General features: G+C 53.4%; 46 protein-coding genes (2 of these 46 running past the window's edge). 16 read left to right on the plus strand and 30 right to left on the minus strand.

All coding sequences use genetic code 11. The annotated features are described in order from the left end of the window. The 12 genes from ACQE3E_RS07875 to ACQE3E_RS07930 all read right to left on the minus strand — a co-directional run. On the minus strand, positions 1-172 hold the 5' end (the start) of the coding sequence (locus ACQE3E_RS07875) for a lipase family protein (RefSeq protein WP_427501463.1). The gene continues 1190 nt to the left of window position 1, outside the view; only the first 172 of its 1362 coding nucleotides appear in the window; it begins with the start codon at positions 170-172; the stop codon falls past the left edge of the window. Beyond that, positions 156-1379 carry a hypothetical protein gene (locus ACQE3E_RS07880; RefSeq protein ID WP_427501464.1) on the minus strand — a complete coding sequence of 408 codons (1224 nt, stop codon included), beginning with the start codon at positions 1377-1379 and terminating at the stop codon, positions 156-158. Before ACQE3E_RS07880 ends, ACQE3E_RS07875 begins: the two co-directional genes overlap by 17 nt. 775 nt (positions 1380-2154) lie before the next feature. Further along, entirely contained in the window at positions 2155-2787 is a 633-nt protein-coding gene (locus ACQE3E_RS07885; RefSeq protein ID WP_313728483.1) for a glycoside hydrolase family 19 protein, read from the minus strand. Positions 2788-2822: 35 nt separating this feature from the next. Continuing rightward, on the minus strand, positions 2823-4448 hold the full coding sequence (locus ACQE3E_RS07890; protein WP_313728482.1) for a DUF2235 domain-containing protein: 1626 nt from the start codon (positions 4446-4448) through the stop codon (positions 2823-2825). 522 nt (positions 4449-4970) lie between these two features. Continuing rightward, positions 4971-5783 carry a lipase family protein gene (locus ACQE3E_RS07895; protein WP_313728481.1) on the minus strand — a complete coding sequence of 271 codons (813 nt, stop codon included), beginning with the start codon at positions 5781-5783 and terminating at the stop codon, positions 4971-4973. A gap of 174 nt (positions 5784-5957) precedes the next feature. Then, positions 5958-8036, minus strand: a complete 2079-nt coding sequence (locus ACQE3E_RS07900) for a S8 family serine peptidase (RefSeq protein WP_313728480.1) — start codon at positions 8034-8036, stop codon at positions 5958-5960. Between the two features lie 198 nt (positions 8037-8234). Beyond that, positions 8235-9041, minus strand: coding sequence for a hypothetical protein (locus ACQE3E_RS07905; protein ID WP_313728479.1), 807 nt, complete (start codon positions 9039-9041; stop codon positions 8235-8237). Between the two features lie 348 nt (positions 9042-9389). Beyond that, on the minus strand, positions 9390-10196 hold the full coding sequence (locus tag ACQE3E_RS07910; RefSeq protein WP_313728478.1) for a hypothetical protein: 807 nt from the start codon (positions 10194-10196) through the stop codon (positions 9390-9392). 122 nt (positions 10197-10318) lie between these two features. Further along, positions 10319-11749 carry an alkaline phosphatase D family protein gene (locus ACQE3E_RS07915; RefSeq protein ID WP_313728477.1) on the minus strand — a complete coding sequence of 477 codons (1431 nt, stop codon included), beginning with the start codon at positions 11747-11749 and terminating at the stop codon, positions 10319-10321. A 2-nt stretch (positions 11750-11751) separates the two neighbouring features. Then, a complete protein-coding gene (locus tag ACQE3E_RS07920) occupies positions 11752-12639 on the minus strand; it encodes a hypothetical protein (RefSeq protein WP_313728476.1) in 888 nt (295 codons plus the stop codon). A gap of 37 nt (positions 12640-12676) precedes the next feature. Continuing rightward, positions 12677-13642 carry a hypothetical protein gene (locus tag ACQE3E_RS07925; protein WP_427501465.1) on the minus strand — a complete coding sequence of 322 codons (966 nt, stop codon included), beginning with the start codon at positions 13640-13642 and terminating at the stop codon, positions 12677-12679. A gap of 233 nt (positions 13643-13875) precedes the next feature. Continuing rightward, positions 13876-14334, minus strand: coding sequence for a hypothetical protein (locus tag ACQE3E_RS07930; protein ID WP_313728474.1), 459 nt, complete (start codon positions 14332-14334; stop codon positions 13876-13878). Positions 14335-14474: 140 nt separating this feature from the next. On the opposite strand from ACQE3E_RS07930, the gene ACQE3E_RS07935 reads away from it, so the two are divergent. Beyond that, on the plus strand, positions 14475-15155 hold the full coding sequence (locus ACQE3E_RS07935) for a response regulator (RefSeq protein ID WP_083385844.1): 681 nt from the start codon (positions 14475-14477) through the stop codon (positions 15153-15155). On the opposite strand, the gene ACQE3E_RS07940 is transcribed toward ACQE3E_RS07935, so the two are convergent. From ACQE3E_RS07940 to mtnA, 6 genes are all read right to left on the minus strand, one after another. After that, positions 15100-16992: an ATP-binding response regulator gene (locus ACQE3E_RS07940; protein WP_313728473.1), complete on the minus strand. Its 1893-nt coding sequence runs from the start codon at positions 16990-16992 to the stop codon at positions 15100-15102. The genes ACQE3E_RS07935 and ACQE3E_RS07940 overlap by 56 nt on opposite strands. Positions 16993-17684: 692 nt before the next feature. Beyond that, on the minus strand, positions 17685-17906 hold the full coding sequence (locus ACQE3E_RS07945; RefSeq protein WP_064029905.1) for a DUF1289 domain-containing protein: 222 nt from the start codon (positions 17904-17906) through the stop codon (positions 17685-17687). Positions 17907-18160: 254 nt separating this feature from the next. Further along, positions 18161-18475: a DUF190 domain-containing protein gene (locus ACQE3E_RS07950; RefSeq protein ID WP_281022783.1), complete on the minus strand. Its 315-nt coding sequence runs from the start codon at positions 18473-18475 to the stop codon at positions 18161-18163. Continuing rightward, the gene (crcB, locus tag ACQE3E_RS07955; protein ID WP_313728472.1) at positions 18463-19164 is read right to left on the minus strand and encodes a fluoride efflux transporter CrcB; all 702 of its coding nucleotides are present in this window, start codon (positions 19162-19164) and stop codon (positions 18463-18465) included. Before crcB ends, ACQE3E_RS07950 begins: the two co-directional genes overlap by 13 nt. Before the next feature lie 10 nt (positions 19165-19174). Continuing rightward, entirely contained in the window at positions 19175-19915 is a 741-nt protein-coding gene (cysZ, locus tag ACQE3E_RS07960) for a sulfate transporter CysZ (RefSeq protein WP_168033065.1), read from the minus strand. Next, positions 19912-20940: an S-methyl-5-thioribose-1-phosphate isomerase gene (gene mtnA, locus ACQE3E_RS07965; RefSeq protein ID WP_064029898.1), complete on the minus strand. Its 1029-nt coding sequence runs from the start codon at positions 20938-20940 to the stop codon at positions 19912-19914. Before mtnA ends, cysZ begins: the two co-directional genes overlap by 4 nt. 130 nt (positions 20941-21070) lie before the next feature. Between mtnA and ACQE3E_RS07970 the strand changes: the two genes are divergently transcribed. Further along, positions 21071-21205, plus strand: a complete 135-nt coding sequence (locus tag ACQE3E_RS07970; protein WP_269454762.1) for a hypothetical protein — start codon at positions 21071-21073, stop codon at positions 21203-21205. 79 nt (positions 21206-21284) lie between these two features. Here ACQE3E_RS07970 and ACQE3E_RS07975 read toward each other — a convergent pair whose 3' ends face one another. Beyond that, a complete protein-coding gene (locus ACQE3E_RS07975) occupies positions 21285-25136 on the minus strand; it encodes a PAS domain S-box protein (RefSeq protein WP_427501468.1) in 3852 nt (1283 codons plus the stop codon). Positions 25137-25349: 213 nt separating this feature from the next. On the opposite strand from ACQE3E_RS07975, the gene ACQE3E_RS07980 reads away from it, so the two are divergent. The 5 genes from ACQE3E_RS07980 to ACQE3E_RS08000 all read left to right on the plus strand — a co-directional run bounded on the left by ACQE3E_RS07980 (position 25350) and on the right by ACQE3E_RS08000 (position 32014). Then, complete coding sequence (locus ACQE3E_RS07980) at positions 25350-26669, plus strand: TRZ/ATZ family hydrolase (RefSeq protein ID WP_281022787.1); 1320 nt, start codon at positions 25350-25352, stop codon at positions 26667-26669. Positions 26670-27235: 566 nt separating this feature from the next. Continuing rightward, a complete protein-coding gene (locus tag ACQE3E_RS07985) occupies positions 27236-27973 on the plus strand; it encodes a class I SAM-dependent methyltransferase (RefSeq protein ID WP_427501470.1) in 738 nt (245 codons plus the stop codon). A gap of 84 nt (positions 27974-28057) precedes the next feature. Continuing rightward, positions 28058-28864: a glycosyltransferase gene (locus ACQE3E_RS07990; RefSeq protein WP_427501472.1), complete on the plus strand. Its 807-nt coding sequence runs from the start codon at positions 28058-28060 to the stop codon at positions 28862-28864. A 115-nt stretch (positions 28865-28979) separates the two neighbouring features. Further along, complete coding sequence (locus tag ACQE3E_RS07995) at positions 28980-30437, plus strand: glycosyltransferase (RefSeq protein ID WP_427501473.1); 1458 nt, start codon at positions 28980-28982, stop codon at positions 30435-30437. A 2-nt stretch (positions 30438-30439) separates the two neighbouring features. Then, positions 30440-32014, plus strand: a complete 1575-nt coding sequence (locus ACQE3E_RS08000) for an ArnT family glycosyltransferase (protein ID WP_427501474.1) — start codon at positions 30440-30442, stop codon at positions 32012-32014. A gap of 95 nt (positions 32015-32109) precedes the next feature. Here ACQE3E_RS08000 and recG read toward each other — a convergent pair whose 3' ends face one another. From recG to ACQE3E_RS08020, 4 genes are all read right to left on the minus strand, one after another. Beyond that, entirely contained in the window at positions 32110-34227 is a 2118-nt protein-coding gene (gene recG / locus ACQE3E_RS08005; protein ID WP_427501475.1) for an ATP-dependent DNA helicase RecG, read from the minus strand. A gap of 80 nt (positions 34228-34307) precedes the next feature. Beyond that, positions 34308-35429 (minus strand): HupE/UreJ family protein, encoded by a 1122-nt coding sequence (locus ACQE3E_RS08010; protein WP_427501476.1) that lies wholly within the window; start codon positions 35427-35429, stop codon positions 34308-34310. Beyond that, the gene (locus ACQE3E_RS08015; RefSeq protein ID WP_427501477.1) at positions 35416-36639 is read right to left on the minus strand and encodes a hypothetical protein; all 1224 of its coding nucleotides are present in this window, start codon (positions 36637-36639) and stop codon (positions 35416-35418) included. The genes ACQE3E_RS08010 and ACQE3E_RS08015 overlap by 14 nt, the downstream gene beginning before the upstream one ends. 81 nt (positions 36640-36720) lie before the next feature. Next, a complete protein-coding gene (locus ACQE3E_RS08020) occupies positions 36721-38388 on the minus strand; it encodes a DUF4331 family protein (protein WP_313728464.1) in 1668 nt (555 codons plus the stop codon). Between the two features lie 848 nt (positions 38389-39236). On the opposite strand from ACQE3E_RS08020, the gene ACQE3E_RS08025 reads away from it, so the two are divergent. From ACQE3E_RS08025 to ACQE3E_RS08055, 7 genes are all read left to right on the plus strand, one after another. Beyond that, a complete protein-coding gene (locus tag ACQE3E_RS08025; protein ID WP_313728463.1) occupies positions 39237-41774 on the plus strand; it encodes a hypothetical protein in 2538 nt (845 codons plus the stop codon). Between the two features lie 14 nt (positions 41775-41788). After that, a complete protein-coding gene (locus ACQE3E_RS08030; protein WP_427501478.1) occupies positions 41789-43666 on the plus strand; it encodes a GMC family oxidoreductase in 1878 nt (625 codons plus the stop codon). Between the two features lie 767 nt (positions 43667-44433). After that, positions 44434-46980, plus strand: coding sequence for a hypothetical protein (locus ACQE3E_RS08035; RefSeq protein ID WP_427501479.1), 2547 nt, complete (start codon positions 44434-44436; stop codon positions 46978-46980). A 56-nt stretch (positions 46981-47036) separates the two neighbouring features. Further along, positions 47037-47519, plus strand: a complete 483-nt coding sequence (locus ACQE3E_RS08040; protein ID WP_313728406.1) for a helix-turn-helix domain-containing protein — start codon at positions 47037-47039, stop codon at positions 47517-47519. Next, complete coding sequence (locus ACQE3E_RS08045; RefSeq protein ID WP_313728407.1) at positions 47438-48034, plus strand: IS630 family transposase; 597 nt, start codon at positions 47438-47440, stop codon at positions 48032-48034. Before ACQE3E_RS08040 ends, ACQE3E_RS08045 begins: the two co-directional genes overlap by 82 nt. Before the next feature lie 157 nt (positions 48035-48191). Then, positions 48192-50981 (plus strand): hypothetical protein, encoded by a 2790-nt coding sequence (locus tag ACQE3E_RS08050; protein ID WP_427501480.1) that lies wholly within the window; start codon positions 48192-48194, stop codon positions 50979-50981. A gap of 65 nt (positions 50982-51046) precedes the next feature. Next, positions 51047-51607, plus strand: a complete 561-nt coding sequence (locus tag ACQE3E_RS08055) for a hypothetical protein (RefSeq protein ID WP_427501481.1) — start codon at positions 51047-51049, stop codon at positions 51605-51607. 527 nt (positions 51608-52134) lie between these two features. Here the strand turns inward: ACQE3E_RS08055 and ACQE3E_RS08060 are convergent. The 3 genes from ACQE3E_RS08060 to ACQE3E_RS08070 all read right to left on the minus strand — a co-directional run bounded on the left by ACQE3E_RS08060 (position 52135) and on the right by ACQE3E_RS08070 (position 54786). Then, positions 52135-52488 (minus strand): hypothetical protein, encoded by a 354-nt coding sequence (locus tag ACQE3E_RS08060; RefSeq protein WP_427501482.1) that lies wholly within the window; start codon positions 52486-52488, stop codon positions 52135-52137. A 377-nt stretch (positions 52489-52865) separates the two neighbouring features. Beyond that, positions 52866-53627, minus strand: coding sequence for a haloacid dehalogenase type II (locus ACQE3E_RS08065; RefSeq protein ID WP_427501483.1), 762 nt, complete (start codon positions 53625-53627; stop codon positions 52866-52868). 70 nt (positions 53628-53697) lie between these two features. Beyond that, complete coding sequence (locus ACQE3E_RS08070) at positions 53698-54786, minus strand: lactonase family protein (RefSeq protein ID WP_427501484.1); 1089 nt, start codon at positions 54784-54786, stop codon at positions 53698-53700. Positions 54787-54944: 158 nt separating this feature from the next. Here ACQE3E_RS08070 and ACQE3E_RS08075 point away from each other — a divergent pair, with 158 nt between their 5' ends. Next, a complete protein-coding gene (locus ACQE3E_RS08075; protein ID WP_269454772.1) occupies positions 54945-55067 on the plus strand; it encodes a hypothetical protein in 123 nt (40 codons plus the stop codon). Between the two features lie 34 nt (positions 55068-55101). Beyond that, entirely contained in the window at positions 55102-55260 is a 159-nt protein-coding gene (locus ACQE3E_RS08080) for an LPXTG cell wall anchor domain-containing protein (RefSeq protein WP_139306192.1), read from the plus strand. 332 nt (positions 55261-55592) lie between these two features. Here the strand turns inward: ACQE3E_RS08080 and ACQE3E_RS08085 are convergent, their stop codons facing one another. From ACQE3E_RS08085 to ACQE3E_RS08100, 4 genes are all read right to left on the minus strand, one after another. Further along, on the minus strand, positions 55593-55805 hold the full coding sequence (locus ACQE3E_RS08085) for a hypothetical protein (RefSeq protein WP_082885714.1): 213 nt from the start codon (positions 55803-55805) through the stop codon (positions 55593-55595). A gap of 199 nt (positions 55806-56004) precedes the next feature. Beyond that, positions 56005-56613 (minus strand): sulfite oxidase heme-binding subunit YedZ, encoded by a 609-nt coding sequence (locus ACQE3E_RS08090; RefSeq protein WP_313728455.1) that lies wholly within the window; start codon positions 56611-56613, stop codon positions 56005-56007. A gap of 4 nt (positions 56614-56617) precedes the next feature. Beyond that, complete coding sequence (msrP, locus tag ACQE3E_RS08095; protein WP_313728454.1) at positions 56618-57535, minus strand: protein-methionine-sulfoxide reductase catalytic subunit MsrP; 918 nt, start codon at positions 57533-57535, stop codon at positions 56618-56620. Positions 57536-57546: 11 nt separating this feature from the next. Continuing rightward, positions 57547-57671 carry the 3' portion of a cytochrome P460 family protein gene (locus tag ACQE3E_RS08100; protein ID WP_313728453.1) on the minus strand. It continues 487 nt past the right edge of the window, so the window shows 125 of its 612 coding nt (coding positions 488-612); the start codon falls outside the window, past its right edge; the stop codon is at positions 57547-57549.

Raw genomic sequence — 57671 nt, forward strand, 5'->3', positions numbered from 1 at the left:
TGGCGTCGAAGCCGCCCCAGGCCGGCCTTACCGGCGGCAGGCCGCTGTCTCGGAGTTGTTGATAGGCTTCTAGCGAATAATTTGTCGGCATCGTCGTGCATCCGGTAATGATGAATGGAATCAGGGCCAAACCCAGCTTGTGGGCAGTGCAGGCGTTATGGCGTCGTGGCATGGGCTTCTCCGGCTTGGGCTTTTACGCACCATTGGGCGCGCTCGGTGACGTGGCGGGCGACGACGCCGGCGGCGGTTTCCACCAGTTTGGCGACCGCTTCGTTGTTCAACGCGCCCCAGGACCCGCCGCGAATGGCCTTGCCGACCGCGCCGGCCACACTGGCTTCGGCTTTACGGGCATGGGCCTCGATTTCTTGGAAGCCGGCTTCGTCGATGCTGATGTCGGCGGATGTACCGGCGCGGCGGTCGTAAACCCAGTGCACCGGTTTGCTGAAATCAATGACGTAATCGGTCAAGCTGGCGGCGGCGTTGGTATTCGGCAGAACCGGTAACGGCGCGTAATGGTCGCGGACGGCTTCCAGGGCGATGCGCAAGGTGTCGGCGGCGACTTGGCTGTGGTCGATGCTGACGTGTGTGCCGGTTTCGACGATGCCCGGAAAGCCGTATTGGGTGCCGTCGCGACCGACGAAGCCGGGACTTTTTTTGGCCAGTTTGCCTGTCGATTTGGCAAGTTGCTTGTTGACCAGGTTCAAAACCTTATCCAAGCGAGGATCGTCGGCTTTCAGCTTTAACAGCGACGCGGTTTGCTGCTGCAACTCGGTTTGCTCGGCGGGGTCTTGGATGATTTGCGAAACCAGTTGCGCGCCGCCTTTTTTAAAATAGGCCTTTAGATATTCTTCTTCGAGCTTCAGGGCTTGCCGGGTGTCGGCTTCCAGAAATTCCTTTTCTGTATTGACCCGCTGTTTAAAGTGTTTGCGATGTTCGACCAGATCGTCCTTGATTTTTTCGGCCAGACCGGCCGGGCCTTCCAGGTGCGGCGAGGTCGTCAGCTTGTCCAGCAGATCGGCTATCAGCGATTGCTTGCCCAGCAGATTGCGGTCGTTCAAGCCTTCCAGCGTGTCGAGTTTGGCTTTGAGTTCGTCGGTTTTCTCTTCAACTTCGCCGAGTACCTTGGCCAAGCCGGGTTCGAGGCGCGACGTCAACGGCGCCATGCAGCCGACGAAGCGGGCGGCGTCGATATTGAATTCCGGCTTGGGCAGCGTCAGGTTCAAGACCTCTAGTTTGTCCTTGATTTTCTCGAACGCCGGCAATTGGCCTAACGTGGTCAGTGGCGCCTTCGGCGCATCGGCACAGCCGGCGATCAGGCCGGTGGACAGGGCCAGCAGCCAGGGTAGCAGTCGTGAAGTGTTGTTGTTTGAGTGGTCCATGGTTTGTCCTCATTGGCGTGAGTCATTTTTATGTTCGGCAACCGTTCAGGCCGTTGCCGTGTCCGTTCCGGCGCGCTTGCACCCTGTGTCATCAACCGCGCCACGTCCCGATTCCGCGCGGATCGAGTATAGAAGCAATATCAAAAACTGTTAGGTGGCTCACATTTAAATTGGTGCGCCGGTCAGAGTCGCGGCTAATCGGGAAGCGCCACCACCAAGCTGGAGTCGCAAACCTAGGTTTGCACTCCGGAGCGAGCCTTACAGGCGCTTTCCCTGGTCTGGCTGTTGCCTAGGGTGCATGTTGCCGAGACTCTTTTGTCGCAATTCCGGCGCCGGACACCTTTGATTGCACCTGCTATAAGCGCCGAAAGTAGGTGCTTCTCCGGCAAACTGGAGTTGCAAACCTAGGTTTGCACTCCGGCGCGTGCGTTACAGGCGCTCCCAGACCTGTTTCGATTAAACCCGCGTTGGTGGACGCCGTCGCTTAAATCCATGGTGGGAGGCGCTTTAGCGGAGGCTGCAAGCATATGCTCCGCCGGAAGCCCTCGATCGAGATGGAAGCCGCCTATAGTCGCTGATGTAACAAGTGTTGGCCGAGACTGGGCGAAAGCCGAGATTTAACCTCACCAACCGTTCGCTGAGCGAAGCCGAAGCGGATTTCGGTTTCGCTCAGTCCACCGGCTCATCGCTGCGATTTCGACCAGGGTTTGCCGTCGAAGGCATCGAACAGCCCGGCTCGCCGATTGGGCGAGCCACGCGCCATACGACTTTCCGCCTATTGCACCAACGGCTTGATGGTCCGATACAAAGCCAAGCGATCCTGCAAGCCGGCGGTGCCGCCGTTGATTTTCTTGGTGATCGCGGTGAAGTCCTCGACGTCGTTGTCGTCGGTTTGGTCGTCGGCCAAGGCATTCAAACCGTGACCGAACCAAAAGTAGGCGGCGCTCAAAGCCGCCCATTTCGGTTCGATCAACAATTCCGGTTGCGCGAGCAAATCCACGCCCAAGGCCTTGCCGACATCGGCGTAATTGCTGCGGCCGGTGATTTGAATCAAGCCCCGGCCGCGAAACCGGTAGCCGTCGCCGGAGCTTTCCGGGCCGTTGCCGATCCGGTTGGCGTAAATGTAATTGGCTAGCTTTTCTTCGTTGGCGACATAGGGCGCGGCGACGGCTTCGGTCGGAAAGCGCTTGGGCCACACTGCTACCAGCCGCGCGGCGGTTTTGTAGAACAGGCCTTCCGTCAAGCGGTTGAATTGACCGGATTCGTGGCCGGTCTGGGCCAGAAAGCAGGCGATGCGGCCGGGATTGTTGATTTGAAATTGCTCCATCGCCGGGTTCAACGCCGCCGCCCAGATATCGGGCGACTTACATTGCGGCAGCGCGGATTTGATTAGGTTGGCATCTATCATGGGTCACCTCCGTACGAGTATTCTTGGCTGGGACTTCACGGTTGAGCGCTGTTTTTTTGCGCCGTGAGGACGAGTTTTATCAAGGTCGCCATGTCCTGGCAGGTTTGATCCAGTTTATTGAGCAAGGAATTGCGCCGGTAATACAGCGCCGCCAACGTGCCGAGCATCAGCAGAGAAATCCAGCCGTGGACTTCCACCACGTAGCGGATAAAGTTTTCGAAGAATACCGGTGTCAGATAACGCAGCAAATCCGAAATCGAGCCGCTGAAGCCGCCGCTGGTCAGGTTGGTTACCGAATCGGGCGGATAGACCCACATAAACCACGACGCTAGGATGATCGCCATCGTCAGTTCCGAGAACCAGACGTACAAGTGTTTCCTGGCGTTAATGACGGCGTCGGCCTCGGCGCTAAGTTGCTGCCAAGCGGCGGATTTTGCCGAGGTATCCACGGTCAGTACCACCTTGGAGGCCGCCGCCGCAGGCGGATTGTTTGCGTCGAACTTGTGGTCTACCACATTGAATTTAGGCGGCAGGCCATCGGGTGCATAGGCCTCGCTGACTTCCAGGATTTTTCGGAACGCACTGCGGTGAATGGCGATGTCGGCGTCGTTTTTAAGCAGCCACTTGCCGGTTTTGGAATCTTTGGATAACTCGGCCAAATTGCGCGGTCCGTAGCGGTAATACATCGCCAAGCCGTCGCGCGAATCGTAGAGTTTGTCGTAAATGTTGGCGCCGTCCCGATAGCTTGCCAACACGTCGTCGTAGATAACCAAGCCGTGGGCCATGGCTTTTTCCAGCATCCAGACCAAGGCCACGTCGGACATGCCGGTGCGCGGGTAGCCGCCGCCGACGTTGGAATGCACTCCGGCAAACCAGACTTGCTCGACGTAATGGTCGTAGTCGCGCTCGTCCCAAACCAAGGGATGAAAGGTTTCCCGATCGTCGTCGATGGCGATCGCGTGATAGGCATTTTGGATGGCGTTATTCAGTTTGTAATCGTAAAAGCTATGCTTCCACCACGGGCTATGATCGGTTAACCAGTCCATGCTTCGACCGAAGCCTTGCAGCAGAACGCTGAAGTCCTTGGGAAAGCCCAACGCCGACACGGTATCCCAAACGCCGACGAAATGGATCTTCAGGTTGCCGTCGGGTGCGTGGTTTGGATCTTGGAACGCGAATTGTTTTTTGAACTGCTGATGTTGGTCCGGATTTCCGGTGCCGTAGCAGGTCATGGCTTGCTTGACCAAGCCCGATAGCACCGCGGAATCGATCGAGCCGTCGGTCTTTAAGAAGTGTTTGGGATCGATCAAGCCGCAAGCGTTTAAAAATCCGGCAAAGGCGCGCACGGTCGCCGCGCCGCGGCTGAAACCGAATAAAAAGATGTTGTCGCCGGGTACGTAGCATCTGGCCAGGAAGTGGTACAGATGGAGCACGTTTTTTTGAAAACCGAAACCGAATGCGCCGGACATCGCGGTCCAGTATTTGTTTTTGCTGGTGTCGCTCTTGTCGGTGCCGACCCCTTGGTCGTAAAACGTGAATTGATGAGCCTTGCCGCTGGTGACGTCCACGGCCTTATAGGTTTTGTACACGTTGCTGTCGCTACCATACCCGCCTTTGTTGCCGGTGCCGTCCGAGCACAGCACGATATTTTTATTGCTCATGGAATACCTCTCTTGAAATTGGCGAAGAGTTTGTTCTTATTATTTAAACACCGAGATAAATGGCTCTCGGCCCTAACGCTTGTTACCTCGGCAGTTTAGTTCAGCGCGGAAAAAACGCCTTGTCGGGCCGATGATCGAATGCCGATTTTTCATTCGGCCGCAACGTAAGCCGACAGCTATTTTTTAAGTTCAAGGTTTATTTAGGGTTATCACTTCTACTTTGTCAGATTTACGCAACGCCGTCATGCCCGCCGGGAAGCGGGCATCCAGTGCCATGGATGGCAAGCTTCGATCCGTCCGTGGAGTCTGGATTTCGGCAATCCCTGCCGAAATGACGAGCACTACCGATTATCTGGCAAGGTAGAATTAATCCGGCCCTTGAATACCGTTCGCCCTGAGTCCTTCGGCTGCGCTCAGGAGAGCCCTGTCGAAGGGCATGCCAGCCTGGGCTTAGCCGAGATCAGCCCGAACGGATTACCAGTGATAAATAGCGCCGGGTTAATAACGCCGACCGGCCCCGCCTTATAAATTCTTCTCGATGTTTTGAATATAGTGATCGATAAAATGATGCTCGATAAAGGATGGAATTAAATCCAGTTTCTGGTTTAGCGAACCTTTAATCCGCTCCATGAATTTAAACCAGTAACCGACATCCTCGTGTAATTTGCCTTCCGAATCGAAGAAGCGAATGCTGCCGCCTTCCTGGTATTGGTTGAGCCGGTCCGGCACGCGCGGCACGATGTCGTTATCGTTAACGAAGCGGAAATAGCGCGGCTTCAAGGCTTGGTCAAGCTCGCCGACAAAGCGGCGATCGCCGACCCGAGGTTGGCCGAAGGTGTACAAGCCGTTGATCGATTTGTAGATGCGTTGATCGATTTCCAGACTCAAGCGCGCGGCGGCCAGCACCGCCAACGCGCCGCCCAGGCTATGCCCGGTCAGCCACAGCGATTGACCGTATTGATGGACGCTTTCCAGGGTATCGACCAAGGTATTCCAAATGGCGTCCAGGGCATCGTCGAAGCCGGTGTGAATGTGGCCGTGCGGCGTCACGCGAAACGCCATCTTGGCGTCGGTACACCAGTCGTCCGGCACTTTCTCGGTGCCGCGAAACGCGATCACGATCGCACTGCCGCTGTGGGCGATAAAAGCTTGAGTATCCTGGCGCGAACCGGGAATCTTGCTGCCGTCGATGAAGCGGCCGTTAAAGCCTTGTACCGACAGTTTGTTCAAGACTTCGGCTTCGCCGGCATAGGCCAGCTTCGACGCCAGGGCCAGCGCATAGGCGTTCGGCAGCGAAAATTGGGTGTTGTTGGGTTCGATGCTGAGTTGTTTCATCTGATGTCCTCCGTTTGATTACAAAAAAGCCAGTGGCCTTGTCGGCGTGAGCTATTGGGTACCGACGCCGGCCGGGAGGCGGGTGGCTGAACTGAGCATCCTGCCCTTTATTCGCGCTACCCCAAGCCGTTGCCGCTAGGATAAAGCGTCGTCGCGCGAGCCAAAGTGACCAAATCAACTTGATTTTGCGGCGCGGTTCACTCGCTTGGGCTTGCTGGTCGCGCTAGACGGCCCGCTCGCCGACAAGTTCCGACTCGGGTGCGCGAATACTAGCTCAATGCCAAACGACACCAGTGTGCCGATGTCTCGGGGCGCCTTGTCCTCGATGTGTAAGGTCCAATTTCCCGAGCAATCCTTGCCTAACAACTTGGCCAGATCCGGAGCGGTGCTTCTGTCGTAGGTCTTCTTTAGATTTTTTGCCGCGCCGCCGGCTCGATTGTGCAACACGATCGGTTTCACGCCGGTGCCGGCCGGCGGCAGCACCGCGACTAGCAGATCGCCGATGTAGCTATGCTTGATGTCCACCGATACCGCGATGGCTTCCATCGGCGAGTTGTCGGCGACCGCCAGCGTGAACTCAACCGTTCGCAGGTCCGGTATCGGCGCGTCGAAGACTCGGCTGACCTTGACGCTATTACGGGGTTGCGGCTTCGCCAGATTGACGGCGGTCAGCGCGTTCAAACGGCCGTAGCCGTATTTCGGACTATGGCCGTTGGCGTCGTAGTTGCCTTGTTGCGGATCGATCCGGTCGCAGGCGCGTTTGAACAACTCCTTGACCTCGAACCACTTTAGATTGGGATTGACCGCCAGTACCAAGGCCGCCACGCCGGCCGCGCCGGGGCAGGCGCTGGAGGTGCCGCCAAAACTGTTGGTAAAGCTGCCGTCGTTATCGCCGTCGGCGACGCTGCCGGCGTTGTAGCCTTTTTGGCCGAGCCGGTCGGTGGTCCAAATCCCCGGCGTCAACGGTTCCGGATGGTTCAGCTGGGCTAGGCCCAAATCGCTGCTCGGGAAGGCGCACCACACCGCGTTGCCGAAATCGCTGTAAACGCTGCGTTTGCCTTGGTCGTTGCAGGCCGCGACGGCCATCAGTTTGTCGTAACTGGCATAACCGTCGTTATCGACCGACTCGTTGCCATTGCCGGCGGCGAACAGAATCACGCAGCCCTTGCCGCCGCGGCCGTTGGTCACGGCGTAGTCGATCGCCAATTTGGTACTGGCCGGTAGGCGGGTGATTTGCTGGTGCGCTGGATCGCCGAGGTTCCACCACTCGCCGTCGGCCGGTCCCCAACTGCAAGAAATCACGTCCGCGCCGTGGTCGGCGGCCCATTTGAAGGCGTTGGCCTCCTCGATCGAGCCCAGGCCGGACGCCAGCCTAATCGGCATCAGCCGGGCGTTGGGCGCGACGCCGGAAGCACCGAGCGTGCCGTTCGCGCAGGCGACGCCGGCGCAGGCGGTGCCGTGGTCGTCCGGAAAGCCCTTGTCCTTGGGTCTGGGATCGCCGGTTTTGCTGGTGACATCCCTGGGCGCGACCACTTTACCGGTGCCGGAAAACTCCGGATGATCGATGTCCACGCCGTCATCAATGAGCGCGATTGTCACGCCGTCACCGAGGGTCACGGCGTGAGCGGCCTCGACATTGGCATGGGCGTCGATGCCGACGCCATTCACCTCGGTCTTCTTTAAATGCCACTGCTGCGGGAAAATACTCTTGCGAGTGCGCGGCCGGATCAGTTCCGGATGGCAATACTCCACGTCGTCGCGTTGCAACAGCTCATCGGCAATATCGAATACCTTCTGCCCGGTGCCTTCGACGGCGCCGACGAAGTAGGCGTTGGTGGCGTAGCTGACTTGTTCCTTGATCCGCAAACCGAGGCCGGTCAACAGCGCGCTACAGTCGTCCGGGTCGGCGCTATCGACGAATTTGACGAACAGATTTTCGGTGTACAGCACCGGCTCGCGGGTGCCGGGATCGATCAACACCCCACCGGCGAAGCGCACGTCCGGCACGGCGCGCAGGGCGGCTTTTCGGTCGCCGAGCGAGCGCGTCGGCGGCACTCGATACACCTCGACGCCGACGTCGGGGTAGGCCGCCACCAACACGCCATCATTCAACTGAGCCGAATTGGGGTTGGGCACGGCGCCTCTGCTTTGAGTGATCGATCGGCCGCTCCGGGTCCGCACCGCGATTAAATCGTCGCCGGCTTCCAGATCGAATCCGGGCTCGTTTTTACTGCCGAAGTGGATGGTGGGCATGGTGGACTCCTCGAAAAGAAATTTGCGTTAACGCATTGCTACGGCTGACACCGAGAGAATTTTTGATTGCTTATCGAAACGCAGCCTTTGGAAAGGTAAAGCGGGCGGCGATAGGCGTTCCGCCGGTTCATCGATCAAATCGCGCGGTGGAAACGCTAGCCGCTAAAGTATTCCGTTTTGCCAGAGCTGGTTTTTTTGTTACTTCGACACAAACTCCACCGTGTTCAGATCAACTTCTATCCTAATCTGATTATTGACCTGCTCCAGCACCTGACTGAGCCGGCTCTTGAGTCGGCCGCCGTGGCTGATATGGGCCATTAACTGGTCGTCCTCTCTCGGCAACTCCGCCAGAAAATCGTCAAGGTCGCGGCCCGGCTCGAATTCGCCGCCGGCCCAGCGCAAGGCGTCTACGCACCGCCGGAAAATCTTCGGATAAATCAAACTGCCTTGCTCGGGCTCCAGATCCTCCAGACGAGTCGCGGTAAACCGCTTGGTTCGGTCCAATTTCCAGAGTCCTAATTTGGCCGTCTTGGCTTTTTTATAGGTCGCGATCAATTTGGATTGAATATCGAACGATAGTCCGCCCGAATAAAGGCCCAAGTATGTAAGTCCGGTTTTGACGGCGTGATAGTTGTAGGTTTTGCCGAGTAGGGCTTCGGTGAGCTTTACATCGGCGCCGTCATCGTCGTCCAATTCCCGCAGCACAAAGGCGATAGGTCTGCCGTGGCCTTCGAAGCCGTCGCACAGTATGGCCGCCTCGGTTTCCCACTCGAAGCCGCTGGGTGCGACACTCCAGTTCCATTCCGCTGGATCGACACCCAGCCACCTCAAAAGCCCGTTGCGGCTTTCCATGCCGTGGGGTTGCGCCGCACCACCGTAATGCAGCTCCGGCGTGTCGATGGCCTGAAAACGGAGTTGATAACTCTCCTCGCCGCCGGCCACACTGGGCGGCGCGAAGTGCGGCAGTCCCTCGAACAGCGACATGTCGTTGGCAATAAAACGCATGCTGTCCCCATCCGGCGACTGCCGCTGCCGAACAATCAAGCGGCCTTTAATGAGACGATAGAAACCTAGTGACATGATGGGCCTCTCTGAAGTTGAACGGCATGGATAGTCTAGCGTCTTTATTAGGGCCGCAAGGGCGAGTGCCGATAGGCGATCCGCCAATTCGTGCAACGTATCACTTGGCGGAACCGCTGACGCATTCTGGCTTACTGTTTATCGCAACATTTAGAAGTACTCATTACATTTCTCCGCTAGAAAATTGGATAACAAAAGCGATACTCAGGAAATAGGCCAAAAAACCGTCATTATTTAAACTACTTAGACTCTAACTGAAAATGGATTGCCTGTTTAACTTCTAGGATCGCCTGGTAAAAACGAGCCGTTAACCTGCTTATAAGCAGTTGAAGTTTTCTCGCCGGGAACACCATCAATTTGTACGAAAACGCCTGGGAAGGTATTCAGCCAGCGTTGCAAATCTTCAACTCGCTTAACGACCGCCGAATCGGTGGATTTTGTAATCGAGTAATTCACCAGCAGAGGTTCGGTGTCGTTATTCGGTCTAGGCTGGTCAGAAAATTCGATTTGGTGTAATTCCGCCATGCGGCGTAACAAAACGGCCGCGCCGCATTGCCTAGAAATGGCAGTGTCTGACCAAGTCCCGTCGGAGACGTATTTTCCGCTGGAGTAGTGATTGGAATACGACCATAAATAGGGGGTAAGTACATGAGCGTGAAACAACCGGTATCCCCAGCCGTTGTAGCCTTCCAGTTGGTATAACACTCCAGCCAAACTCCAATCGGATTTTGCGCCGATGCCGCGCAGCGTCAAAGCATCTACGGCGCTTTCTTCCCAGGTGAACGGTGCATTGCCGGTTTTGGGTCTACCAGCCGGCACCTGAATAGTGCGGGCAGTCAAAGGATCACCGTTATGTAAATGCTTATTAAAGCTTTGGCTGGCTTCCATGTTGTGGATCACGGCGATAAAAAACCACGGTATGCCTAACTGATCGGCCACGCTTTGATAGCGTTTTTGATTGTTGATCAGTTGGTTATTGAGGCTTTCAATCTCAGGTAGTTTATTAGGGGTAATTACGCAAGAATTAAATAATTTCTCGTATTCAATGCCTAATGTTGAAGTGAAGTTGATCTTCGCCATATTCCTTCTCCTTAACAGATTGTAAAATTAAATATATTTGCCACTGCCGTGAATCGTAGCTACTAACAAATCTATAGATTGATTGTTAGCGACTTTGTGTTGAAACTTAAGATTCAGCTCCATCAAATTGGCAGATTTTCAATTTTGCATCTATTTTGATTTGTTGAGATAAACCAATTGTCAATTGCCGTTTCAGGGTTGGGGAAATCAACATTAAATAACTCAAACCCAGCTGTTATAAAATTTTTATAAGGCTTGTTTATTTTCAATATTCCAAAATTATTGGCGTTTGTAGAAAACGCTCTTACGCCCATGAATCCAGGTAGTTTATTTGTATATGTATAGAATTCACTAAAGTCTAGTGTTACATCTTCTGGTGTGCCAACGTTATATTCAGTGCTTAGCAAGCTTTTAATTCCACCCACTCTCGCCAGCGGGGATGATACAAATTCAATCAGTTTGGCTTGGCTATTTTTTGGCGAAACCCAATAAACTAAGCGCCCCCAGTGAATATCCCCTGTGAGGATAATAAAGCTTACTGCTCGTTCGTTAATATTTTTCACGAGAACATCAAGTAATTCATTATATTCTAGGCTATAGTCTTCTAGTGCGTTATCAAATTTAGTTGACCTTAGCATCAATGGTTGACCAATGACCAGCAAGCCAATTCGTTCAACTGTATTAATCCATGATATTAACGCTAACTTTTGCGGGGCAGATAATGTGTGAGGTTTGTTGGAATCTCTATTTGTACGGTCAGTGCGCGTATCTGAAATAAATAAGTCTATACCTGCTAATTTGTAGGAAGCCCAGCAACGCTCAAATTCAAGCGGAGACTCTCCTATCATATTCATTACACCTTGATTTCTCCAAAACGCTTCTTGTCCACATTTTGCCCAATTTGATTTATTCTCACTCCAGCTTCTCGTTAAATAAGGCATTGCTTCGGGATATCCGTTCCAATATTCATGATCATCGCATGTAAACACATTAGCTCCAGTTTTGAGAAGGTTTCCAAGTCGGCAAATTTGAAAAGCTTCCTTGTAGCGGATTTGATATAATAATTTTGGTGCAATAGAATTGAATGCTGCTGGAACATCCGCATATATCTGGTCGCCACAAAATATTTTGAGATGAGGGATGTTGTTTTTTATGAAATTTTTCATCCTTATCGGATATCCAACAAATTGGTCTGATGGAAAATAGCATGATGATAATGCAATAACCAACTCTTCTTCAGGATGATCTAAAGAAATAGGAGGGGTTCTTATTCGGATAATTTCTTTATCTCTATTCGCTTGGAATTTTGGTTTTATCTCGTAATTCTCATTTGGTTTAAGACCGGTGATTAGAGCGATGTGGCTATCCAATCCTAATGCACCAGGTATTGGGTCAAGACCAATTATATTTTCATTATTGCTATTTGGAGCGATTTCTAGGTGATTACTTGCTTTGCATGGTAAATGGGCAGGCCAACCATCAACTCTTAATCGTAACGAATATGTATTGCCTTCAGCGTTAATGGCTCCAGGATACAGCTTAAGATCTGCCATATTTATCTCCTAAATCGGGCGCCAATTCCAACTATAGTTTGAAGTAGACTTTTACCTGCTTCAGACCCAAGTGTGAGAGCGCCAAATCCGAATAGAAAACCAATGATTTGTGTATAAAATGAACATGACGCAATAAAAACAAAATTAATTGAAATAGCCTCGATAAATGCAAGAAACGCCGAAAATGAGCGAAGTTGCCTGTGATAGCGGAATTCAGCCGACTTCAGCGCATTTGCGAGTTCGCGTTCGGCTCGAATTACTCCAGGTAGGAAAGATTCAATAAACTGAACCCTCCATACATAAAATAGAGCAGGGCTTACATCTTGTCCTTCGGTACTTAAGATATTAATCCAGTTCCGTAAGGTATTTTTTAAGATTTTATCCTTATGGTCGTCTAAGGTGGTTAGAACTGCATCTAATATATTTTGTGCATCATTAGGATTGCGTATATTCAAACGAATCAGTTCATCTAATGCCGTAGCTGTCTGTTGGACTCCCAAGGGTGCCATTAATTTTGATATATCCGAAACATTGCGAATATCGGCATCTGACACCTCTGTGATTGGGCTGTCTCCAACCGAGCGTAATAAAAAGCTTTGAATTAGACGCGTTTGTTTGCCAGATTTCTTATAATGATCACGAATTCTTTTAGGGAAAGTCGTCGGTATTCCAACCACAAATCCTTTTAGAATATCTGATGCAGAGCGTTTCAGTTCTTCGTTATCATCGAATCCGTTTTCTGTGCCATACACTATATAGTTTAATGCTTCCCAATATCTTCTGGTTCTGGACCCAAATAGTTTCCATAATTCGATGATACCTTGATGAAATGGAATAAATGTTGCTGTCAATCCAATTGCATCGTATAGGTCGTTAAAAACTACTGACATAACATACCGTATTGAGTAATTTAATTAAAAGTTCAGGTTATACTGGTTTATCTTCTGGTTTAACTTCTGGTTTAACTTCTGGTTTAACTTCTGGTTTAACTTCTGGTTTAACTTCTGGTTTAACTTCTGGTTTAACTTCTGGTTTAACTTCTGGTTTAACTTCTGGTTTAACTTCTGGTTTAACTTCTGGAGTAGAGGATGAGCTTGATTCGTTAGCAGGTGTAGACTCTAGAGCTTTTAATTGCTCGGCAATAGCAATATAACGATTTTTTATACTCGAATATTGAGTGTCTTTGTTTAGATCTTCTTCTGAAATAGTACTTACGGCTTTTTCCGTCTTTAAGCGATATCTTCTGGTATCCAATTGTTCTGATAGTCTGTTTAATAAATTATTTAATTCTGAAATACGTCCGGGTCTTGAGTCCTTTGTTCCTTCTTGTACCGCTTTTTGTAAGCCAAACATAAAAGAACAAGAATTGTGATAATCCGATAAGTCCAAAATAGCCACGTTTAAAGGGTACTCGGTATACGGTTTAGGTTTTAAGTAAATGTTTTGTTTAAGAGCCTGTAGTTTGGAGGCTCTGTATTCATCAATTTTCTGAACTATCGCTGGCACAACCATGTTTTTGTAAACAGTTTCGTTACCTAGTGATCTTTCAGCGTTAGAGAACAGGGCTAATCCAGCTAAAATTGCCTGTCCAGCGCCACCGGTGACCACAGTAGCTGCTCCCGAGAACGCATTTGTTAATGTTCCTGTGACAAGATTGAATGTTGCATCATTACCCCAAATTGACCGCTTATGTTCTTCGCAAGTGGCGTTTGATATAGCAATTAGATCACCTATTACTGTTGTCCTTTGGGTGCTACATTTATTGTTCCAGGTGGTATCTTCGCTTTTGAATAACGTACTATTTGTGCAGTCATCCGTGACCAATTTATGTTCGCTTAGTTTTTGTAAAATAAACGTATTATTCTTGGATTTATCTTCATATGATGATTCCAAGTCAGAAACACCATAGTCATTGTAAAGCCAATGTGTGGTTGAACATGATGTTAATGAAATAGTTATAAATAGCAAGCACGCAATATAAGTTGTTCTGTTCATGGTGAATTATTTTTTATTAGCAATTAATTAAAATATAGACATGGATTTGTAAGTTATTCTATCTTTAAACAATTTTGTATCTTCGAGGTCCGACGTAACCAACGCCCAAAAGTCATCCGTCAAGCCATCTTTTATATATTTATGTGGCAACCAGTCGTAACCTTTTTCGCCCTAAGTATCACCCCAGGAGTTTCTAATTGATAACGCGCCCTTGTTTTCCCGATTTTCTTGGTGTCGTCGTAGCCAATGGCAACGACCGCATGGCCGCCGACAACTTTTTCGTTGGCCAAGGTGCGGGTGGCTTTGTAAAGAAACAATCGGGAGGCATCCAGATATTTGCCAAAGGCAAGGCGCTCTAAGTGTTTGATTGCGCCGACAATGGCATTGTCGGTATGGCAATCCTGGTCGCCATGATCCCAGCCGGGAGCAGGACGGAGGCCCGGATCGAACGGCCTGCGCTTTTGCTTGGCGGTGGTGGTTAATCGCCGCGATGCACGCGGCCGGGTTACAGCCTCGGCTCGCGGTTCGCAAGAATCGCGCGCAACGCTCACATCCCGTAGCCAACCGAGTTGAGTTTGTGTAGTCGCCATGTTTGTCCGTTATTTGGGTCTGCACGGATTCTGCCGTAACGCCATTGTCCAAGCCACTTGTTTTCCGTACTAGTACAAATGTACTGGGTCTATTGCGGGCTGTCCGGGGTTACAATCCTCTAATCAGGCTTGCCACGGGGATGAAGACTGTGAATATTTTGTTGATCGACGACCACTTTTGCGCGCGCGAAGGGGTGGCGTGTTTGTTGAAGCAGATTTATCCGGACGTGCAAGTGTTCGAGGCGGAGAGTTTCGCGGCTGGCCTGGCCATTGCCAACGCCCAGCCGTTGAATTTGGTGTTGTTGGATTTGCAACTGCCGGATTGCAGCGGTTTGGAGGGCTTGGCGAAGCTGAAGGCGGATTTTCCGGAGCTGTGCGTGGTGATGTTTTCCGGAGTCGGCGATCGGGATTTGGTGTTTCAGGCTTTGAAGGCGGGGGCGATGGGCTTCGTGGTCAAGACGATTTCTCGGCAGGGGTTTGTCGAAGCCTTGCGCGATTTGTTGTCGGGCCGGGTGTATTTGCCGGCGACGGTGACCGGCGAGACGCCGGCCGGCGACGCCGGTGCGCCGAGCGGACTGGCCCAGGTTACCGATCCGGCCAGTCTGGGTTTGACGCCGCGCGAATTCGATATTTTGCGCTGGATCGCGCGCGGCTACAGCAATAAGCAAATCGCGCTGCAATTGGCGATTCAGGAGCAAACCGTCCGCAACCACCTGCGGCCGATTTTTTTGAAGTTCGGCGTGACTCGGCGCACCGAGTTGCTGGTCAAGCTGTTTGTGCGAGGGATTGTGTTTGGTAAGCCGGGAGTGGGCAATAGCTAGGCTGATTCGGCGTCTCACCCATCGTGCGCAGCATGGCTTCCATCAGCGTCTTGGGACTGGCCGGCTTGCGCAACAAGCCGGTACGGGCCGGCCACAGTGCCTTGTCTTGCTCGGAGATGCCGTCTGCCGAGAGCACCAGAACCGGCACCGGGCCGCAGTCGGCGTGGACGGCGGCGATGACGTCGTGAGCAGTTTCGTGTTGTTTCAAGTAAAAGTCGGTAATTAGCAGGTCCGGAATCGCCAGATTGTCGGCCAGTGTCATGTGGGTGTCGGCCAACGACAAGGCGGTTTGCACTTCACAACCCCAACTTTGCAACTGGCAGGCCAGGCCGTCTAGGGCTTTGGCGTCGTCGTCCACGATCAAGACGTAGCGGCCGCTGAAGTCGCCGGTGACGGCCGGCTCGCCGGTGTTGGCGTCTTGTTGGTGCGCGATCGGTAGATAGACTTGAAAGTCGCTGCCCCGGCCTGGGCGCGAATCAAGGTTCATCGTGTGGTTGGGCAAGTGTTGTACCATCGTTGACGCATAGTACAAGCCGATGCCCAGGCCCGGCGTCGTGGCGTCGGTTTCGCGTCCGAGTTTACCGCGCACCGCGTCTTCGAAGATCTTGTCGCGCAGTTCGGCCGGGATTCCGGCGCCGCTGTCGCGGATGTGCAGTTTTAGCCGGCCGGCGCCGATGTTGACCGCCGCCACGCTGATCCAGCCCGAGCGGGTGTATTTGATGGCGTTGTCGATCAGATTGCCGACGATTTGCGCCAATATGCTGGGATCGGTATGTACGTTGTAAGGCGGTTTGCGGCGCAAGCGGACCTTTAGGCGCAGGCCGCGCGCGGCGGTTTGCGGGGCGAATTGGGTTTCCAGACTCGCCAGAAACACATTGATATCGACGTTGGCGAGTTGCGGGATTTGCTTGCCGTTTTCGACGTTGGCGATCTGAAAGATATGGTTGATGGTGCGGCTCAGTTCGTCGATGGCCAAACCCATGCGGTTGGCCAGCGGTTTTAAATGTGCCTGAGTCGGCTCGCCGCAGGCGGTTTCAATCACCGAGGCGTAACAATTCAAGGCTTGTAGAGGTTGGCGCAAGTTGTGGCCGATTTGCGCTAGGAAGCGCGCTTTGTCGTCGGCGTTTTGCTGGGCATTGCGTTTTTCCCGGAAGGATTTGCGGGCGTAGGCTTCAAGTTGGCAACGGGTGCAGACGCCGAACAGGTTGACGATGGTCAGATTAATCATCGACGAGATCAGGTCCGCCGCGCCGACACCTAAGGCATGGCCGGCCAACGGCATCGCGATCGACGTGGCCCAGCCGAAGCCGATCGTCGCGCGCAAGGACATGAACATTTGTCCGTAACTAAAAAAGTACATCGGCAGTAAACAGGGCCAGGTCGATGGGTAATCGGCCGCTTTGCCGTCGATGACGAACAGGATAAGCAAATTCGCGGCCGACAGGCCGGCGCTCCATTTAGCGATGGTATCAATCTGGCGGACGGCATCCTCATGAGTTTGCAAATATGCGAACAAGCCGACCAGTACCGCGATGATGGGCATTCGCGGCAGGGTATTGCCGATCGAGTCGGCGCCAGTGTGTAAATCCAGCAGGATGTAGGCCAGGAAGGCGCCGGCACCGAGTAATAACGCCCATTTCAGAGGAGCCAGCAATACTTGGTAACGTTCCCGCCAAAACGCCTGTTCGGACGCGGCGTCGAATTTGGGAATCGCGAATAAATGACCGGGACTTATAGCGTCGCAACAGGCTTTGAAGACTGCGGAAAAATCGGGTTTGGCCGGCGCTCTGAAAAAAGCGAGGTTGGCTAGATTGGCGTAAGGACTGAAGTTTTGCATGCCGCGATATCCGAGTGCTCGGCGGCATTTGCTGACGAATGAGGAAGCCGGCTAGCCGCGCTGATTGTTATTTTTCATGCGAGCGGCATTGTCCCTAGTCCGGACGGATTTGGCAATTGTGAAAATCTAACAGGGAAACTATAGCATTCCTCGACTACACTTAACGGCTACCGTTTAGAACGCGACGTCAATATCGCCGGTAAACTCGGTGCGTGCTGATGGACGAGGGGACGCACACGGGCCACGATTGCCGAAATGTGCATTGGTTAGTTCAGATCTGTTCAAGACCGCGATGCCCGCCGGGAAGCAGGCTTCCAGTGCCATGGATGGTATGTTTAAATCCGTCCGTGGCGTCCGGATTCGCTCCGCGCTCTAACGGGTCCGGCAATCCGTGCCGGAATGACAATGTTCATTGAGTAATCCGACAAAGTAGCAGTAGGCGGCAGACTTTCTCATCCCCGCAAAAAACGTGTCGTAACGGTTCAATGTTACTCTCGTAACACGAACTTCGCCCCCGCAATCGCGGCTGAAGCCGTTCCGACAATCGCCAAAGCGTTTTTCCGAGCCAACGCGCCGAATGTGGATTGAATTTTCAAAGGTGCCTGTCAGAGCGGCTCGTACCGCTCCAACACTACCAATTTTCTACAGCACGTCGGCGGCCATCAAAAATTACAGCGGCCGAACTTGCCGCGTCAGCCGGCGTTTTCCTCGGCGGCCTTGGCAAGTTTCTTCAGTACGCTTTTGCCTATCTTAGCCACGAAGTCTTCCGGATTGTCGTATTGCTGTTGTTGCACGAATTCGACAATGGATTTGACCAGTTTCTTGGTGTCGGCGATTTCCTGGTGCGAACGGCCGCAGCCTTGGCAATGGCTGCCGTCGCTGGTGCATTGGTCGATACAAGGGCTGTATTTCATGGTCTGTCCTGTTCAAAGAGTGAAGGTTGGTGAATCGAGTTCCGGGATTAGGGTGCTTTGACGGCGCTCGGGGTCGCGTCCGTGGCGGTTATCGAGCACGCGTTCATACGAACAAAGGTGGCCCCAGAACGCTCGCAAGCAAGGCGTCCCCCGAAATCCGGTGTGAAAGCGCTGTCGATCGCGGCTAAAGTCGCTCCGATGCGGTTGACGTTCATTGGCTGGGCGGAGGCAACCGTTTCATGATCGTTAGGGTGTTAACGCGCGTCGGCTTCCGGTGTATGCAAAGTGACCGGCCAACTGACGATGTGCGCCAAGCCGCCTTGAATTTCCAAGTGGGCTAGGATAGCGCCAACCCGCTCGGGGCGGTCGTAAAACTCGACCACCAGCGGCAGGTCCAGCGCCAGATCGGCCAGTGCGGCGGTGCGGATTTCCCGGTCGGCGCCGAAGCCTGCGATGCCGCGCAGCACCGTGACGCCGCGCACGCGTTCGTCGCGTAAAGTATCCAACAACCGGGCCAGCAGGTGTTCGCCCTCGCGCAGATAAATCCGCGCCAACGTTACGGTTTCCATTGCCATAGCCAATTCCCCAAGCGCGAACCCAACCAGACCGTCGCGACGCCGAGCATCGCATTGACGACAAACAAACTCAACAAGCCCTGGAACTCCAGGCGAATCTCAGGCAATCCCAACGTCAGCCTCAGCGTCGAGACCACGGTCAATAGCCCTAGCAGCACGACGTAAATCGAGGCTCGCCATTCGGCCGAGTAGGCGCCCAGTTGCAGCAACCATTCGGTGCCGGCGGCGATCAGCAAGGCCAACAAAAGCGCCAGCGCCATTTCGCCGTAGCGCAGACCGTGGCCGAGCCAGGGGTATAAGGTGTCGGCGAACAAGGTGCGGCCCCAAATCAGTCCCACCCAGCAGGCCACCAGGCATAACACCGTGCTCAGTAAAATATTCAAAAAAGCCTTCAGTAAACTGCCGGCCTCGAACAGATACAGGGTTTCGATGGCGAAGGTCGAAAACGTGGTGTAGGCACCCAGGAATCCGACCAGGATGGCCGCCCGCCATTCCACCGCCAGCGCAAAACGTTGCAGCATCAATTCGGTCAGAAACCCCATCAAAAACGAGCCGGACACGTTGATGAACAAGGTGCCGTGCGGAAAGCCGCGCCCGAGCAGCGCGTAGATCGCGTTCGCCAGTAAAAACCGGCTGACCGCGCCGATCGATCCGCCCAGGGCAATGGCCAGGATTTGCTGCATCGCCGCGCCGTCAGTTCGCTTCGTCGCCGCCGGCCGGCGGTAACACCCGGTCCACGTACACGGTCGCGGCGATCACCGCGGTCTGGCCCATCACCAGATTGACGATGGGCAGCGTCAGGCCCAGGCCGGTCAGCGCGCCGAAGCTCAACATGCTCCAGCGCCGCTGTTGCATGAAGCGCTTTTGCGCGTCGAAGGTTTGGCCGCGCATTTCCAGCGGATAGGCGATGAATTCCATCGCGATGCCCCAGGCCGCGAACGCCGCCCACAGCACCGGCGCGATCAGATTCACCACCGGAATCAGAAACAGCACCAATAGCGGCAGCACCCGCAGCAACAGATAGCCAATGCGCTTCAGTTCGCCGAAAAACACCCGGTCCCAGCCGGCGTCGGCAGCGACCGGCGCGTGGCCGTGCAACAGAGACAAGGTTTTGGCGGCCAGGCGGCTGTAATAGGGCGCGGCGATCAAATTGGCGACCAGCGTGAATGTGAAGAAGCCGATCAGCAAGAAGCTGATAAAAAACAATGGCCATAGTATCCAGCTCAACCAGGATAGCCAGTCGGGAATCGCTTGGTGGATCAGCGCGGACACCGAGTGATAGCCGAGGATGAAGGCGCCGGTATACAGCACCGTATTAATCAACAGCGGAATCAGCAAATACTGGCGCAGTTCGGCGCGGGTCAGTAATTTCAGGCCGTCCAGCAAACAGCCGACGGCCAGCAGCGGGCTGTTAGCGTCGCGGATAGCGTTCATGGCGCCAAACTCCTTACCCCGTGCAGGCCGGGATCGACGACGACACCGCGTTCGGTGACGATGGCGGTGATCAATTCGGCTGGCGTTACGTCGAATACCGGATTCCAGGCGCCGACCAGCGAATCGCCGCCCAAATAGCAATCGGCCAGCAATTCGTTGGGATTGCGTTCTTCGATTTCGATCGCGTCGCCGGTCGCCAGACTCAGGTCCAGCGTGGAGGAGGGCGCGGCCACCATCAACTTGACGCCGTGGCGTTTGGCCAGCACCGCCAGCGAATAGGTGCCGATTTTGTTGGCGACGTCGCCGTTGGCGGTGATCCGGTCGGCGCCGACCACAATCCAGTCGATTTTGCCTGACTTCATCAACCAGGCCGCCGCCGAGTCGGCGATCAGCGTGGCCGGAATGCCGTCCTGGGCCAGTTCCCAAACCGTCAACCGGGCGCCTTGCAGCCAGGGGCGGGTTTCGTCGGCGTAGACTTTGTTAATCTGACCGCGCCGGTGCAGGCTACGGATCACGCCCAGCGCGGTGCCGTAACCGCCGGTGGCCAACGCGCCGGCATTGCAATGGGTCAGTACCGAGCAAGCCCCGCCGATTAAATCGGCGCCGCGTTCGCCCATCGCATAATTGGCGGCGATGTCGTCGGCATGGATGGCTTCGGCTTTGGCGGCGAGCGCCGCGAGCGGGTCGGCGGGTGCGGCGGCCAGCACGTCGCGCATTTGCGCCAGTGCCCAGAACAGATTGACGGCGGTCGGCCGCGATGCGGCCAGCAGGTCGATGTCGCGGGCGACTTTGTCTTGCCAGGTCGGGTCCGGGTAGTGATATTTGGCCGACAGTACGACGCCGTAGGCGGCGGCGATGCCGATGGCCGGCGCGCCGCGCACCCGCATCGACACGATCGCGTCGGCCACGCCGGCGGCATCGCGGTATTCGTCGTAACGGATATGCGCCGGTAAGGCCCGTTGATCCAAGACGTTCAGACTGGAGCCGGTCCACTGTAGGGCTTGTACCGATAATTGAGAGCTCATGCGTAAGATGTATGTTGTCGGAAAAGGGGGCTTGGCTTAGATCTACTTTGTCAGATTATTCAATAAGCATTGTCATTCCGGCATGGATTGCCGGACGCGTTAGAGCGCGGAGCGAACCCGGACTCCATGAATGGATTTAAGCCTACCCTCCATGGCGCTGGATGCCCGTTTCCCGGCGGGCATGACGGTCTTGAACAAATCCGACAAAGCAGAATTTAGTCGCTGTCGTCAGGCAACGGTTCGGGAAGTCGAAGATTTTACCTGAGCGTTTCGACTATTTTAAGCCGATTCCGGCCCGCTTCGATAGGCCGGCGTTCGGCTTGACCGGGCGAGGAGGGCCCACTTTAACCGCTTTCGTCGTCCAGGCCGGGATATTGCGCTATTAAACCCCGTAAATAGTGCAAGGCCCGCGGCAGGTCGTATTTTTCGACCAATGGGTCCATGGTTTGGATTGCTTCGGCCGCGACCACGCGGGCCAGCGCCGGCTTGAGGTCGCGCCAAGCGTCGGCGGCTTTCAAATTGCCGCCCGCTAGCAATATCGCCAGTTCCCGCAGCCGCTCGCGTAAGGTGTCGAGCGAAATCGGCGCGGCCGCCGCCGGCGGATCGACGTCGCGGGCGCTGGTGCCGGCGGCGGGAATCCAGCGCCGCAACACATCGAACAACAGGTCCGGATCGAAGGGTTTGGCCAGAAAATCGTTCATGCCGGCGTCGCGGCAGGCTTGGCGGTCTTCCTCGAAGGCGTTGGCGGTCATCGCCACGATGGGTAGCTCGCGGCCGTGGTCGGTGTTCCGAATCAAGCGGGTGGCTTGCAGGCCATCCATGACCGGCATCTGCATGTCCATTAAAATAAGGTCGTAGCGGCGTAGCTCGACCATTTCCAGTGCTTGTTGGCCGTGTTCGGCCACGTCGACTCGCAAGCCGACGCTTTCCAGCAAGGCCTTGGCGACTTCTTGGTTGATATCGTTGTCCTCGACCAACAAAATCTCGGCCGAGCGACGGAAATCGGGCGCCGGCACTTGGGCGATCGGCGCGCTAGGGTTCAGCTCGCGTTGCAGCGGAACTTCGAACCAAAAGGTGCTGCCCTGGCCCGGTTGGCTGTCGACGCCGACGTTGCCGGCCATCATCCGCGCCAAGTGGCGGCTGATGGCCAAGCCCAAGCCGCTGCCGCCGTAGCGGCGGGTGGTCGAGGATTGGCCCTGCTCGAACGCGTTGAATACCCGCGCGCACTGTTCCGGCGTCATGCCGATACCGCTGTCCTCGACTTCGAAACGCACCCAGCATTGATGCTCGTCGCACGATTGCAGGCGGCTGCGCAGCACGATCCGGCCCTGTTCGGTGAATTTGACGGCATTACTCAGATAGTTGATTAAGATCTGGCAGATGCGCAGCGGATCGCCGAGCAGTATCAAGGTGTTCAGCGGCGGATCGGTTTCGTGGGTCAAGCTCAGGCGCTTGGCGGCGGCGCGCTCGCCGACGATGCTGCAGGCGTGATCGGCGATGGCGGCGATATTCAGCGAGGTTTTCTCCAAGGTCATGCGTTCGGCCTCGATTTTCGACAGATCGAGGATATCGTTGATCAAACCGAGCAAGTGCTTGCCGGCCACGCTGATTTTTTCCAGCTTATCGCGTTGGCTGGGTTGGGTTATCTCCATGCGCAGCAAGTGAGCCATGCCCAGAATCGCGTTCATCGGGGTACGGATTTCGTGGCTCATATTGGCCAGGAAAGCGCTCTTGGCGCGATTGGCGCTTTCGGCTTCCTCGCGGGCGAGTTCCAGTTCGGCGGTGCGCGAACGCACCAAGTCGGCCAGATGATCGCGGTAATTACGCAGCTCGGTTTCGGCCCGCTTGAGTTCGCCGATGTCGGTAATCACCACGACTCGACAGCTATGGTGGGCGAAGATGATGTCGTGCGAACTGACCACGACCGGTACCGCACTGCTGTCCTTGCGCAGATGTTGCCATTCGCCGGTATTGGCGAACCCGCGCAGTTTGGCGGCGAGCTCGATGATCTTGGGTCTCTGCGTGGCGTCGAACAAGTCGGTCAGCAGCAGGTGTTGCGCTTCGTCGGCTCGGTAGCCGTACAGCGCGGTGAAGGCGTCGTTGACCGCCACCAGCTTTAACGTGCCGCGCTCGTAAATCAGCATCGGTGCCGGGTTGTGCTCGAACAAGTTGCGAAATTGCGCTTCTATCGATTTGCGTTCGGTAATGTCCGACCAGATCAGCGATAACATCGGCCGATTTTCGATTTGAATCGCTTGGACGCTGACGTGAACATCGCGCGGACTACCGTCCTTGCAACAGCTGAGCGTGTCGAATTGCCGGGCGTCCCGGCCCTCGGTCGGGGCTAGCCTTTCCAGCATTGGCGCGGCGTCGGCTTGGATATCCGGCAGGCGGAGTTTGGCGAATTCGTCGCGGCTGTAACCGAGGTTTTCGCAGGCGGCGTCGTTGAATTCGACGAAAGCCAGCGTCTCGGCATCGATGAGCATGATGGCGTCCGAGGCTTGCGAAACGATGGCCCGAAAGATTTTTTCGCGCTTACGCGATTTTTCCTCGATTTGGCGGCGTTCTATCGTCGAAGCGAGCCGCTCGGCGATCGCATTCAGCAACTGTTGCTCTTCGGCCAGCATCGCCGGGGCGTCGGCCGGGGTGGGCGGCGGTATCGCATAGGCGACGCTAACTTCGCCGTCGTTCAGTGTCCCGACGCGGATCGGGGCGCTGATCCAAGCTGCGTCGGCCGAGCAGTCGCCACTGCGAAACGTGAGATCTCGCCAGCGTATCGCCGCGACCGCGAAATCGGGGTAAGGCCAACCGGCCGGTAGTTCCTGGACAGCCGCTTGCAGCACGTCCGGCAACGGCAGGTTCAAATTTTCGGTGGCGCGAAACACCGCGTGTAAGCAGGCTTGCTCTTGAATGCGCCGGTCCAGGGCCCGTTGCGCTTGGTACAACTGAGTAATGTCGCGCGCCATGCCCAATACGCCGAGTAGCTTGCCGTCGGCGGTCGTCACCGGGGTTTTGATGGTTTCGTATAGCCCGGTGTGGCTGGCGTCGGCCAGGGTCAGCCATTCCTGGTTGATCATCGGTTTGCCGGCAGCGACGGCTTTGAAGTCGTGTTCCCGAAAAAAGTCGGCGAGTTCGACATCGACGAAATCGTAGTCGGTCTTGCCGACGATGCTGGCTTCGTCGGCGCCGAATAGGGCTTCGAAACTGGCGTTGCAGAGCAGATAGGTGCCGTTGGGGTCCTTGAACCAGACTTTGTCCGGCATGGCCCTGAGTAGGGTGCGCAGTAGTTCGCGGTGTTCGGCCAAGGCGTCGAGCACCCGTTGGCGTTCGGAAAAATAACTGGCCAAGGCCATGCCGATCACCGACAGTACCGACATGAACAGCCAGTAATTGATTTCCGGTTGGCCGATCGGCCGGTTTTGGTAAATTTCCCAATGGTGTCCGTTCATGCCGACCATGGCTTGCATCGCGATGACCGCGAGAATCAGGGTCGTGGTTCTCGGTCCGACCCTGACCGCCGCCCAACTAACCAACAAGTAAATCCACGGCGTTTTGGCGTATTCGCCCAAGTTGTCCTGAAACCAGTTTAAAAATACGATTTGGCCGGCCAGCGCGCTCAAGCCCAGAATCAGGCAGGCTTCGGCGACCGGCTTGACGCGGCGCGGTAGGCGAAGACCGTCCCGCCAGACCAGAATCAGCGGCGCGACCAGTATCGTGCCTAGTGTGTCGCCCAACCACCAGTGCAACAACGCGATCCGGAAACCGGCCGTATCGACTACGCCGTTGATCAATAGGCAGCTAGCGCCGACTAGCGCCGACAGCGTACACGCCAGTCCGCCGAAGCCGATCAATAACAAATAATCGGCGAGGTTGAGGATGCGGCGGTCGAATCCGACGATTCGCCGCAGCAGATAAGCGCCCAAGCCGGCGCTGGCAATGCTACCAGCCGAGATGGCCAGCGCGATAGCCGGCGGTTGGCCTTGCCACAGATTTAAACTCAGCGCACCGAGCCCGAGCGCCCACAAATAACGGTGGCCGCCGAGAAGTATCGTCGCCAGCGCCAGACCGCTGGGCAAAAACAGCACGCTGGCGACGCTGACGGTGGAGAAATACAGCAGGGACAGTCGGCCGCTCAACGCATAAAGCCCCGCGATGCCGAAACCGATCAACCAGTCCGACAGCCTTACCGCTTTCATATCCCACTCACCAGAGCGCCGAGTGGATTGCGGCGCGGCCAGGTTTCGCCGCGCCCGGCCGGGAATATCCGAGGCGGGACGGCGCTAGAGAAACCGATTGGCTGCGAGGAAATGGGGTCTGACATGTTGTTTGACGCTTCTCGATTGGCGGGGACTGGTCTCGGCCCTACGGCGGCGCGGTATAATCATCGCCTTTTCAGCTCGGGAGTACCCATGCAGGTCGACCTTTTGATTCAGGCCCGATGGATTATACCGGTGGAACCGGCCTCGGTAGTTTACGATAACTATAGTCTAGCGATAGACGGCGGCAGAATTGTCGATTTGTTGCCTAGCGACCTTGCCCTGCGAAAGTATCGTCCCAGGGTGCTGGAGATACGCGACCGGCATGCGCTAATTCCGGGCTTGATCAATTGCCACACGCATGCGGCGATGACTTTGCTGCGCGGCTTTGCCGACGATCTGCCGTTAATGGATTGGTTACAGAACCACATTTGGCCCGCCGAACAGCAATGGGCTAGCGAGGCCTTTGTGCGCGACGGTACCGATTTAGCCATCGCCGAAATGTTGCGCGGCGGTACTACCTGTTTCAACGATATGTATTTCTTTCCGGAAATCACCGCGCAACAAGCGCTGCAACACGGAATTCGCGCCAATATCGGCTTGATCGTGTTCGATTTTCCGACTCTGTGGGCGGAAAACGCCGACGCCTATCTGGCCAAGGGCTTGGCCCTGCACGAACAATTGCGCCACGAAAGCCTGCTCAGCCTGTCGTTCGCGCCGCACGCGCCGTATACGGTGTCCGACGCGCCGCTGAGCCGGGCGCTGACCTATGCCGACGAGATGAATTTGACGCTGCATATGCATGTGCACGAGACGGCCCACGAGGTCGAACAACAATTGGCCAACACCGGCCAGACCCCGTTGCAACGTTTGCGCGATCTGGGTTTGCTGACTTCCTCGTTCATTGCCGTGCACATGACCCAGATGTCCGCCGAGCAAATCGCCGAATTCGCCGAGACCGGCGCGCATATTGTCCATTGCCCGGAATCCAACTTGAAACTGGCCAGCGGATTCTGTCCGGTGGCGGACTGCTTGGCGGCCGGTATCAACGTGGCGCTGGGGACAGACGGCGCCGCGAGCAATAACGATCTGGATATGCTGGGCGAAATGCGCACCGCGGCCTTATTGGCCAAGGGTGTCGCCGGCGACGCCAGTGCGGTGTCGGCCTGGACGGCGCTGGAGATGGCGACGATCAACGGCGCGAAAGCGCTGGGCTTGGACACCGAGATCGGTTCGCTGGTGCTCGGCAAGGCAGCCGATGTCGTGGCCATCGATTTAAGCGCCCCGGAAACTCAGCCGTGCTTTCATCCGGTCGCGCAAATCGTCTACGCGGCCGGCCGGCATCAAGTCAGCGACGCGTGGGTAGCCGGCAAGCCCTTATTAAGTCAACGCCGTCTGACGACGCTAGATCTCGACGAACTGACGCAACGCGTCGAGCAGTGGCGCCAAAGGATGAACGCCGGGCCGAGCTAGAAGGAATATTGCCAGCGGTCGTCGCCGAAGGAAACACGGTGTTGATGGTCCTGACCGGTTGGCTACCTGCCGAGCCTCGATAGCGTGCCGGACAGGTTTTTGTTGAGGGCGCGCGTTGGCCGAAACGAAGTCATGGCTTCGGCTTCGCTTCTCTCAAGTTTCCCGCCCCAGCGCTCACCGCTTGGCTGCCGAGAACCAGAACGGCGCTTACCGGTCGCCGGGCGTAGGGATGTTCCGCCAAATCAAGAAGGCACGCTTACAGTTTCAAATTATCCAAGGCCGTAACAGAGACGGCATCTCCTAAAATTGTCTATAGAAAACTTCTGCAATAGGCTATATTTCAACCGGAACTGACAAGTCTAAGCGGGAAAGCTAGCTTATCCGAGGTGTTGAAATCAGCTGGCGGGCCGCTTTAGATGGAATGGGTATATTTATTTAAAATTAAGCCTGATAATTTTTATATTAAAAATATTCAATTGCATATTCGAATTCATATTCGAATTTCGGCAGGGCTCTGTCGATGTTTGAACTTAGCTTCCAGGCACTATAGAGTAACTGAGCGTTTTATGAGTCAATCGGATTTCGAAGAGTATTCCCAAAAATCGATACATTTTTTTAGTCGCCGCGTTCCGCCGTTATTGGTAAAAGCGCTGAGTTTAATTCAATCAAATCCCACCGTGGTGGATGTGGGTTGCGGCGATGGGCATTTGGTTTGGTCGTTGTCCGAGAATAGTCATATCGCTGTCAATAGCCGAGTAATCGGCGTCGATATGTCGCCTATTCGCGTTCGACGATTCAGCGAATTAACCGGCTATCCTGGCATTGTGGCCGAAGGACACCATATTCCGGGATTGGCCGACGAAAGTGTCGATCTGACGATCAGTACCATGGTTTTGGAGCACGTACCGGACGAACTCGAATATCTGGCCGAATTGGCGAGAATCGCCCGTCGGGGCGGTTGGTTGTATCTCAGTACCGTCATTAGAAAATCGGGCGCATGGTATTTTCGCAAGGCGCCGGACGGGCGGCGCGTACTCGATTCCACGCATCTTCGAGAATATCCTTCGGTGGATTCGGTGGTTAAATTATTAGAAGCCAGTGGTTTTACCGTAAATGATCAATGCCTTACCCGTTTGATTTTTCCGATTGCTCATCCTGTCGTCAGGCTTTTGCATGCCTGGAGACCGATTAAAGAGGTTCAGAGAATTTTCCTAAACCCGGCGTATGCGTGGATAGAGAAACTTGCGTTGCCAATTCCGCGTTATCGTTCGATTGAGCTTTTAGCGACGCGTCGCGATATCTGAGGCTCTCAAGATTCGAATGCTGTTTGATTCGGTCAACAAAATAATAAGGTTTTAGTAAAAATACCCATTGTAGGAAATCAGTTAGTGACATCTGAAAATATCGAGTTATCCCGTATTTTGATTGTGATACCAACCTTAGGCGAGCGGCTTGACACGCTGCGAAGAACGCTGTCGTCTATTAAAGACCAGGCAGGTGTTTTAGTGGATACCGTGTTGGTATCTACCGCTCAAACACCGGAGCTTTCAGAGATTGCAACTGCTTTTGGTGCAAGAGTCTTGGTGCATCCAGGAAAAATTTCAGCGGCGGTGAACGCCGGATTCTCGGAAGCGTTGCCGGTGCATCGCTATGCGGGCTGGCTGGGCGACGACGATATGCTGCGTCCTGGGGCGCTGGCCACCGCGAGCGCTTTGCTGGGCAGCGATGCTTCCGCCGTCGTTGCTTATGGCGCTTGCGATTATGTCGATAGCAGCGGGAGTTTGCTTTTTACCCGCCGTCCGCCGTTCGCGGCGCCGTTTTTATTGCAGTTTGTTCCTGGTTTGATTAAGCAAGAAGCCTGCCTGTTTCGGCGTAGCGCGTTAACCGAGGTTGGCGGATTGGATGAAACATTAAAGTACACGATGGACTTGGACCTGCTGCTGAAATTACGGCGAGTAGGTGCGTTCGTTAAAACAGAACAGGTCTTGGCGGCGTTTTGTTGGCATGCCGGGTCGTTAACGATAGCCAACCGCCGGGCGTCGCTAGACGAAGCACAAGCCGTCCAGTGTCGGCATGTTCGCGGAATTTTCAAAATCTTCAGCCCGGTTTGGATGTATCCCATCAGGTATCTTATTTTCTTGCTGAATTGGAAAATCAACAAAGGATTAGCAAGCGCTTGTGAACAGCAATCATAAAATCTTATCCGTGTTATAGGATGTGGGTTTGTCGGCTGGCCTAATACAATTTTCAGCTTAATCAGAGCTGCAAATAATAAAATAAAATTCATTCTAAAAATTTCAGCGTTGAGCTATGACAAAGCGAAAAAAGTACAATCAGACTCGTCAGCTTGAAAATTCAACTCAAGCGGATCTGAATAAAAGGAGTTCGGGTGCTGGCCGCTCATTCAAGCTATTTAATGCACAGTTTTTTCGTTTCTTAGTTGTTGGTACGATCAATACCGGGTTCAGCTACTCCGTTTATGCTCTACTATTATTCTTTGGATTAAACTATAAGTTAGCCAATTTGGCGGCTTTGATTCTTGGTATTATCTTCAGCTTTATTACTCAGGGGCGTTTCGTATTTCGGAATACGAATGGCAAGTTATTTTTCCGTTTCGCATTTTGTTGGGCCTTGCTTTATATTTTTAACATTCGTCTGATCGAGTTTTTTATTAACCAAGGCTTCGATGCCTACCAAGCGGGCGCTATCGCGGTGCCACCAATGACGGTGCTTTCTTACTTTATTCAAAAAATAGTCATTTTTAGGAAACGCGCGGTTCAACCCGAGACGTCAACGATAGAAAATATCGTTAAGCCTAAACTATCTTTTAAGAATACTAAATTGTCGATAGTGCTGCCTTGTTACAACGAAGAAGAAGTATTACCCGAAACGAATAGCCGGTTGCTTGAGTTAATGAAGGAGATGCAAGAGCTTGGCTTGGTGTCGAAGGATAGCTTTATCTATTACGTTGATGACGGTAGCAAAGATAAAACCTGGGAACTGATTTCGAAATTTAATCAACAGAATGCGTGTATTCGAGGGATTAAGTTGTCTAGAAATCGCGGTCATCAGAATGCATTAATTGCCGGACTTTTTAATGCGGATGGCGAAGCAATTGTATCGATCGATGCGGACCTGCAGGACGATATTCAGGTTATTAAAGAAATGATTTATAAATTTAACGAAGGTTGCGAAATCGTGTATGGCGTCCGATCCTCGCGAGAGACCGATAGTTTCTTTAAGCGAGTGACCGCGCAACTTTATTACAAGTTGTTGAAAACGATGGGTGTCGATATTATTTATAACCATGCCGATTATCGATTAATGAGCAAACGAGTGATCGATTGCTTAAAAGACTTCAACGAAGTTAACTTGTTTTTGCGAGGCATCATTCCACAGCTCGGGTTTAACACCGCGACAGTCTATTACGAACGCGGCGAACGGTTTGCCGGCGAGTCCAAGTATCCGCTAAGTAAAATGTTGGCACTGGCTGCCGACGGCGTCACTTCGTTCAGCGTGGTGCCGTTGCGGATGATTACTTGGATTGGTCTTGGCGTCAGTTTGGCGAGTTTAGCGATGGTCGTTTGGATTTTTGTGGCTAAATTCGCTCTGGAAGCGACAATTCCAGGTTGGGCCTCTACTGTTTTGCCCATTTATTTTATCGGTGGAATACAGTTGTTGAGCATAGGCATCTTAGGTGAATATTTATCCAAGGTTTACATGGAAACCAAGCAACGGCCAAGATTCTTTATCGAAGAGATTCGTTGATAATGATTGCAAACTTTCCCATCGCTTATTTGGACCGGCGATACCGCTTTTCTCTATACCTGTTTATTATCCTGTCGATTGCGTTGACGACAAGGTTGGTGTTTTTTAACGGGCCTTTCGGTTCCGACGATCTGGTTTATCTCCGCCGCTCGCTTGATGTTACCTACGGCGAATGGGCTAGCGCGAATTACAACGGCGCATTACGCTACGGTTACAATATTCCGTCCGGTTTCATTCTCTATCTGTTTGGAGTGAATCTTTTTACAGCCAATTTATGGCCTTTGCTATGTTCATTAATTGAGATAGCTTTGGTATTTCGATTTGTTTGGAACGGGATCAACCACAAAACGGCGATTTATTCGGCACTTTTTCTGGCGTTGATGCCCTTGCATGTGGCCGTTTCCACACGGCTACATGCCGATCCCGTGGTGTCGATGTTTTTGACCTCTAGCTTCATTGCGTTTTTTAAGGCCGAAACAACCGGGAATAAATTGGCTTATTTTCTGACCGGTATCGCGTTAGGTTGTGTATTTTGGGTCAAGGAGTTGGCGGTATTAACTTTTAGTGCATTTCTTTTATACCCGCTGATTTTTCGTTGTTGGAAGTTTGGCTGGATTTATTTGGTTTTTGGCGGACTGGTGATGCTGTTGGCTCACTTTGCGCTGATGACAATGATTGCGGGCGATCCGCTGCACGCTTTTAAAACCGTCATCGGTCAGCTTAATCGTAGCTTTATTGGCGGAAACCAAGGCGAAGATAGTCCCTGGTACTATTTTTATTATTTGTTTTTCGATATTAAACATACCTGGTTAATACCGGTATTGGCGTTGTACGGTATCTGCGCGACTATCAAAACAATATTTTCCGAACGGTCCGTTAGCGCCGTTGCCTATGCCGCTTATTGGCTAGTTTCCTTGTTATTGGTGCTCTCGTTTTTTCCGGTGTCGTTGGCACCGCTAAAATTTGCAATGAAACAATCCAATTATTTAACCTTGTTTCTAGCACCGATCGCGGTTTTCGCCGGTATCGCGATTCAGCGTTTGCCACGCAAACTGGGCCATTTCTTGGTTTTTTTAGCATTGGCCGGGGGCATCGGTTTGTCGTTTTTGGAACAGCAGGCTTACCAAGTGTTTACCGCGAATAGTCGAGCGCTGGTGGCGTTCGCGGAACAACATCCCCAAAGGCTTGTTTTAGGTTCGGTCAATAATCGGAACATCGCCTGCGTCTACGCATTGCTGGGCGGCGACACCTGTGATCGACTGCGAATAAACGATTTCGCCGATATTACCTCCGAACTCACATCCTCGAATTCCGAGGAAGCCTACGCAGTTATTGATCGCGAAACCTTGGGATGGAGTCCCAGAGATATTAAACTGGAAAAAGCCCCCAACTGTTGGCGGGACGGAACGCTTTTAAGCCCGGCGGATAGCGGAAATAGTCGAGCTTTACTCACGCTCGTTTTAAATTCGGCGACATTCTTGCCGGCAAGCCTGAAGAATAAATTGCAGAGTTTGCAGACACCACAGCCCGCAACACTTTACCGGGTCGATTTGAACAATCTCTGGTGCAAAGGCTAATACCGGACTCGGCGAGGTTTTCGTAGAACTCGGCGCTGTTAAAAACCCAAGCCTGTGTCCATCTTGGTCCACGCACAGGCCGACGGACGCATCCGTCACGGCGCGTGCATCAAACCTATTTCGCCGGTTTCGTTGCGACCTATCCAGCGTTCGATCAGCGGCGCGATCGCTTCCGGCGCCAGCTTTTGCAATTCCGCGGCCGTGGGTGCCACCAAATCCAGCAAGTGACGGTCGCGGCCCAGATCGGCGATTTTGAATTGGATCTGGCCGGTCTGACGGCTGCCCATCACTTCGCCGGGACCGCGCAATTCCAGGTCTTTTTCGGCAATCACGAAGCCGTCGTGGCTTTCCTTCAAGATACCCAGGCGTTGTTTGCCGAGTAGCGATAACGGGGCTTGATACATCAAGACGCAGAAGCTTTCCTGGTCGCCGCGGCCGACTCGGCCGCGCAATTGATGCAATTGCGATAGACCCAAGCGCTCGGCATTTTCGATGATCATCAAGCCGGCGTTGGGAACGTCCACGCCGACTTCGATGACCGTGGTCGCCACCAACAAGTCGCATTCGTGACGCTTGAAGGCCTGCATCGCGGCGTCCTTGTCCACCGTTTTCATGCGGCCGTGTACCAAGGCGATGCGTACGGCCGGCAGCGCTTGTGTCAATAACACCGCGGTTTTCTCGGCGGCTTCGCATTGCATTTGCTCGGATTCTTCGATCAAGGTGCACACCCAATAGGCTTGGCGGCCCTGAACGACCCAGTGACCGATGCGGGCGATGATTTGCTCGCGCCGCTCGGCGGGTAGGACGCTAGTCGTCACCGGCCGGCGGCCGGGCGGCAGCTCGTCGATGATCGAAATATCCAGATCGGAGTATTGCAGCATCGCCAACGTGCGCGGAATCGGCGTCGCGGTCATCACTAATTGGTGAGGCCGCATGCCGGTGTTGCTGCCTTTTTCCCGCAGGGCCAAGCGCTGATGCACGCCGAAACGGTGCTGTTCGTCGATGACGATCAGTCCCAGTTTGTGAAATTGCACCTGGTCCTGAAACAGCGCGTGGGTGCCGACCGCGATGCCGGCGCCGCCGTCGGCCAGCGCTTGCAGGGTGGCTTGTCTGGCCTTGCCCTTGAGCTGGCCGGTCAAGAAATGCACTGGATAGCCGGTGTCGGCAAACCAGGTCGAGAAATTGCGGAAATGCTGCTCTGCCAGCAACTCGGTCGGCGCCATCACCGCGACCTGATAGCCGCTGTGCAGCGCCATCAAGGCCGCCAGCGCGGCGACCACGGTCTTGCCCGAGCCGACGTCGCCTTGCACCAGCCGCAGCATCGGTTGGGGCTGCTCGCAGTCGGCCTGAATTTCCGCGCTAACCCGTTGCTGGGCGCCGGTCAGCCGAAACGGCAGCCGTTCGATAAAGGCTTGCTTGGCTGCGTTTTCGAAATGAAATTCCGGCGCTCGCCAGCGTTTAAAGCTTTGTTTGCCTTGTAGGAGCGCTAGGTGATGAGCCAGAAATTCTTCGAACGCCAATCGCCTTAGGGCAGGGGACTGGCCGTCGCTGAGCTCGGCAATGTTTAAGTGCGGCGGCGGATTGTGTAGGGTTTGCAAGGCCTCGGCTAACGGCGGAAAACCATTACGGCTCAACACGGCGGCCGGCAGCCAGTCGCGGATACCGCCGCCTTCGCTTAAACATAAAGTCAGCGCCTGTTTGACCGCCTTGCGTAGCGTGGTTTGCGGCACGCCTTCGGTCAACGGATAGACCGGCGTCAGCGTCGGTTCGCAAAGTTGCTCCGGGGACTGGACGATCCGGTATTCCGGATGCACCATTTCCAAACCGGAGTAGCCGTAACGCAATTCGCCGTAACAACCGATCAGGGTACCGGGCTTGAGCTGTTGGCTTTGTTGCACCGAGAAATGAAAAAACCGCAACGATAAGCTGCCGCTGGCATCGCCGATCCGGCAAATCAGGCTGGGCCGGCCGCGTTGGATGGCGTCTATAAACTCCACCGTGCCGCAGACCAGTGCCGACGTGCCGGGTAACAATTCGCCGATCGGCGTGATTCGGCTGCGGTCTTGATAGCGCAAGGGCAGATGGAATAGCAAATCCTGTAGCGTGCGAATGCCCAGCTTCTCCAGGCGCGCGGCGGATTGCGCGCCTATGCCGTTCAACTTGGTGACCGGTTGTTGGGTGGGTTCCAGCGGAACGGATGATGATTTAAGCATGCCGCCAATTTGGCATGCTTGGCGCGGATTGGCAATGCCCGGCTGTTGCAAGTCTTGTTGGTCCCCGCGAACCAAGCTAGTCAGGCCAAAGCGGCGCTGACCGAGTAATAGCAATACAGCAGGCCCGCGATACCGACCAACAGGGAGCCGAGTCGCTGTAAAGTGCTGAGTGCCGGTATCGCCGCGCCGCGATTTCCAACCAAGGCCAGCCCGTAATATAAAGGTAGCACGGCACTCAAATGGCCCAGCTCCACGCCCAGGCTGAACGCGGCGACGGCCCAGGCCACTTGCTCGGCCGATAGCGCGGCGATGCTGTCCAACAAGCCGCCGGCAAATCCCAAACCGTGAAACAAGCCGAAGCCGAATGCAATCGCTTGCCTGGGTTTGCCGTGGCTGAGACGGGGCCAGACGATGTTTTGCATCGACACCGCGACGATGCTGAACGCAATCATAGGCTCGACCAATCGCGGCGATACCCGCCACCAATCCAGTACCGCCAGCGTCATCGTCAATCCGTGGGCCAGGGTGAACAGCAACACGATGATCGCCAATTCGCGCAGCGAACCGACTGCCAGCACCAGGCCGGCGACGAACAGCAAGTGGTCGTAGCCGTGCAGGATGTGCAGCCAGCCCTGAACCGTGTAATCCCAGCCCAAGCTACTGTCGAAGCCGGCCGCGTCCAACGATAGTCTCAGTATTTCTTGGTAAGCCAGCAACGCTTGATTGACCAAGTGCCCGTCTCGATAAACGCTCAAGCGGTAGCTGACTTCCCACGGATTGCCCGGCGCAAACTCGATTTCCCTCAGCAGGTTTTGGCCGATCTCCACGACGCCGGGTCTTTCGACGGGCAGCGGATAGGTTAGCCGATAGACCAACGCCTGGTTGAGCGTAGTCGGTGCCGACACGACTTTCCCGGTCAACGTTACGGAATCGGCGGTAAGGCGCAGGTGGGCCAGCAGATAGTCGCCATGTCGATCCAGCGCTTGAGCGTCGATGCCGCTATCGGCCGGCGTGCTTCGGTTGGCGATGACGATTTGCTCCAGCGGCACCGTCATCTCCAACAAGGTTTGCTCGGTGCCGATATGCAAGGTTGCCGAACCTTGCGCAATCGGATGGGAAAAGCTAGGCCGGCCCGCCAAGCCGCCGGCCACTTGCAGACAGAAGCACAACAAGCAAAGCCGGCAAAGGCTAGCGATGCGCATGGAAATCGTCGTAATGCGGATTGATTTGCCGGGCGCGTTCCAACGCCGCCCGGCCTTCGGCGTCGAATCCGGCCGCCAGCAGAATCATGCCGGCATGGCCGTATAGATGGGCGTCTTCCCAGCGGTAGCTCAGCGCGGCACGGGCGTGAACGACCGCCGCCTGGATTTGTCCGTCGCGGAACAGCGCCCAGGCCAACGCATCGTGGCTCACGGCGTTCGGCCGCTGTTCGAGATCAAGTCGCGCCCAAGCGCTGGCGTTGGTGCCGTCCAGATAAGCGTCGGCGTACAAGGCCGCCAGATGATGGTAGTACTGGGTTTGGCCATTGCGGGTGGCATCCAGGTAAAAATCCAAAGCCTTGTCGTGCCAGTATTTCGCCGGCTCGGATTGGCCCAGGAATTGGTAAAGATCGCCCAGGCTTTGATAAAACTCCGGCTTGCGGGTGCAGAGCGCCAATTGCCGATAAACCGCCACGGCTTCGGCGTAACGCCGTTGCGCCGCCATCCATTCGCCCCAGTAATCGGCCGCCAGCCAATAACCGGAGTAGGCGCGTAGCGCCAGCCGGTAATGCGCCTCGGCCGCGCCGGCATCGCCGTGGCTCAATGCCAGGTAGCCGCGCTGCAATTCCAGCCAGGCAAAATCGCGCATTGCCTTGGAGGACAGCAAATCCTCGGCATCTTGATAGGCTCGATCGGCCAGTTCGGTTTGCCCGGTTTTGTCCATCAGCAACGCGTATTGGGCCAACAGCGCCCAGTCGGTTTGCCGAGCCGATTCGGTCAGCAACTTTTGAGCATCTTCGATGCGGCCTTGCTGCAAGGCGATGTCGATCGCCAAGCCGAGCCGGCTAGGCGTGTCGTCCCAATTGGCCTGTGCGGCCAGTTCGGCTAGATGAACCGCTGCTTCGGCGGGTTTATGGTGGTGAGCGGCCCAGCGGGCCTCCAGCATCCGTAGCGCCGGGCTATCCGGCGCCGCGCGCCGCGCCGCCGTCAAGCGTTGTTCGACGGTGGCGCGGTCGCCGGGGGTGGCGCTCAGCCAGTAGCGTTGGGCGGCCAACATCGCCTGATTGATCGGGCTTTCGCCCGAAGTACCGGCCGCTAAATCGGTCAGCTTCGACCAATCGCGACGATAATCGGTGGTTTCGAAAGCGCCGAACAGTGCCAATGCCAGCCCCGCCCAGGCGGCCAGCATCCAGCCCGCCACCGCGAGAGCCATTCTCGTGGCTGACCGGGTTCGCGAGCGGACGCGGTCGCCACGCGGCGCGCCTGCCGGTCGGTGCATGGCTTCGGTAACGGCTTACCAGGGCTCGGCCAGATACGGGAATTCGGTTAAGAACGGCTTGTCGTTTTTGACCGGATTCGGCGTGGTTTTGGGCTCGATTGGGGCGGAAGCCCATAGCGCCGGGTTGTTCAAGGATTCCACGCTGCAGGGTTTGCCGCCGCACCCGTTTTCCATGTCCAGAAACAAGGACAAAAACCGCGTCGCCACCTGGTCTTCCAGGCGCCGGCCGAAGGGCCACGAGCCGTTGGTATCCATGTCTATCGACGCCACGTTCGGAATAAAGATTTCGAAGGTGCGCGGCGGTTTGATGTCCAGGCCTTTGACGTTCCAGCTGTTGTCCGGCATGTTGACCCGTTGGAAAAAACACTTTTTGGAGCGCTTGAAGGCCTCGATCGCCAGATCGTAGGTCTTGAACACCGAGACCGGCGCGTTGGAATGGTCGAAGCAACTGTTCAGCCCCAGTGCGTTGATCGACGGCCCGAAGCCCCAGCCCAAGTGGGCAAAGCGCTTGACGTAGACTTCGCCGAGTTTGACGTTGTCGGCCAGTTGCTTTTCGTCTTCCCGCAGATTCAGCGCGGCATCCAGGAAGGGTACGCCGTCCACGTCGACTTTTTTGTAATCGCTGAGGCGGTTGTTGAAGCCGGCCACCGGCGCCGGCGATTCGTGCGCGCCGCCGAGCTTGGCCAGCAACGACCATTGCGAATGTTCCGGAATCGCCTTGGCCTTCGCCGATGCGCGCAGCATCCAACTTTCGCCCCATGTCCGGACAATGCGTTCGGTTTCCGGGGTTTTGGTCAAAAACTTCAGCGGCAGTTCCAACACAATCGCGTTGACGTTGCCGCCGGCGCGGGCGTCCTGGCCGGTATAAACGAAGCGGAAATTACCGTTGGCATCCTTGTAGAAGCGGTTGCCGTTCCAGGTCATTGGCTGCTTCGGTAGGTCCTTTTTGACCGTGATACCCCATTCCGGCAAGTTTTTATCGTAGTTGAAGAAGCTATTGCCCTCCAGCTCAAGCAAGGTTTTCGGAATCCGGGCCTCGGCGGATTTTTTGTCCTTGACCGGTACGTGGTAGTACTGCGGCGCGTAATTGATCGATCGGAAAAAGCCGGGTAAGTCGTTAAAAAACGCATCGTCGCGGCCGCCGACAAAGGTTTTGATCGCGAATCCATCCGGCGTTTTCAGTTCGACGACTTTGTTGGTATCGATCACCTGCGAGAAGTCGCCGCCCGGAAAGCCCAGGAAATCGAGTTTCGCTTGGTTTTGTTGATTGAACGTGACCCTCACCTCGCCGGGTTTGAAATTAATGTATTTCTTGCCGACCGCCTCGGCGTAATTCAGCAGGTTTTTCAAATCGATTTGGTCGCCCATGCCCAGCGCCGCGCGCGGATCGGGATCGAATTGGATCCGGTAGAGCAGGTCGGTATCGAATACCCCGGCCTTGGGAATGGACGCGAAGGTCAAGGCCACGACGACTTGTTCGCCCTGACCTTGGTCGGCACTGGGGTAGCCGAATAAATCGTACAAATCGGCGGCGCTCGGCGGGATGTCGGCGAAAATCGAGTTGATCGCGTTAGGGTCGTTGTGGTCGGCGGCTTGACCGAAGTGCGGAATCAGGCATAGGCCGAGTGTCGCTAGACCGATTCGGCAGGTACGTGCGGTGCGAAACGAACGGAAGATGTGCATGGCTGTAATCCCCTTCTGTAGTTGTTGTAGGGAAAGCGCCGCTCGGCGGGGACGCGTGCCGGACCGGATTCGGCTGGGGCGCGAGTGTCGAAACGGAGTCTGCAAGCTAACTCCAGACCCGAATAAAGTCAACGTTACGAAATGTAGGCTTATTTTATGGAACGGGAGCTGGAACATTTTGCAATGTCCCATAGGCGTAATTGAGTGAAAAAATTCACCGCTTAAAAAAAAATTTTGGTCTACGATTCACATTATTGGCAACCTACTAACGCCTTCCAAGGGGGTAGACCGTGGTGACAGGCGCGAAATCCTTAGCTCTCGCTGGTAACGCACTCCGCGAAACTCCTACCATCTTTACTAAGCCGCCGCTAGGCGCAACGCTTGCTCGCCGTCTGTTTTCGAATCGGCGCACCTCCGAACTTGCCCGCTTACCGACCGGCCTCCGTCCTCCGGCCGGCGGTTTTTTTTGCGCCTGGATACGGCAGCAAGGCGAGCCGACTTCGGTTTCGGACGCGCGGATTTTTTTAAGCTCCAGTTCCGTTTATCGATGTCGTCTTAACTCGCCGCCGCTTGGCTGAGCGCTACTGGCCGATCGCCGAGTACGGCGGACGCCTGGTCAACCGCGACTTCGATCGAATCCCGTACCGGGCGGCGCCAAGGCGCGGCTCGGTTTAACTCACGGCTTGCCGAGCGGCGCGTCATCGCGCGCCACCGCTCGAGAAGCCGCGCGAAAAACGCAGCGGCGCGGGATGGCCCGCCCAGGCACAAGCCGCTGTCGGCGTTATCGAGCAAATGCCAATAACCATAACAAGGCGTTGCCCGCTGAATCTATCTATCCGGAGGAAATCATGAACTCACAACTACCCAAGTTATTGGCGCTGGTGGCGATACTGGTATCGTCGTCAACGGCGCACGCGACGTTTTGGTCCAAGGCCGGCAAGGTCAAGGACGAAGCCCTGCAAGCCGGCCGCGGCGCGGAAACCCTGAAGGGTGCCGACGACGATTACTTCAAGGACATGGACTACGGCGCCAGCAAGGACCCCGAGGCCTTGGCGCGCGCGCTGAGCCCCTACGTGCCGGGCATTTCCGCCAAGGACGCTCACGACGCGGTGGTACGCGGCCGCAACAACTGGATCGTCTGGACCGCCGGCAACGACCGCTTCTGGAACGACATCGGCAAAACCAGCGTCGGCACGCTGGATTTTTTAAAAATGCTGTCCAGCCACGATACCTTGAAATTCAGCCGCGACAATCGCTGGAATTATTTGGGTCTGGTCAACGAACCCTGCTTCAAGAAACCAACCGCGCCGCGCCAGGACCGTTTCGGCCTGTGGCTGGACGAACGGACCGGCGATTGCCCGGCCGACCCGTTCGAGGACGAAACGAAATATCCCGGCGTTAAAATCGGCGCGCGCGGTAAAACCGTGCCGGTCGGCTCCTACTACGGTTACGCGACTGGCGTGGTCGGCTTGCGTTTGTTTCCGAATCCGGATTTCGACGAGAAAGCCGCCAAGGCATGGAACCCGGAAAAGTTCTATAACGATCCCAGCTATTACAACAACAAAGACCTGATCCGGCCTTACCGAGTCGGCATGTCTTGCGGCTTTTGCCATGTCGGCCCCAATCCGGCCAATCCGCCGGCCGATCCGGAAAATCCCAAATGGGAGAATCTCAATTCCAATCCCGGTGCCCAGTATTTTTGGATAGACCGGATTTTCTCCTACGAGGCCGATCCATCCAGCTTCCCGTTCCAGTTGTTCCATACCTCGCGGCCAGGCGCGCTGGATACCTCGCTGGTTTCGACCGACTACATCAACAATCCGCGCACGATGAACGCGGTTTATAACTTGGGCGCGCGGATGAAAAACGCGCTGAAATTCGGTCAGGAACGCATCGCCGGCGGCGGTCTGAACAATCGTCAGTTCAACGATTTGAAACTGCCGGCCGAAAGCCCGCTCAACAGCTTTTTCAAACAACCGGATACGGTGTGGACGCCGCGCGTGCTCAAGGACGGTGCCGATTCGGTCGGCGCGCTGGGTGCGTTGAACCGGGTATTCGTTAACATCGGCCTGTTCAGCGAGGAATGGACCGAACACTTCCGCCCCTTGATCGGCGGCGAAAAAATCTCGCCGTTCCCGATCGCTACCGCTCGGAAAAACTCGTCCTACTGGAATGCCACCGAGCAACAAACCCCCGACTTGGCGCTGTTCTTCCTGGCCACCGCCCAGCCGGACTATCTGAGCAAGGCTCCCGGCGGCGAACAACATCTGAAAGCCTCGGCCGAGGTGTTGACACGCGGCAAGGAGGTGTTCGCCGAAACGTGCGCCCGTTGCCATTCCAGCAAACTGCCGGAAAAAGCCTATAGCTTCTTCCCCAACGGTTGCGTCGGTTCGGATTACCTAAGCTGCTGGAACAACTACTGGAAGTGGAGCAAAACCGACGAGTTCAAAACCGAGATGAAGGCCATCGTCGCCAAGCCGGACTTCCTGCAAGACAACTTCCTGTCCACCGAATTGCGGGTACCGGTGACCCTGTTGCAAACCAACGCCTGCAGCCCGTTGGCGACCAACGGCTTAGCCAACAACATCTGGGATAACTTCACCTCGCAAAGCTACAAGGATCTGCCGTCGGTCGGCAAATACACGGTGCATCATCCGATCACCGGCGCCGCCTACGACTACGACATGCCGGGCGGCGGCCGCGGCTACACCCGGCCGGCCTCGCTGGTCAGTCTGTGGTCGACCGCGCCGTATTTACTGAACAACTCGGTCGGCAAGTTTTATCCCAGCGGCTCGGTCGAAGACCGGCTCAAATCCTTCGACGACTCGATCCGGCAAATCCTGTGGCCCGAAAAACGCAGCGGCAACCGCGACATTGTGGTGGTCGATTCCGCCAATCCGGCCGAACGCAAGGTCTTGAAAGGCCAAGTGGATGTCACGACCGCCAGCAGCTATCTGCGGGTGCCGAAAGGCTATCTGCCGGACTTGCTGCAACCGCTGGTCGAGCCGTTCAGCCTGTTGAAACCTTGGGCCTTCGATAAGTCCGGCGTGGAACTGGGGCCGATTCCGAAAGGCACGCCGGTCAATCTGGTGTCCAACATGAACCTCGATCCCAGCGATCCCAAGCACGTGTTTCACTTAATCAAAGTGCTGAAGGACGTCAAAAAGGCCTTGAAAGCGATTCCGCAAGGCGCTAGCGACGAAGAGGCGATCAAGGTTTTCGACGACAGAAAAATCGTCGACGACATGTTGAGCGTCAGCAAATGTCCGGACTTCGTGGTCAATCGCGGCCACTACTTCGGTACCGACTACTTGGCCGAGGAAAAAGACCGGGCCTTGAGCGACGCCGACAAGGAAGCCTTGATCGAATTGTTGAAAACCTTCTGATCGGGGAAGCCACTATGAGCGATAGCACAAAATATGACTATATCGTGGTGGGGTCGGGTGCCGGGGGCGGCACCCTGGCCGCTCGATTGGCGGAAAACGGCCGCAAGGTGTTGGTGTTGGAAGCCGGCGGCGATCCGTTAAAGATGCAGGGCGGCAACGCGATTTCCGACGCCAACCGCCTGCCGGAAGACTACCAGGTGCCGGTATTTCACGCCCTGTCCAACGAGAACAAAGCCATGCGTTGGGATTTTTGGGTGCGCCATTGGGGCGATACCCAGTTGCAACGCCGCGACGAGAAATATCGCGATGTGTGGGACGGCGAAAAGGTGGACGGCGTGCTGTATCCGCGCGCCGGCTGCCTGGGCGGCTGTACCGCGCACAATGCGATGATCACCGTGTACCCGCATAACGACGACTGGAATCACATCGCCGATCTGACCGGCGACGCCAGCTGGCACGCCGACAACATGCGCGGTTATTTCGAGAAAATGGAAGACTGCCACCATCGTCTGCCGAGCTACCGCTGGGCCGCCAAATTGGGTATCAACCCGACTCGGCACGGCTTCGGCGGTTGGCTGCAAACCGAAAAAGCCATCCCGTTGGAAGCCCTGGGCGACAAAACCCTGGTGCAAACCCTGAAAGAATCGGTCGAGGAAGTTTGGAAAAACATCGATACCGATCCTATCGAGGGCGCCGAATGGTTCGGCGAAAGCCTGGGCGATCCCAACGACTGGCGGCTGGTCGAGAAAAACGCTACCGGCTTACGTTATCCGCCGTTGATGACCCGCAACCACGCCCGTTTGAGTACTCGCGACCGCTTGCTGGAAGTACAGCAAAAACATCCCGACCGGTTGCATATCGAGTTGAACGCGCTGGTGACCCAGGTGTTGTTCGACAATGACTATCGGGCCATCGGCGTTGAATATCAAAAAGGCGAAAAACTCTACCAAGCCCATTATCAGCCGGCGACGCAATCCGGCGAAACCCACCAGGTATTCGCCGCCAAGGAGGTCATTCTGGCCGGCGGCGCCTTCAACACCCCGCAGTTGCTGATGTTGTCCGGCATCGGGCCGAAAGCGGACCTGGAGCGTTTGCGCATCCTGGTGCGAGTCGATCTACCCGGCGTCGGCAGCAATTTGCAGGACCGCTACGAAGTCGGCGTCGTCAACAAGATGAAACAGGACTGGGAAGTTTTGAAGGGCGCGCGCTATGCCAAGGGCGATCCGCAATACACCGAATGGGAAACCCAACGCAAGGGTGTGTATACCACCAACGGCGCGGTGCTGGCGGTGATCAAGCGTTCATTGAAACAGCGCAAGTTGCCCGATCTGTTCTGTTTTGCGTTGCTGGCCCGCTTTCAGGGTTACTTCCCCAACTTTTCGCAATGGATACCGGAGTTGAATTACCTGACCTGGGCGGTATTGAAGGCGCACACTAACAACCGGGGCGGCGAAGTGAAATTGAAATCGGCCGATCCGCGCGAGCGGCCCTACATCAATTTCAAGTATTTCGAGGAAGGCACGCCGGACGGCGGCGAAGACTTGGAGTCGGTGGTGGCCGGCGTCAAATTCGTGCGTAGCCTGACCGCCCCGCTGATCGCCAAGGGCATCATCGAGGAAGAAGCCTTTCCGGGCGCGGCCGTGCAAACCGACGACGAAATCCGCGACTTCATCCGCTATCAATCCTGGGGCCATCACGCCTCCTGCACCTGTCCGATCGGCGCAGACGGCGACCCAATGGCGGTGCTGGACAGCCGGTTTCGGGTACGCGGCGTGCAAGGCTTACGGGTCGTGGACGCGTCGGTCTTCCCAAGGGTTCCGGGTTTCTTCATCGTCTGCGCGATCTACATGATCGCCGAAAAAGCCGCCGATGTCATTCTGTCGGAGGCTTGATTCGCAAACCGTCACCCGGCGAGTAACCGCTAGTTTGCGGCTACTCGCCGGCTTATTGAGCCTGCTTTTCTAGGGTTTAACCGTAAGTGCTCCGGCGAACGGGCATAAAAAAGGCTGTTTGCGTGCTAAGGCTGGAATGAAAGCCTTAGCAATTTAATGTTGGCTCCGGTTATTTCGTTGGATTTTAGTTCTTGGAAAATTCAACGTTTTGTAGGGCTAGGTATGGTCGTCTTGTTCCGACCCTTATCCGACAGTCCTGTTTAATTGTTTGAAAGCAGCTATGTAACATATTGCCGCCATTCCAACGTAATTTACGAATCAAATATGTCGTCATTTCTATTTTTTTAATTTCACCGAATTAGTACATTTGTACCGGTACAAATGTAACGTTGAGGTATGCCGCGATATATTGCAACATTAAAATAAGATGTGGTTGTAATTGAATTGGTGTTGTAGATCGCTCACAGATGATTAAAGGACGACTTGCCAACGCTATTAGGTATCGCCGAATATATACAAACTGATAAAAGTATAACAATATGAAGTAGAAATTACTGGTGGATATATCGCTAAATAACTAACTTTTCATTAAATCAGTAAGGAATTATTTTTAGAATATTCTTGTTTTTGTTTCTTTAGGATCGGTTTTGCGCTGGTTTATAGAAACATTGGGATGCGGCTTATTAAGCTTATCTAGCTTTACTATACTTCGAATAATCAGTACTATCAAAATAATGCGATTTAGCCAACGAATAGGGAATAATAAGATGTCAGACCAACATGATAATAACTTTAGCGGGCAACGTACTGCAATTCCATTCGGAAAATTTGATACCGGTGTGGAGGATGTATTTCCCTGCAACGAATCAATGATCGGTCGAGAAGGCGCTCGCACTAAACTTATTGATTTTCTCACCAACGCCGGCACTCGAAAAGCAATTTTAGTCACTGGCCGGCGCGGCATGGGCAAAAGTAGTTTTGTAAAGTACTGCCTGGATGAATATGAAAAAGCTCGTATAGAACGCTACTGGCGTAGTGATTTCGGGCGCACCATCTTCGCGTTAATATGGCTGTTGTTTATAAGCATGTTAGGTGCAATAACGTTTGTTGTGGCCAGCGATCTGATACAAGTACTATTGTACAATGCGATTGACAAATGGAATAATTTTATGTGGATTCCATTATTGATATTGAGTGCATGCGTAATTTACCTGATATTCCATGCGAGTAAAATTCTCACACTGGTATTCCAGCGCTTTAGGATGGCACCTAGTATTTTCGCATTGGTGGCATTAATCTCATTTCTGGTTGTATTTGTCTATCTACCAGATGGAGGATCACCGGTATTGACTATGAGCCGTTTAATTGTTGCAGTATCTGCGGTATATCTTCTTGGTGAATGGTTAGATCTTATTGACAAACGCATACAGAAATCGTCATGGTTTGAAAAATTAAAAACTATAATAATATTTGGAAGAATATATGAGGGAATAATTCCAATATCGCTATTTGGGGCGGGAGTTGTATTCGCTGCTTTTACATATCAGTTAGAAGCCATCGTGTTTTTTGTGCATGACCATGAGGCAATAAATATTGATTGGCTAAGTAATATATTAGTTTCTACTGAGCTATTGGGCATTGCGCTTGTGAATAAATGCATAGGGCTTATCAAGTTGCCAAAGCATCTGAATGAGCTACAAATCAGTCACTCTCTTGATAAAAGCAAATGGTGGTTTTTTGGTTTAGGTTTATTATTGCTGTATGTTCCTATAATTACAATACTAGCAGACGAGCTGGTTTTTGGCTCTTTTAGTTACAATACAAGTTCTGGCTGGGTTTTTTTAGTTGGTGAAATTTTATTAATCACTTTCTTGCGATGTTTATTCCAACCTCATGCGACAAAAGAACAGGTCACAAATGTCTTGAAATATAAGAGAGATTGCTTTAGACCTAGGGTTTATCCTAGTGCGTTATTTTCTTTAAAGGCGATTCTTTTGCTAATTATCAGCATGAACACGCTCCATCCGATAGTTGCTAGATTTGACGTAAGAGGGCAAGATCGCTGTAACCATAAATCGATATCGAACATTAAAAGTTGGAGTCTTTGTGTACTAAATGATCGGCCTTATACAAACGGGCTATTTAAGGAGAGTGACGATAAAAAAGCCAATGCCGGAGGTGGGGGGTATTTTCCGTTGCTTCCAAAGATAAAGGAAAAATTAGTTTATATAACGCTAATAGTCATGTTGGTTTCATTGATATTTTTGATGGAATATGAGTGGATTATTCGACCTGATCAATTCTGTAGAAGCGATAAGACTTTGGCACCTCGGAGGAATCGGCCTGGTTATTACCATAATTCTGAACAGCCTAGTTATGAAATGTATAAAACTCAAAATGCTGAAAAAACGGATAAAAGAAAAACTGCTCGCCAGGAAATACAACAATATTTACAACATCAGGCTACTAACCGGGAGCACTACCGCAAGTATGAGGAGCTGACATTTCTGGGCTATTTTAACAGCTTCCATCTCTCAACGTTGATCAGTACGATAAATCTGGGATTTGAAGAACTCGATCACTGTCGGGTGATTCATGCTATGGCACAGGATGTTCGGCACCAATATTTTGAAAAATTCGTTTCTATGCGCAGCCCTTGTGTTTTAATGCGTTCCGCTTTTGGATTAATTGCTGCGATGGTATTAGTTACTGTTTTAGCTACTGATCGGTTTAATACTGATGCGGAAATCGTCACGACAAAAATTGAATGTTCAGCAACCGATCAGGAATGCACAGATGACCCTCAATTTAGCGTAACTATGCCAACCATAAATAGCGCAAAGCTGGATGGAGAAAAAACAATAATTGGACAATTTGAAGGTCATAAGATTATTATAAACAAGCCAGTTAACGACATATTAAAAGACAAATATTGCCAGCGGGATGAGGGGCATATCTATGAATATCTACCAATAATACCAAAATTATTATGTGAATTAGGTGGGTTTTATTCAGAAACACTATTGCCATTTATCTATTTTGAATTATTACCTATTGAATTGCCAAGCAACTTTCAGTCAAAATCGTCAACTGAGCTGCTACGCTGGGTATTTGATGTTAGAATACCTTATTACTACCAAAGGAAATGTAATGTAAAAAATAATTGTGATAAAAGTTTTGTAATGAGTTTTTGCGCGTACCATCTCATACTATTTGTTTTTATATTTTATTTATACCGCCGTATTAACTGGAATCTTGAATTGATTCCATATTCGATAAATTTGGATAGAATTGACGCGTTGTTAAGCGCTTAACAACAAATCACCATGCATTAAAATAGCGAGATTTCAGGTGTGGTGGTAGCGACAGAATGCGGGCAAGAGCAATAGAATTGAACGAAAGCGAACGAGAGCAGCTCCAGCAAATTATCAAAAAAGGGAGCGATTGGCGAGAACGGGAGCGGGCACAGACCATTTTGATGTTAGCCAATGGCCAGACAGTCATTGCGATTGCAGAACAGCAAGGCGTGAAACCGGAAGCTATACGGGAGCGGCGGCGGAAGTGGTGGAGAAATGGGCTGAACAGTTTACCGGATCAACCCCGCAGTGGTGCACCAAGTAAATTGACTGACGCGCATCGATGCCGGCTCAAAGAATGGATCGATGCGGAACCTTTAAACTGCCGGGCATTGGTCAGTCGTCTAACGACGGAATGCGACGTGACGATTAGCGCCAGCACCTTGCGGAACGAGTTAAAACGGATGGGCTATGTATGGAAGCGCACCCGTTACAGTTTAAAAAAAAGCGTGATCCCGAGCGCTTCGAGCGGGCCCAACACGACATTGCCGCACTGATTCAGCAAGCGCAAGCCGGCGAAATCGAATTGGCCTATGTGGATGAGGCCGGATTTGCACCACAACCACCGAATCGTTCGGCTTGGACCAAAAGCGGAGAAGTTCATGCCATTACCGCTAAACGCGCGCAGCGGATGAACGTCATTGGCGCTTTGCTTTCATCGGGTCGATTAATGCTGACTAAGCTGTGGCAAAGCGTCAATGGTCTGTGGTTTTTTGGCTTTCTGATGGCATTGGTCCAACGCGTCAGCAAGCCATTGGTGGTGATTTTAGATAATGCGTCCATTCATACGGCCAAAAAACTGAAGCCGTATTGGGATTTGCTGGAAGAGAAAGGTATTCGATTTTATTTCCTGCCGCCCTATAGCCCTGAGTTGAATCGGATTGAATTGCTGTGGCATAAAATGAAATATGAATGGCTGCCATTCAAAACATTTATGCCGGATGAGCTTGAGCAGGCTATTGACGAAATTGGCCGAGGGTTTGGCTCACAATACACGCTAACTTTTTGCTAAGAGCTTACATGACTTAACCGCTACCTCAACCACTAAAAATAGCCGAGAGCTTAATCTGATCTCCCGTATCGGTGCGTCAATATCAGGACATTATCAGGAAAACGAAAAGAGTTTCGAACGTCAACGCCTTGACTCCCGCCAGGTGGAATTATTGTTCATGCAAGTATTGGATAAAATCAGTCATTCTCACCCCGCTTATTTTAAGCCATTGCAAACAGGCAAGCATTCGCCATCGGTAGAAATCACCTTCGTATTCGACGAGTTAGATAAATTAGCAACGGATATTTATTCTCAGCAGTTAAAAGGCAATCCCGACAATAACGATAGCGAGTTACATCGGCTAAATCTGATGAAAGGTTTGTTATCGAATATGAAACGTATTATCACCTCATCCGAAGCGCGTTATATATTCCTCGGCGGAAGGCTTCTTCATGATGACTGGCTAGCCGACGGCGCAAAGCGTCAGCCGTTGTTAACCAGCATATTCTGCGACGAAATCTATCTGCCTTCTTTGTTGACTGACACAAGTATAGATTGGTATAGAAACGCGAACGATTCAGGTATCCAGCCTAGTGGTAATATACATTTAAATAATCGTATTGAAGAATATCTTGTTTGGCAGTTTTATTTGGCAAGAATACGCTTCAAAGACTGGTCAATGCGAATATGGGCGCCTGTTATAGGGCTGCGAGAATGGGACGTGCGCCAGCGTGGTTTTATTCAGGCATCGTATCTGGAACTGAATGAGAAAATAAAGGCACCCAATTTTCCTACTGAAATTAAGACTTTGCTGCACAGTTTGACTATACGCTATACCGATAATGGCGAACATTTAAACAGGAACGAAGATGAACGAGAATATAGTCGGCTTAAAGCATTCGCTGATTTTTTGGCATACCGTAGTGCCGGTAACCCCAAGAGACTGAATGAATTACTCGCAAGTTTCGTGAGCACTGCCGATCGGACTGTAGACAGTAAGGCGGCACGGAACGAAGGCTTCAACTGCCAGGATGTATTGTATTTTCCCGATCATAAGGTTATGCGGGTTCAATTGATCGCTAGAGTTTATAAACAGCTTATCAAAGGTTTTGAAGAAAAAATTCGGGATAGGGATGACAAGACAATAGTAGCGTTGATTTATCTATCGGACTTTCTTTTCAAATTTCATCAACGAGCATTTTCCTGGGAAAACTTGGAACTCATAGACGAACTGATCCACATGCATCGCGGGCACGATCTGCGGACTCTACTACATGAGCTGGTTCAACAATATTCAGACCGATACCTGCACCGAATTATAAATGGCATGTATACCTATCGATTTCGCAGTTATTTCGCCAACGAATTGGAATACTTATCTCGACATTCCGAAGAAGAGATGGCCGCATTCAACTTTACTTTGGACGAAGGTCAAACACTACGTGATCATCTAGAAAGACAACTGGAGCACGGCAATCGAGATAATACTGATATCTTAAATATGTTAGGAGAGCTACACGAGTTTTATCAAGAATATGAAACCGCCAGGCAATATTACAGACGTTGTATTGCCAATAGACATCAGTTATTTAAAGAATATCTGGGTGAAAAGCTAAGTAATGGCGATGATGAAATCGCATTACTTCAGGCCATTTACGGTAGCGAGCCATCCACAGGAAATGCACTGTTAGCAATCCAGCAGTGGGGGCCGGCTACGCTCAGAACATTTCTAAAAATCGTTATGACCTATGAACGCGAGCACAACGACAGCGAAGCGATGATCCGTTGTGAACGCTGTATTAAATTTGCCAAGAGCATGATTCAGGCTTACGCAACAACGAAGCAGGATACACCTAAGTATTTTGGTTTTCGTCCTCAGCCTCCTTCAGATGTTCACACAGGCAAGAGTTTCTACATCCTTGAGTATCTAGGTTTGTTATTCGACCCGTTATTCACCCAGGCTTGGTTGTTGGAGAAAAACCCCTATACCAGTAGTAACTCGCTTAGTGTGCTTAAGAGAGGTCTAGAGGATTTTGATACAGTATTGAATGACGGAAATTATAAAATAGAGCTGGACTTTGTTCGTTCGCAATGGTTTAAAAAAACAGGGGCTTTATGTTTTTATAAAGGGCTTGTTGAAACTGTTTCAGAATATAATGCAAGTAACTCAAATAATCAACATTATGTCGAAATAGCTAGAGTATATTACCGTAAAAGTGCAATCGCTATTTCACGTTATTTTCGAAAACACATCAAAACGCAATTTTCGAATAAAAAATGCAATTCTATCTCGGAGGCGTTACTAAAAAATCGTTATCCAGCAGATTATTATCTAAGCGTGGCAGAATGTTTGGGCGACATTTCGGAGAGCATAATTGCGACAATTAAGCCTAACGATTTATTTAAAGATTCAAATTATCGCATAGTTGAGAAACAGAGTAACACGTTTGAACAGATAGCAATAACGCTTATATGCCAACTAGATGACTATTTTTTCAACTCTAAATCAACCAGAGATGACGAAGCTTGTGTATTAGATTGGATGGTCTTCCAGAGCGAAATGGGTCTAAGCAGGTTTAATGATCTGAATCATCAGCAGCAATTTGATTTTGCAATAAATTTGTCTTTTGTTAGCTCATTGTACTTATTGCGTGCAGGTAACCTGGAGTCTGCAGCACGTGAAGCCATGCATACCGCCGAAGTCATAGCTCAGTACTTACATTGGTATTGGTTTGATTTTGCCACTCATGGAAAGACTAAGCATCATTCGTCAGTATTTTTCATTATTAAGCAGATTAAAGGAAAAGTTATTTGGTACACCCATTATATAAACGAATTATTTAATGATGCTAGATCTACAGTCGATTGTTATAAAGAGTCAAAGCCATATTTAATGGGCGACTTGATTCCAAGTTCCGCCTTAACTTCACTTTGCTCTATAGCGTTGAATTTAATTTTTTTCTATTAAATATTGAGGCTAAAAATAAAAATAGAATCGAACTCTATGAGTTTGTGAATGACTTACGCGACGTAGTGGACGAATGGATTGGTAACGAATTCCCTTCCTTCAGCTTCGGAGATTCTAGTTTATACTACTACTTTGAAAAAAGACTAATATACTCCCTTAAGCGTCATCGCTACCCAGTATTAAACCAGTTAAACGCACTTAATACCTTGGTTAATGTAAGTTTAATACGTGCCTACCTATCGAATGAGAAGGATGCCTTACAAAACACAACTGCTTGGCTTCAGGAGCTTTGGCATATTAATGAAAAATATAATCATCCTTTACATTTTACTCCTGTACAAATGGGTAGTAGCTTATATCTTTATTGGTTTCTTAAAAGCCAGAGTTTTCAATTTAAAGAAAAAATTAATGACTTTAATTTAGAAGCAGAAGCCGGTCGCTTTCTTGAACAAAGCCTGGATATGTGTCATATGGGAAGGGGCTATTATCAAGCGATCAACAAAATGTACTATCTCTATGACGACTTTAACGATAACCAAATTCACCGTAACCATGCCCTGCAGATGGCTGGCAGAGATCTGACACATGAAGCGCTAATAAAATTAAGGTCTAAGAGCCGGCGTTGATGAGTTAATTGAATTTATTATTTCATTGTCTCCAAACCTGTGTTGCTTTGTGTAACTTGGTATATCTTCTGTTGAAGACAATCCCATTGTTAATAGTTGTTTCGTTTGTAGACGTTTTCTCAAAATTGTGTTTTATGTTGTGGGTAGCGCATAGTTCGTGATTGGTGCAGTTCGTAATCGCACCGCACACTACGCCAGCTATCGGCTGGACAGCTGCTATTGACTCAGTTGTTTCTTCTGTCGGGTATTGGCCGATACCAAGCATTGCTCTCAACTAACTTTTGCACATAACAAGCTATCGCGCCCAGCTAGAATCCAATCGTGTTTTGCTGAAAACGGTGTAGTCAGAAAACATGAGTCGAGCTGATTTCAAATCCAAGAATGCAAACAGCCATTAAAACTTCATAAGGTCGGGTGAATAGTCAGGCGGCCGTCCGCTTCGCCGGACGAGAAGCACCGATCAACCCTCCACTGCCCCCGCATCTGTGTCGATTGAGGTGTCGGCCGCCTTAGGCCTTATCTTCCGGCTACGCGACTTGACCGTAAACTTGCCGAACCACCTGGTAAAACCAGTGCGGCCTGCTCAGGATGATGACGAAGGCGATGACCGGTGTGACCGGGACCGGAGCGATGTCGATCAGGAACAGCGTAAACAGGCTGGCGAAGGTTTTAATTCTGGCTGCGCGGGTTTGCGCGGTAGTGATGAAGTCGGTATCGCGCGCTTTATCTCGATACATGGCCTCGATCAATAAGCGGAACCAGTCCGGGCGCTTGACGACAATATACATCCCGATCAAACAGCCGGGCGAAATAGGCCCGAAGCCTATGATCGCGAATATCGAGAATACCGAGAGACATTTTATCTGGGCGGTGTTGAGCATGGGCTGAATAGTGTGTATGGCGATCTGAAATAGCAAACTAGGCTAGGGCTTGAGGTCTAAAGCGGCTATCGTAACGGCAAACCGGCGCGTTGTGGGTAACGGCGTCGATTCGGCCGTCGGCGTTAGAGTTCTACTTTGTCAGATGACTAAATAAGCATCGTTATTTCGGCCTGGATGGCCGGACCCGTTAAAGCGCGGAGCGAATCCGGACGCCATGGCCGGATTTAAGCCTACCCTCCATGGTGCTGGATGCCTGTTTCCCGGCGGGCATGACGGTCTTGAACAAATCCGACAAAGTTTAGAATTAGCGCCATGCTAAGTGGGCACGACCGGCCCATTGCAGGGGCTTTGACGCCGGTCGGTCCTTGAGGCGGTTGTCAGCCCAAGGTCTGAATAAAATCGGCCAGATCGGTCAGCGTCTTGCCGCTGGCGTCGGCGGCCACGCCGAGGTGTTCTTGAGGCGCTTGCACGCGATTGACCCAAAAGGTCGGATAGCCGAAGGCCTTGGCGCCGGCCGCGTCCCAGCCGCCGAATGCGGCGAAGACGATTTGCTCGCGAGGTAGACCGAACGCTTCCGTACCCATCCGATACGCGCGCGGGTCCGGTTTGTAGGCCTTGACCCGGTCGGTGCTCAGGTGCTCCTCGAAAATCCCTTCCAGACCGGCCTGTTTGACGCAGGCGTCCAACATCGTCGCGGTGAAGTTAGACAAAAACGCCAAGCGCAAGCCCGATGCCTTCAAGCGGAGCAAGGCCGCCTTCGCGTCCGGCCAGGCGTCCAGCGACAAAAACGCTTGCATCAAGCGCTCGCGCTTCTCGCCGGTCAATTCCAGCGCATGTTGTTGGGCGGCAAAGATCAAGGCCTCTTCGGTGACCTGCCAGAAGTCGGCATAATTGCCCATCAAGGTGCGCAGCCAAGCGTACTCGAATTGACGCGTCCGCCAGGATTGCGCCAGGGTTTGGCCTTGGCCGGGAAACAAGGTTTCCGCCAGCGCGGCGATCGGTCGGGGATCGAAAGTCGTAAAGCCGTCGAAGGCGACCGCCTTGATGCGGTTTGCTGCCTTGGCTTGGGTAACCGGTAGCAGCAGGCCGGCGGTGGCGGCACCGGACAGGCGTAGAAATTCGCGGCGGGTCAGTGGCATGGCAACTCCAAAGTGAATAGAACGAAAGGAAAGCCGGCCGCTCGGCTCAAACCGAGCGGCCGGCTTCGATTTAGCGGACCACCAAGCCGGTAACGCCGGCCGGTAAGGTGTTCAAATGGGTCACGGATTGCAATTCGCCGTCCGCGCCGATTCGATATACGCCTATGCTGTGGTCGCCGTTACTCAAGCTGTACAGCCGGCCGCCGTCGTCGGACACCGCCAAATCGTTGGGGCGGCTTTCTTCGGCGGCGCGGGCTTGCAGCAATTCCAACTGGCCGTGGCGGCCTATCGCAAACGATGCAATCGAGCCGGCCGGCGTATTCGCGGTGAACGCAAGTTTACCGTTCGGCGTGGTTGCCAGCCAGCAAGCGGCGGTTTGTTCCACGGCGACCGCGCCGTCCAGCAATTGCAAGCTACCGTCTTCGTGTAAGCGGTAGGCCGACACGGTAGCGCCGTTGGCCGCGCCGCCCTGCGCCTCGGAAACGAAGAATTGGTTGTGCTTGCCGAAGGCAAAACCGAACGGCGTGTTGCCGGCCGAGGCCAAGCTGTGCTTCTCGTCCGGCAAGCCGCGATTATCCAGGGTAAAACTGACAATTTTGTTACCGGCTTTCTCGGTCACCACCAGCGCGTCGCCGTCGCGGTCGAAACTGATCTGCGCCGGCCCGCTGGCGTCGTCGCCCAGTTTACGGTAAGACTGTTCCAGCGGATAGAGTCGGCCGCTACGCGCATCGAATCGGTAACCGAAAATCGAATCGTCGCCGGCGTTGACCACGTAAACCCGGTCGTGGGCGACGGTCAGGCTAACCGGCGTCAAGCCGGGTTCGGCGGCGCGGTGCACCAATTCCAGGCCGTTGTCGCGCACTCTAAACACCGACACGTCATTACTGCCGGCGTTGATCGCAAACAGAAAACGCTGGTTTTCGCTGAAGGCCAACGCGCCTTGATTACCCAAGCCGGCACCGGTGCCGGCGCCGCCGGTTGCGTAACTGCCGGCCGCTTGCATTTTGCCGGCGGCGTTCAAACGGAAGGCGAGTACCGAGTTACTCGCGGCGTTCGACAGCGTATAAGCGGTTTCCCGGTACGTCTCGGACCAGGCCTGAGCGGTTAACGGTAATATTAACGGTATGGCGGCGGCCAGCGTCTTAAGGGTGTTGTTCATGTAGACCTCGAAATTAAATGGAAGGGAATACCCCGCGATGGGGCGAAACGAATATTGCGCCCCGGCCGGTCACCGAATCCTCACGACGAAATCAAATCTTTGTCACTTGCTCGCTAGGCTATTTCAGGCAACCGGACCCGGTCGTTTCGGCGGCTGACATGTCCGCGGCCGCTTGCGGCCAGCCGTTACGGGGCGGCGTGGCGATGAACCACACCCTGGACATCGAGGAATCGTGCGGTACGCTGGATGTGGATTCGCGGTGCCGGTCAACGGCGCCGTAGAAGCGGATTTTCTGAAATTTGCGGGGAGAGAACGATGGGACCGTATTACCGTGGAACGTCGCAAGGCGTCGGCAATTTTTTCGAGTTGTTTTACCAGCATCCGGTGCTGATGCTTTTGGTCGTCGCGGCTAGCGCGGCGGCGGGATATTTTGTCTGGAAGCGGAAGAAAGACAGCCAAGCTAGCGACGGCTGATAAGGATGTGGTTATAAATAACTCCCCTGTTTCGGGTTACAAGGATTTTCCCGTTCGTCCTGAGCTTGTCGAAGGATGGACGGGAAAATCCGGGCATCCACCGCGCCAAACCGTTCATGCTTCGACTAGGCTCAGCACGAACGGTTTGGCGGGACAAATTCATTTCGGGAAGTTATTTTTAGCGGAATCCTAAGTTGAGGCGCCGGTGTTTTAGGATAGGCGCTTGCGTAGCGGCGATAACAAGCCCTTCGAATGCCCGAAGGCGTCGATTTCAACGGTGGCGAGCCATCGATTGAAACCAACGCGTTCGCGACGGGATTAACGTCTAGCGATCAAGCGGCCTTCGCGGTGGCGGCCGGCAGGCAATGTGGGCACGGTGTGACCATTTTCAAAAACTCGCTGGCTTTCTTGGCGGCGCTAGTCGGGTTCGAAATGGCCCCCAGGTAACGCAAAGTGTCTTTTGCAGGTAATGCCGTGCATTCGGCTCTGTGCAGAAAGCGTTCGCCAGTGTCTTGCGCGTTTAGTTCAACGTAAAATTCAGCCATGGTAAGTACCTCATTGTTCCGGTTAATAAGGATAAGGAGAACGGCCCGAAAAACGGACGGTTTGGTGATGGTGCTTGTGTCGGGCCTCGCACATTAGTGACGGGTAATGTGGAGGAAACGATACAAAAACCGGCCGAATCGCCCGTTTTTCGTGCTCGACTGGCTGTTCGCAAGTTCTGTTCCAGCAATTTTTATGTGGTTACTTGTCGCTGTGTAGTAAACGCGACAGTCGAACGATCAGCAGCACACCGAGAATGGCCGCGAACGTCAGCGGGCGCGTCAGGTCTTTTTTGACCAACCAGATAAAATGCGCCACGCCGCCGCAAGCCGCAACGTAAACCCAGCGGTGCAAGGCTTGCCAGCGTTTGCCGCCCAACCTGCGGACCATCGCGTTGGTCGATGTCGCGGCCAAGGCCAGCAGGATTAAAAACACCGAGAAGCCGACCGTGATGTAAGGGCGCTTGAACACGTCCTCGGCAATCGCCGGCCAGTCGAAGAATTGGTCCAGCACCAGATAACTTAGAAAGTGCAGTAGCGCGTAAAAGAACGCGAACAAGCCCAGCATGCGCCGCAAGCGCAACCACCAGGACCAGCCGGTCAACAGCCGCATCGGCGTCGCGGACAATGTGACCAACAAAAAAGTCAATGCCCAGTAACCGGTCAGGTGAGTGACTTTTTCGATCGGATTGGCGCCTAGGCTATCTGTATAGGCGGCATGACCCAGCTTTGCCAACGGCAACAAGGCCACCGTGAACAGCGTGACTTTCAGCAACGCGATGCGTTTCGAACTTGGGTTTTTCCAGCTCATCGCGTCAAAAATTCTCCCGCAGGTCCATGCCGCTGTATAGCCCGGCGACTTGCTCGGCATAGCCGTTGAAGGGCAGGGTCTTGCGCTTTAAAAATTCGCCGAGCCGGCGTTCCTTGGCTTGGCTCCAGCGCGGGTGATCGACGTCCGGGTTGACGTTGGCGTAAAAGCCGTACTCGCTGGGCCCGGCCTTCATCCAACTGGTCAGCGGCGGCTTTTCGACCAAACGGATTTTGACGATGGATTTCGCGCTCTTAAAGCCGTATTTCCAAGGGACGACCACCCGAATCGGCGCGCCGTTCTGCTTGGGCAGTAGTTCGCCGTACAGGCCGAAGGTCAGCAAGGTTAACGGGTGCATGGCTTCGTCGATGCGCAGGCCTTCGCGGTAAGGCCAATCCAGTACCGGATATTTTTGCCCCGGCATTTGCGCCGTATCGTGCAGACTGACGAATTCAACGTATTTGGCGTTGCCGGTCGGCTCCACCCGTTTCAGTAATTCGGCCAGCGAATATCCCAGCCACGGCACCACCATCGACCAGGCTTCCACGCAGCGCAGCCGATAAATCCGTTCTTCCTGCGGCGCCAGTTTCAGCAACTCGGCTATGTCGAATACCTTGGGCTTGCGGACCTCGCCCTCGACCGCGACGGTCCAGGGCCGGACATTCAGGCTCGCGGCCCGAGCCGCCGGATCGTCCTTGCTGGTGCCGAATTCGTAAAAATTGTTGTATTCGGTGACCGACTTATAAGGCGTCAATTCTTCGTCTAATTTATAGGCCGACGCCTTAACGTCCGGCCATTTTTCGCCGGCGCTCAGCCAGTCCGGCCACAAGGCGGCCAACAGCGCGCCGCCGGCGCCGCGCATAAAGTCGCGGCGGGCTTCGAACACGGCCTTGGGGGTAATTTCGGAAGGTTTGATCGGCATCATGCGGGGCGCTCCTATTTATGGGCGGATTCGGGTGATCGCTGGGTAGAGCCTGGACCGGCGGTTTCGGTTCCTGGCGCCGACAGCGTCGGGTAAGCTTGCAGATAGACGCCGTCGGTGGCCTTGGCCGGCAAATGGC

It is taken from the genome of Methylomonas sp. MED-D (genome assembly GCF_050276835.1).
GTDB lineage: Bacteria > Pseudomonadota > Gammaproteobacteria > Methylococcales > Methylomonadaceae > Methylomonas > Methylomonas koyamae_A.

Bases quoted from the DNA above. Each gene is read 5' to 3' on its own strand.
- ACQE3E_RS07935 (WP_083385844.1), top strand. From the start codon at position 14,475: ATGAAGACTGTGAATATTTTGTTGATCGACGACCACTTTTGCGCGCGC.
- ACQE3E_RS08030 (WP_427501478.1), top strand. From the start codon at position 41,789: ATGAGCGATAGCACAAAATATGACTATATCGTGGTGGGGTCGGGTGCC.
- ACQE3E_RS08010 (WP_427501476.1), bottom strand. From the start codon at position 35,429: ATGCGCATCGCTAGCCTTTGCCGGCTTTGCTTGTTGTGCTTCTGTCTG.
- ACQE3E_RS07980 (WP_281022787.1), top strand. From the start codon at position 25,350: ATGCAGGTCGACCTTTTGATTCAGGCCCGATGGATTATACCGGTGGAA.
- mtnA (WP_064029898.1), bottom strand. From the start codon at position 20,940: ATGAGCTCTCAATTATCGGTACAAGCCCTACAGTGGACCGGCTCCAGT.
- ACQE3E_RS08000 (WP_427501474.1), top strand. From the start codon at position 30,440: ATGATTGCAAACTTTCCCATCGCTTATTTGGACCGGCGATACCGCTTT.
- ACQE3E_RS08050 (WP_427501480.1), top strand. From the start codon at position 48,192: ATGCAAGTATTGGATAAAATCAGTCATTCTCACCCCGCTTATTTTAAG.
- ACQE3E_RS08035 (WP_427501479.1), top strand. From the start codon at position 44,434: ATGTCAGACCAACATGATAATAACTTTAGCGGGCAACGTACTGCAATT.
- ACQE3E_RS07890 (WP_313728482.1), bottom strand. From the start codon at position 4,448: ATGAGCAATAAAAATATCGTGCTGTGCTCGGACGGCACCGGCAACAAA.
- ACQE3E_RS08065 (WP_427501483.1), bottom strand. From the start codon at position 53,627: ATGCCACTGACCCGCCGCGAATTTCTACGCCTGTCCGGTGCCGCCACC.
- ACQE3E_RS08060 (WP_427501482.1), bottom strand. From the start codon at position 52,488: ATGCTCAACACCGCCCAGATAAAATGTCTCTCGGTATTCTCGATATTC.
- ACQE3E_RS07985 (WP_427501470.1), top strand. From the start codon at position 27,236: ATGAGTCAATCGGATTTCGAAGAGTATTCCCAAAAATCGATACATTTT.
- ACQE3E_RS08025 (WP_313728463.1), top strand. From the start codon at position 39,237: ATGAACTCACAACTACCCAAGTTATTGGCGCTGGTGGCGATACTGGTA.
- ACQE3E_RS07930 (WP_313728474.1), bottom strand. From the start codon at position 14,334: ATGGCGACTACACAAACTCAACTCGGTTGGCTACGGGATGTGAGCGTT.
- ACQE3E_RS07920 (WP_313728476.1), bottom strand. From the start codon at position 12,639: ATGTCAGTAGTTTTTAACGACCTATACGATGCAATTGGATTGACAGCA.
- ACQE3E_RS08090 (WP_313728455.1), bottom strand. From the start codon at position 56,613: ATGAGCTGGAAAAACCCAAGTTCGAAACGCATCGCGTTGCTGAAAGTC.
- ACQE3E_RS07880 (WP_427501464.1), bottom strand. From the start codon at position 1,379: ATGGACCACTCAAACAACAACACTTCACGACTGCTACCCTGGCTGCTG.
- recG (WP_427501475.1), bottom strand. From the start codon at position 34,227: ATGCTTAAATCATCATCCGTTCCGCTGGAACCCACCCAACAACCGGTC.
- ACQE3E_RS07900 (WP_313728480.1), bottom strand. From the start codon at position 8,036: ATGCCCACCATCCACTTCGGCAGTAAAAACGAGCCCGGATTCGATCTG.
- ACQE3E_RS07975 (WP_427501468.1), bottom strand. From the start codon at position 25,136: ATGAAAGCGGTAAGGCTGTCGGACTGGTTGATCGGTTTCGGCATCGCG.
- ACQE3E_RS08015 (WP_427501477.1), bottom strand. From the start codon at position 36,639: ATGGCTCTCGCGGTGGCGGGCTGGATGCTGGCCGCCTGGGCGGGGCTG.
- crcB (WP_313728472.1), bottom strand. From the start codon at position 19,164: ATGCAGCAAATCCTGGCCATTGCCCTGGGCGGATCGATCGGCGCGGTC.
- ACQE3E_RS07995 (WP_427501473.1), top strand. From the start codon at position 28,980: ATGACAAAGCGAAAAAAGTACAATCAGACTCGTCAGCTTGAAAATTCA.
- ACQE3E_RS08020 (WP_313728464.1), bottom strand. From the start codon at position 38,388: ATGCACATCTTCCGTTCGTTTCGCACCGCACGTACCTGCCGAATCGGT.
- ACQE3E_RS07915 (WP_313728477.1), bottom strand. From the start codon at position 11,749: ATGGCAGATCTTAAGCTGTATCCTGGAGCCATTAACGCTGAAGGCAAT.
- ACQE3E_RS07910 (WP_313728478.1), bottom strand. From the start codon at position 10,196: ATGGCGAAGATCAACTTCACTTCAACATTAGGCATTGAATACGAGAAA.
- ACQE3E_RS07970 (WP_269454762.1), top strand. From the start codon at position 21,071: ATGGATTTAAGCCTACCCTCCATGGCGCTGGATGCCCGTTTCCCGGCG.
- ACQE3E_RS07885 (WP_313728483.1), bottom strand. From the start codon at position 2,787: ATGATAGATGCCAACCTAATCAAATCCGCGCTGCCGCAATGTAAGTCG.
- ACQE3E_RS08070 (WP_427501484.1), bottom strand. From the start codon at position 54,786: ATGAACAACACCCTTAAGACGCTGGCCGCCGCCATACCGTTAATATTA.
- ACQE3E_RS08080 (WP_139306192.1), top strand. From the start codon at position 55,102: ATGGGACCGTATTACCGTGGAACGTCGCAAGGCGTCGGCAATTTTTTC.
- ACQE3E_RS07905 (WP_313728479.1), bottom strand. From the start codon at position 9,041: ATGCGTTTTATTGCCAACGACATGTCGCTGTTCGAGGGACTGCCGCAC.
- ACQE3E_RS07940 (WP_313728473.1), bottom strand. From the start codon at position 16,992: ATGCAAAACTTCAGTCCTTACGCCAATCTAGCCAACCTCGCTTTTTTC.
- ACQE3E_RS07895 (WP_313728481.1), bottom strand. From the start codon at position 5,783: ATGAAACAACTCAGCATCGAACCCAACAACACCCAATTTTCGCTGCCG.
- msrP (WP_313728454.1), bottom strand. From the start codon at position 57,535: ATGATGCCGATCAAACCTTCCGAAATTACCCCCAAGGCCGTGTTCGAA.
- ACQE3E_RS08085 (WP_082885714.1), bottom strand. From the start codon at position 55,805: ATGGCTGAATTTTACGTTGAACTAAACGCGCAAGACACTGGCGAACGC.
- ACQE3E_RS08045 (WP_313728407.1), top strand. From the start codon at position 47,438: ATGGAAGCGCACCCGTTACAGTTTAAAAAAAAGCGTGATCCCGAGCGC.
- cysZ (WP_168033065.1), bottom strand. From the start codon at position 19,915: ATGAACGCTATCCGCGACGCTAACAGCCCGCTGCTGGCCGTCGGCTGT.
- ACQE3E_RS07945 (WP_064029905.1), bottom strand. From the start codon at position 17,906: ATGAAATACAGCCCTTGTATCGACCAATGCACCAGCGACGGCAGCCAT.
- ACQE3E_RS08075 (WP_269454772.1), top strand. From the start codon at position 54,945: ATGTCCGCGGCCGCTTGCGGCCAGCCGTTACGGGGCGGCGTGGCGATG.
- ACQE3E_RS08040 (WP_313728406.1), top strand. From the start codon at position 47,037: ATGCGGGCAAGAGCAATAGAATTGAACGAAAGCGAACGAGAGCAGCTC.
- ACQE3E_RS07950 (WP_281022783.1), bottom strand. From the start codon at position 18,475: ATGGAAACCGTAACGTTGGCGCGGATTTATCTGCGCGAGGGCGAACAC.